The organism is Serratia sp. CY47280 (assembly GCF_052168655.1).
In the GTDB taxonomy this organism is placed as follows: Bacteria; Pseudomonadota; Gammaproteobacteria; order Enterobacterales; family Enterobacteriaceae; genus Serratia; species Serratia bockelmannii.
Window position 1 is genome coordinate 554,344 of record NZ_JBJNMG010000002.1, and the last position, 54,941, is coordinate 609,284.

Annotated in this window: 56 protein-coding genes (2 of these 56 only partly in view); 28 read left to right on the top strand and 28 right to left on the bottom strand. The window is 61.6% G+C overall.

The features are described from left to right. Positions 1–806 carry the 3' end of an ATP-dependent DNA helicase DinG gene (gene dinG / locus ACJ8J4_RS12160; protein WP_197835291.1) on the top strand. 1,393 nt of this gene lie to the left of the window's left edge, so 806 of the gene's 2,199 nt are visible here — the last part of the coding sequence; its start codon lies off the left edge, out of view; it ends in the stop codon at positions 804–806. Here the strand turns inward: dinG and ACJ8J4_RS12165 are convergent, their stop codons facing one another. Further along, on the bottom strand, positions 807–1,241 hold the full coding sequence (locus ACJ8J4_RS12165) for an Lrp/AsnC family transcriptional regulator (RefSeq protein WP_025302064.1): 435 nt from the start codon (positions 1,239–1,241) through the stop codon (positions 807–809). It abuts the gene before it with no gap. A gap of 136 nt (positions 1,242–1,377) precedes the next feature. Between ACJ8J4_RS12165 and ACJ8J4_RS12170 the strand changes: the two genes are divergently transcribed. Beyond that, positions 1,378–2,286, top strand: coding sequence for a DMT family transporter (locus ACJ8J4_RS12170; protein ID WP_025302065.1), 909 nt, complete (start codon positions 1,378–1,380; stop codon positions 2,284–2,286). Between the two features lie 3 nt (positions 2,287–2,289). On the opposite strand, the gene prpR is transcribed toward ACJ8J4_RS12170, so the two are convergent. Next, entirely contained in the window at positions 2,290–3,891 is a 1,602-nt protein-coding gene (gene prpR, locus ACJ8J4_RS12175) for a propionate catabolism operon regulatory protein PrpR (RefSeq protein ID WP_025302066.1), read from the bottom strand. Between the two features lie 245 nt (positions 3,892–4,136). Here prpR and prpB point away from each other — a divergent pair, with 245 nt between their 5' ends. The 4 genes from prpB to ACJ8J4_RS12195 all read left to right on the top strand — a co-directional run bounded on the left by prpB (position 4,137) and on the right by ACJ8J4_RS12195 (position 8,435). Then, positions 4,137–5,027 (top strand): methylisocitrate lyase, encoded by an 891-nt coding sequence (gene prpB / locus ACJ8J4_RS12180; protein WP_141970065.1) that lies wholly within the window; start codon positions 4,137–4,139, stop codon positions 5,025–5,027. Positions 5,028–5,060: 33 nt separating this feature from the next. Continuing rightward, positions 5,061–6,224, top strand: a complete 1,164-nt coding sequence (prpC, locus tag ACJ8J4_RS12185; RefSeq protein WP_049203923.1) for a bifunctional 2-methylcitrate synthase/citrate synthase — start codon at positions 5,061–5,063, stop codon at positions 6,222–6,224. Between the two features lie 50 nt (positions 6,225–6,274). Then, positions 6,275–7,726 (top strand): bifunctional 2-methylcitrate dehydratase/aconitate hydratase, encoded by a 1,452-nt coding sequence (locus tag ACJ8J4_RS12190; protein WP_089181668.1) that lies wholly within the window; start codon positions 6,275–6,277, stop codon positions 7,724–7,726. 79 nt (positions 7,727–7,805) lie between these two features. Further along, positions 7,806–8,435, top strand: coding sequence for a LysE family translocator (locus ACJ8J4_RS12195; RefSeq protein WP_147822963.1), 630 nt, complete (start codon positions 7,806–7,808; stop codon positions 8,433–8,435). Here ACJ8J4_RS12195 and ACJ8J4_RS12200 read toward each other — a convergent pair. After that, positions 8,432–9,271 (bottom strand): helix-turn-helix transcriptional regulator, encoded by an 840-nt coding sequence (locus ACJ8J4_RS12200; RefSeq protein ID WP_060447562.1) that lies wholly within the window; start codon positions 9,269–9,271, stop codon positions 8,432–8,434. The genes ACJ8J4_RS12195 and ACJ8J4_RS12200 overlap by 4 nt on opposite strands. Positions 9,272–9,370: 99 nt before the next feature. Here ACJ8J4_RS12200 and ACJ8J4_RS12205 point away from each other — a divergent pair, with 99 nt between their 5' ends. From ACJ8J4_RS12205 to ACJ8J4_RS12220, 4 genes are read left to right on the top strand one after another with little or no spacing between them, the layout of a single operon-like run. Beyond that, a complete protein-coding gene (locus tag ACJ8J4_RS12205; protein ID WP_025302072.1) occupies positions 9,371–10,795 on the top strand; it encodes an MFS transporter in 1,425 nt (474 codons plus the stop codon). Positions 10,796–10,852: 57 nt separating this feature from the next. Next, positions 10,853–11,482, top strand: a complete 630-nt coding sequence (locus tag ACJ8J4_RS12210) for an FMN-binding negative transcriptional regulator (RefSeq protein WP_043137069.1) — start codon at positions 10,853–10,855, stop codon at positions 11,480–11,482. 38 nt (positions 11,483–11,520) lie between these two features. Further along, entirely contained in the window at positions 11,521–12,480 is a 960-nt protein-coding gene (ybiB, locus tag ACJ8J4_RS12215) for a DNA-binding protein YbiB (protein WP_264383880.1), read from the top strand. Positions 12,481–12,528: 48 nt separating this feature from the next. Then, positions 12,529–14,385, top strand: coding sequence for a M3 family metallopeptidase (locus ACJ8J4_RS12220; protein ID WP_025302075.1), 1,857 nt, complete (start codon positions 12,529–12,531; stop codon positions 14,383–14,385). A 63-nt stretch (positions 14,386–14,448) separates the two neighbouring features. Here the strand turns inward: ACJ8J4_RS12220 and ACJ8J4_RS12225 are convergent, their stop codons facing one another. From ACJ8J4_RS12225 to ACJ8J4_RS12235, 3 genes are all read right to left on the bottom strand, one after another. Further along, positions 14,449–15,084, bottom strand: coding sequence for a carbonic anhydrase (locus tag ACJ8J4_RS12225; RefSeq protein ID WP_025302076.1), 636 nt, complete (start codon positions 15,082–15,084; stop codon positions 14,449–14,451). Between the two features lie 286 nt (positions 15,085–15,370). Continuing rightward, entirely contained in the window at positions 15,371–15,631 is a 261-nt protein-coding gene (gene bhsA, locus ACJ8J4_RS12230; protein WP_025302077.1) for a multiple stress resistance protein BhsA, read from the bottom strand. A 167-nt stretch (positions 15,632–15,798) separates the two neighbouring features. Next, complete coding sequence (locus ACJ8J4_RS12235; protein ID WP_043137081.1) at positions 15,799–16,428, bottom strand: flavin reductase family protein; 630 nt, start codon at positions 16,426–16,428, stop codon at positions 15,799–15,801. A 118-nt stretch (positions 16,429–16,546) separates the two neighbouring features. On the opposite strand from ACJ8J4_RS12235, the gene rlmF reads away from it, so the two are divergent. The 5 genes from rlmF to ACJ8J4_RS12260 all read left to right on the top strand — a co-directional run bounded on the left by rlmF (position 16,547) and on the right by ACJ8J4_RS12260 (position 21,511). Further along, positions 16,547–17,512, top strand: a complete 966-nt coding sequence (gene rlmF / locus ACJ8J4_RS12240) for a 23S rRNA (adenine(1618)-N(6))-methyltransferase RlmF (RefSeq protein WP_442516072.1) — start codon at positions 16,547–16,549, stop codon at positions 17,510–17,512. Positions 17,513–17,806: 294 nt separating this feature from the next. Then, positions 17,807–19,111: a methyl-accepting chemotaxis protein gene (locus tag ACJ8J4_RS12245; protein ID WP_099816767.1), complete on the top strand. Its 1,305-nt coding sequence runs from the start codon at positions 17,807–17,809 to the stop codon at positions 19,109–19,111. A gap of 182 nt (positions 19,112–19,293) precedes the next feature. Continuing rightward, the gene (locus ACJ8J4_RS12250; RefSeq protein ID WP_025302081.1) at positions 19,294–19,863 is read left to right on the top strand and encodes a TetR/AcrR family transcriptional regulator; all 570 of its coding nucleotides are present in this window, start codon (positions 19,294–19,296) and stop codon (positions 19,861–19,863) included. An 11-nt stretch (positions 19,864–19,874) separates the two neighbouring features. Beyond that, complete coding sequence (locus ACJ8J4_RS12255) at positions 19,875–20,513, top strand: GNAT family N-acetyltransferase (RefSeq protein ID WP_025302082.1); 639 nt, start codon at positions 19,875–19,877, stop codon at positions 20,511–20,513. After that, positions 20,501–21,511, top strand: coding sequence for an alpha/beta hydrolase family protein (locus ACJ8J4_RS12260; RefSeq protein WP_197764700.1), 1,011 nt, complete (start codon positions 20,501–20,503; stop codon positions 21,509–21,511). Before ACJ8J4_RS12255 ends, ACJ8J4_RS12260 begins: the two co-directional genes overlap by 13 nt. A 2-nt stretch (positions 21,512–21,513) precedes the next feature. Here the strand turns inward: ACJ8J4_RS12260 and ybiO are convergent, their stop codons facing one another. From ybiO to dps, 6 genes are all read right to left on the bottom strand, one after another. Then, positions 21,514–23,733 (bottom strand): mechanosensitive channel protein, encoded by a 2,220-nt coding sequence (ybiO, locus tag ACJ8J4_RS12265; RefSeq protein WP_053089864.1) that lies wholly within the window; start codon positions 23,731–23,733, stop codon positions 21,514–21,516. Between the two features lie 153 nt (positions 23,734–23,886). Then, positions 23,887–24,609 carry a glutamine ABC transporter ATP-binding protein GlnQ gene (glnQ, locus tag ACJ8J4_RS12270; protein WP_004939230.1) on the bottom strand — a complete coding sequence of 241 codons (723 nt, stop codon included), beginning with the start codon at positions 24,607–24,609 and terminating at the stop codon, positions 23,887–23,889. Continuing rightward, positions 24,606–25,265 (bottom strand): glutamine ABC transporter permease GlnP, encoded by a 660-nt coding sequence (glnP, locus tag ACJ8J4_RS12275; protein WP_004939229.1) that lies wholly within the window; start codon positions 25,263–25,265, stop codon positions 24,606–24,608. Before glnP ends, glnQ begins: the two co-directional genes overlap by 4 nt. Positions 25,266–25,368: 103 nt before the next feature. Continuing rightward, the gene (gene glnH / locus ACJ8J4_RS12280; protein WP_004939223.1) at positions 25,369–26,112 is read right to left on the bottom strand and encodes a glutamine ABC transporter substrate-binding protein GlnH; all 744 of its coding nucleotides are present in this window, start codon (positions 26,110–26,112) and stop codon (positions 25,369–25,371) included. A gap of 339 nt (positions 26,113–26,451) precedes the next feature. Beyond that, positions 26,452–26,718 carry a DksA/TraR family C4-type zinc finger protein gene (locus ACJ8J4_RS12285; RefSeq protein ID WP_049208895.1) on the bottom strand — a complete coding sequence of 89 codons (267 nt, stop codon included), beginning with the start codon at positions 26,716–26,718 and terminating at the stop codon, positions 26,452–26,454. A gap of 142 nt (positions 26,719–26,860) precedes the next feature. Beyond that, on the bottom strand, positions 26,861–27,364 hold the full coding sequence (gene dps, locus ACJ8J4_RS12290) for a DNA starvation/stationary phase protection protein Dps (RefSeq protein ID WP_025302086.1): 504 nt from the start codon (positions 27,362–27,364) through the stop codon (positions 26,861–26,863). Positions 27,365–27,720: 356 nt separating this feature from the next. On the opposite strand from dps, the gene ACJ8J4_RS12295 reads away from it, so the two are divergent. Continuing rightward, entirely contained in the window at positions 27,721–28,272 is a 552-nt protein-coding gene (locus ACJ8J4_RS12295) for an AAA family ATPase (protein WP_442516073.1), read from the top strand. Here the strand turns inward: ACJ8J4_RS12295 and nanQ are convergent. Together nanQ and rhtA are read right to left on the bottom strand one after the other, a co-directional pair. Further along, a complete protein-coding gene (gene nanQ, locus ACJ8J4_RS12300; protein WP_025302088.1) occupies positions 28,254–28,721 on the bottom strand; it encodes an N-acetylneuraminate anomerase in 468 nt (155 codons plus the stop codon). The genes ACJ8J4_RS12295 and nanQ overlap by 19 nt on opposite strands. 132 nt (positions 28,722–28,853) lie before the next feature. Next, positions 28,854–29,741, bottom strand: a complete 888-nt coding sequence (rhtA, locus tag ACJ8J4_RS12305) for a threonine/homoserine exporter RhtA (RefSeq protein ID WP_025302089.1) — start codon at positions 29,739–29,741, stop codon at positions 28,854–28,856. Positions 29,742–30,141: 400 nt separating this feature from the next. Here rhtA and ompX point away from each other — a divergent pair, with 400 nt between their 5' ends. Then, complete coding sequence (ompX, locus tag ACJ8J4_RS12310; protein ID WP_019454480.1) at positions 30,142–30,660, top strand: outer membrane protein OmpX; 519 nt, start codon at positions 30,142–30,144, stop codon at positions 30,658–30,660. A gap of 86 nt (positions 30,661–30,746) precedes the next feature. Here ompX and ACJ8J4_RS12315 read toward each other — a convergent pair whose 3' ends face one another. Further along, complete coding sequence (locus ACJ8J4_RS12315; protein ID WP_025302090.1) at positions 30,747–31,730, bottom strand: nitrilase family protein; 984 nt, start codon at positions 31,728–31,730, stop codon at positions 30,747–30,749. Positions 31,731–31,821: 91 nt separating this feature from the next. On the opposite strand from ACJ8J4_RS12315, the gene ACJ8J4_RS12320 reads away from it, so the two are divergent. Beyond that, complete coding sequence (locus ACJ8J4_RS12320) at positions 31,822–32,694, top strand: LysR family transcriptional regulator (protein WP_049208894.1); 873 nt, start codon at positions 31,822–31,824, stop codon at positions 32,692–32,694. 4 nt (positions 32,695–32,698) lie between these two features. Here the strand turns inward: ACJ8J4_RS12320 and ACJ8J4_RS12325 are convergent, their stop codons facing one another. The 6 genes from ACJ8J4_RS12325 to ltnD all read right to left on the bottom strand — a co-directional run bounded on the left by ACJ8J4_RS12325 (position 32,699) and on the right by ltnD (position 38,350). Then, positions 32,699–33,229, bottom strand: a complete 531-nt coding sequence (locus ACJ8J4_RS12325) for a GNAT family N-acetyltransferase (protein ID WP_025302092.1) — start codon at positions 33,227–33,229, stop codon at positions 32,699–32,701. Between the two features lie 63 nt (positions 33,230–33,292). Beyond that, positions 33,293–34,663: a GntP family transporter gene (locus ACJ8J4_RS12330; RefSeq protein WP_048795956.1), complete on the bottom strand. Its 1,371-nt coding sequence runs from the start codon at positions 34,661–34,663 to the stop codon at positions 33,293–33,295. A gap of 104 nt (positions 34,664–34,767) precedes the next feature. Continuing rightward, complete coding sequence (gene otnI / locus ACJ8J4_RS12335; protein ID WP_025302094.1) at positions 34,768–35,544, bottom strand: 2-oxo-tetronate isomerase; 777 nt, start codon at positions 35,542–35,544, stop codon at positions 34,768–34,770. 3 nt (positions 35,545–35,547) lie between these two features. After that, on the bottom strand, positions 35,548–36,180 hold the full coding sequence (otnC, locus tag ACJ8J4_RS12340) for a 3-oxo-tetronate 4-phosphate decarboxylase (protein WP_373276029.1): 633 nt from the start codon (positions 36,178–36,180) through the stop codon (positions 35,548–35,550). Further along, a complete protein-coding gene (otnK, locus tag ACJ8J4_RS12345; RefSeq protein WP_080352491.1) occupies positions 36,177–37,436 on the bottom strand; it encodes a 3-oxo-tetronate kinase in 1,260 nt (419 codons plus the stop codon). The genes otnC and otnK overlap by 4 nt, the downstream gene beginning before the upstream one ends. After that, positions 37,436–38,350 (bottom strand): L-threonate dehydrogenase, encoded by a 915-nt coding sequence (gene ltnD, locus ACJ8J4_RS12350; RefSeq protein WP_025302097.1) that lies wholly within the window; start codon positions 38,348–38,350, stop codon positions 37,436–37,438. Before ltnD ends, otnK begins: the two co-directional genes overlap by 1 nt. Before the next feature lie 283 nt (positions 38,351–38,633). On the opposite strand from ltnD, the gene ygbI reads away from it, so the two are divergent. Further along, on the top strand, positions 38,634–39,404 hold the full coding sequence (gene ygbI / locus ACJ8J4_RS12355) for a DNA-binding transcriptional repressor YgbI (protein WP_025302098.1): 771 nt from the start codon (positions 38,634–38,636) through the stop codon (positions 39,402–39,404). Between the two features lie 13 nt (positions 39,405–39,417). Here the strand turns inward: ygbI and ACJ8J4_RS12360 are convergent, their stop codons facing one another. The 4 genes from ACJ8J4_RS12360 to ACJ8J4_RS12375 all read right to left on the bottom strand — a co-directional run bounded on the left by ACJ8J4_RS12360 (position 39,418) and on the right by ACJ8J4_RS12375 (position 41,798). Then, positions 39,418–39,612, bottom strand: coding sequence for a hypothetical protein (locus ACJ8J4_RS12360; RefSeq protein WP_153266254.1), 195 nt, complete (start codon positions 39,610–39,612; stop codon positions 39,418–39,420). Positions 39,613–39,792: 180 nt separating this feature from the next. After that, complete coding sequence (locus ACJ8J4_RS12365) at positions 39,793–40,560, bottom strand: molybdopterin-dependent oxidoreductase (protein WP_049208892.1); 768 nt, start codon at positions 40,558–40,560, stop codon at positions 39,793–39,795. Then, positions 40,553–41,158 carry a cytochrome b/b6 domain-containing protein gene (locus ACJ8J4_RS12370; RefSeq protein ID WP_049208891.1) on the bottom strand — a complete coding sequence of 202 codons (606 nt, stop codon included), beginning with the start codon at positions 41,156–41,158 and terminating at the stop codon, positions 40,553–40,555. Before ACJ8J4_RS12370 ends, ACJ8J4_RS12365 begins: the two co-directional genes overlap by 8 nt. A gap of 13 nt (positions 41,159–41,171) precedes the next feature. Then, the gene (locus ACJ8J4_RS12375; RefSeq protein ID WP_025302101.1) at positions 41,172–41,798 is read right to left on the bottom strand and encodes a hypothetical protein; all 627 of its coding nucleotides are present in this window, start codon (positions 41,796–41,798) and stop codon (positions 41,172–41,174) included. Positions 41,799–41,938: 140 nt separating this feature from the next. Here ACJ8J4_RS12375 and ACJ8J4_RS12380 point away from each other — a divergent pair, with 140 nt between their 5' ends. Together ACJ8J4_RS12380 and ACJ8J4_RS12385 are read left to right on the top strand one after the other, a co-directional pair. Then, entirely contained in the window at positions 41,939–42,610 is a 672-nt protein-coding gene (locus ACJ8J4_RS12380) for a heavy metal response regulator transcription factor (protein WP_021504273.1), read from the top strand. Next, entirely contained in the window at positions 42,607–44,025 is a 1,419-nt protein-coding gene (locus ACJ8J4_RS12385; RefSeq protein WP_197835299.1) for a heavy metal sensor histidine kinase, read from the top strand. Before ACJ8J4_RS12380 ends, ACJ8J4_RS12385 begins: the two co-directional genes overlap by 4 nt. Before the next feature lie 13 nt (positions 44,026–44,038). Here the strand turns inward: ACJ8J4_RS12385 and ACJ8J4_RS12390 are convergent, their stop codons facing one another. Beyond that, entirely contained in the window at positions 44,039–45,505 is a 1,467-nt protein-coding gene (locus ACJ8J4_RS12390) for a sensor histidine kinase (protein ID WP_197835301.1), read from the bottom strand. A gap of 3 nt (positions 45,506–45,508) precedes the next feature. Next, the gene (locus ACJ8J4_RS12395; RefSeq protein WP_043137136.1) at positions 45,509–46,222 is read right to left on the bottom strand and encodes a response regulator transcription factor; all 714 of its coding nucleotides are present in this window, start codon (positions 46,220–46,222) and stop codon (positions 45,509–45,511) included. Between the two features lie 150 nt (positions 46,223–46,372). On the opposite strand from ACJ8J4_RS12395, the gene ACJ8J4_RS12400 reads away from it, so the two are divergent. From ACJ8J4_RS12400 to ACJ8J4_RS12415, 4 genes are all read left to right on the top strand, one after another. Beyond that, positions 46,373–46,984 (top strand): cytochrome b/b6 domain-containing protein, encoded by a 612-nt coding sequence (locus ACJ8J4_RS12400; protein WP_049208888.1) that lies wholly within the window; start codon positions 46,373–46,375, stop codon positions 46,982–46,984. Between the two features lie 10 nt (positions 46,985–46,994). Continuing rightward, a complete protein-coding gene (locus ACJ8J4_RS12405) occupies positions 46,995–47,771 on the top strand; it encodes a molybdopterin-dependent oxidoreductase (RefSeq protein ID WP_089180690.1) in 777 nt (258 codons plus the stop codon). 59 nt (positions 47,772–47,830) lie between these two features. After that, positions 47,831–48,121: a pentapeptide MXKDX repeat protein gene (locus ACJ8J4_RS12410; protein ID WP_049203418.1), complete on the top strand. Its 291-nt coding sequence runs from the start codon at positions 47,831–47,833 to the stop codon at positions 48,119–48,121. Positions 48,122–48,185: 64 nt separating this feature from the next. Continuing rightward, on the top strand, positions 48,186–48,656 hold the full coding sequence (locus tag ACJ8J4_RS12415; protein WP_004939115.1) for a YkgB family protein: 471 nt from the start codon (positions 48,186–48,188) through the stop codon (positions 48,654–48,656). A gap of 44 nt (positions 48,657–48,700) precedes the next feature. On the opposite strand, the gene ACJ8J4_RS12420 is transcribed toward ACJ8J4_RS12415, so the two are convergent. Then, entirely contained in the window at positions 48,701–50,740 is a 2,040-nt protein-coding gene (locus ACJ8J4_RS12420) for a choline transporter (protein WP_004939112.1), read from the bottom strand. 400 nt (positions 50,741–51,140) lie between these two features. On the opposite strand from ACJ8J4_RS12420, the gene betI reads away from it, so the two are divergent. From betI to betA, 3 genes are all read left to right on the top strand, one after another. Next, positions 51,141–51,743, top strand: coding sequence for a transcriptional regulator BetI (gene betI / locus ACJ8J4_RS12425; protein WP_025302109.1), 603 nt, complete (start codon positions 51,141–51,143; stop codon positions 51,741–51,743). 14 nt (positions 51,744–51,757) lie between these two features. Further along, positions 51,758–53,230: a betaine-aldehyde dehydrogenase gene (gene betB, locus ACJ8J4_RS12430; RefSeq protein ID WP_016928486.1), complete on the top strand. Its 1,473-nt coding sequence runs from the start codon at positions 51,758–51,760 to the stop codon at positions 53,228–53,230. A 134-nt stretch (positions 53,231–53,364) separates the two neighbouring features. Next, positions 53,365–54,941 carry the 5' portion of a choline dehydrogenase gene (gene betA, locus ACJ8J4_RS12435; RefSeq protein ID WP_049295261.1) on the top strand. 91 nt of this gene lie beyond the right edge of the window, so the window shows 1,577 of its 1,668 coding nt (coding positions 1–1,577); its start codon is at positions 53,365–53,367; its stop codon lies off the right edge, out of view.

The following is a 54,941-nucleotide window of genomic DNA, read 5'->3' on the forward strand; positions in this document are numbered from 1 at the left end:
CACTGAACAGCTTCGCGCGTTTGCAGGAGATGAGCGGGCTGAGCGAGAAGGCCGGCGATCGCTTCGAAACGCTCTCTTCGCCGTTCAATCACGTCGAACAGGGCAAGATTGTCATTCCGCAGATGCGCTATGAACCGGCGCTCGCCAACGAGGCGGAGCACCTCGAGGAGATGGCGCGGTTTTTCCGCGCCGAGCAGGCGAGCGGCAAACACAAAGGCATGCTGATCCTGTTCAGCAGCCACCGGGCGATGCAGACTTTCCTCAGCTACGTGACCGATCTGCGGCTGATGCTGCTGGTGCAGGGCGACCAGCCGCGCTACCGGCTGGTGGAAGAGCACTGCAAGCGGGTGGAGAAGGGCGTCGCCAGCGTGCTGGTGGGGCTGCAATCGTTCGCCGAAGGGCTGGATCTGAAAGGCGAACTGCTGACCCAGGTGCATATTCACAAAATCGCGTTCCCGCCGATCGACAGCCCGGTGATCATCACCGAAGGCGAGTGGCTGAAATCACTGAAGCGCTATCCGTTCGAAGTGCAGAGCCTGCCGAGCGCCTCGTTCAACCTGATCCAGCAGGTCGGCCGACTGATCCGCAGTAACCAATGCTACGGCGAGATCGTGATCTACGATCGCCGGCTGTTGACCAAAAACTACGGTTCGCGGCTGTTGGCATCGCTGCCGGTGTTCCCGATTGAGCAGCGCGCGGTGCCGGAGGCCGACAAGGCGCATCTGGCGGCGCTGAAATCCGCCGCCGACGCGGCCAAAAAAGAGAAGAAGCGCGGCAACCCGTTCGCCCGCAAACGGCGGCGTTGATCAGAGCAGCGGCGGCAGGCGGCGCTTGACCGGCGTGGTTTTCACGATCGAGGTGTTGCTCTGCGCATGCTCGGCCAGCCGATCGAGGGTATGGTCGAGCTGTTCCATCGAGTGCGCCACCAGCCGCACGATAAAGCAGTCTTCGCCGGTCACCTTATCGCATTCGACCACTTCCGGGATCGCCTGAATCAGCTGCTCGACCTTCTTCAGCATGCCCGGCAGCGGCTTGATGCGCACCAGCGACTCGAAGGCATAGCCTACCGCCTGCAGATTGACGTTCAGGGTATAACCCTGGATCACGCCGCTTTCCTCCAGCCGCCGCAGTCTTTCCGACGTGCTCGGCGACGACAGGCCTACCTGCGCGCTCAGCGTCTTCAACGATGCGCGCGCATCTTCCGCCAGAATGGTCAGGATTTGGCGATCGATATCATCCATAACGCCTCCGTTAGGTATTTTCTTTATTATAGCTGCGAGAAAAAGGCAGTTAAGCATATCTGCCTTTTTTATGCTATGGAAAGCCGCCCCGCGAAGCCGCAAGCTATGTCTCTGGGCAAGCTTCGAGGAACGCAGAATGAATGCAGAGATAAAACGCGGATCGCTGGAGATGGCGGCGGCGATGTTGATTTCCGGCTCTATCGGCTGGTTTGTGTTGATGTCCGGCCAGCCGGTTATCAACGTGGTGTTTTGGCGCTGCGCGGTAGGCGCGCTGGTGCTGCTGGCGGTGTGCGGCGTATTGGGGCAGCTGCGACGCGATGCGCTGACGCGCGCCACGCTGCTGCTGGCGATCGCCGGCGGCGTCGCGCTGGTGATCAACTGGCTGCTGCTGTTTGCCGCCTATTCCTATGCCTCTATTTCCATCGCCACCGCGGTGTATAACACCCAGCCGTTTATGCTGGTGGGGCTGGGGGCGCTGTTTTTGGGGGAACGGCTGACCGCCCGCAAGCTGCTGTGGCTGGGGCTGGCGTTCGGCGGCATGATGCTGGTGGTGCTGGCGCAGCCGCGGCAGGCGGGGGAGCAGAGCCATTATCTGGCGGGCATCGCGCTGGCGCTCGGCGCGGCGTTTTTCTACGCCCTGATGGCGCTGGCGGCCAAGCGGCTGAAGGGCACGCCGCCGCATCTCATTGCGCTGATCCAGGTGACGGTAGGGGCGGTGATGCTGTTGCCGCTGGTGGATTTCCATGTTTCGGCCAGCGTTGGGCAGTGGGGGATGCTGGCGACGCTCGGCGTGCTGCACACCGGCCTGATGTACGTGTTGATGTACGGTGCGCTGCAGAAGCTGCCCACCAACCTGATCGGCTCGCTGTCGTTTATCTACCCGATCGCCGCCATGTTGGTGGATCGCCTGGCGTTTGGCCACCGCCTGTCGGCGTGGCAGCTGCTGGGCGCGGCGATCATCCTGCTGGCGGCGGCGGGCATGAACCTGCTGGGCGATCGGCGAGCGCGACTGCTGCCGGCCTCGGACGGCCGGCGCGCCGGCTGATGCTCAGTTCGGTTTTTTCAGCCGGCGCCATAAGGTGGTGCGGCTGATCCCGAGCAACCGGGCGGCGGCGGCGTGGTCGCCCCCGCACCGCGCCAGGGCTTCGTGGGCGGAGATGGGCGCCGCCTGCGTCTCGGGCGGCGTGACCGCCGCCAGCTCCGGCAACAGCCACTGCAGCGTTTCACCGCTCGGCGCTGCGCCGGTGCTCAGCATCAGCGCTACCCGTTCCATCATGTTGCGCAGTTCGCGCAGGTTGCCGGGCCAGGCGTAATGGCTTAGCGCGGCGTAACAGCCGGCCAGGGCGGTGCGCAGCGGCTCCGTCAGCGGCACGTCGAGCGCCGCCAGCGACTGTTTCAGAAAGTGTTCCGCCAGCATCGCAATATCGTCGCCGCGCGCCCGCAATGGCGGCAGCTGCAGCCGCAGGGCGCTCAGGCGATAAAACAGATCGGCGCGAAAACCGCCCCGTTGAATCGCCTGCTCCAGGCGGGTGTGGGTGGCGCTGATGACGCGAAAGTCGACCGTTACCGGCTGTTGCCCGCCCACCCGGGTGATAGTTTTCTCTTCCAGCGCGCGCAGCAGTCGCGTTTGCAGGTGCAGCGGCATTTCGCCGATCTCATCCAGAAACAGAGTGCCGCCGTTGGCGGTTTCCAGCAGCCCGCGCCGGCCGCCGCGCCGTGATCCGGTGAAGGCGCCTTCCTCATAGCCGAACAGTTCCGCCTCCAGCAGCGATTCGGCGATGGCGCCGCAGTTGATGGCGACGAACGGCGGCGTCGCGCCCCTGGACGGTGCGCCGCGCCGGGAAAAGTATTCGCGGTGGATTGCCTGCGCCGCCAGCTCTTTGCCAGTGCCGGTTTCTCCTTCAATTAATACCGCCGCCGGCGAGCGGGCGTACAACATGATGGTGCGCCGGGTCTGCTCCATCTGCGGGGAGTCGCCCTGCAAATCGCCCAGCCCATAGCGTGGCTGCAGGGTATCGCGTGCGGCGTAATCGCCGCCGCGTTTGCCGCCGCTCAGCATCAGGCGCGTTACGTCCAGCGCATCGCTGAAGGCGGCGCGCAGGGTGGCGGCGGAATAGAGAAAAATGGCGGTGAGCCCGGCCTCTTCCGCCAGATCGCTGATGAGGCCGGCGCCGACCACCGCCTGAATACCGGCGGCTTTCAGCTCGGCGATCTGGCCGCGGGCGTCCTCTTCGGTGACGTAACTGCGCTGTTCCAGCGGCAGATCGAAGGTTTGCTGGAACTCCATCAGTGCGGGCAAAGGCGTTTTATAGGTGATGACGCCGATCCGATCGGCGGTTCTGCGCGCCTTGCTCAGCGCCTGCAGCAGGTCGAAGCCGCCGGGCTTGACCAGGATGACCGGCACCGACAGGCGACTTTTCAGGTAGGCGCCGTTGGAGCCGGCGGCGATGATGGCGTCGCAAGGCTCGGTCGCCAGGCGTGCGCGGATGTGCTGCACCGCCTCCTCGAAGCCGAGACGGATCGGGGTGATGGTCGCCAGATGGTCGAACTCGAGGCTGATGTCCCGGAACAGATCGAACAGGCGGGTGATGGAGACGGTCCAGATCACCGGTTTGTCCGGCGCGCGGGATGGCGTGATGTGATCGCTCATGGTGGGTTACCGAATGGAAGTGGCTGCATTAGGTGTAGCCCGGTTTCAGTTATGTTTCAAATTTACTGTGTGAAAAAACGATTGAAACGTTAACTGAAACGTTTTTTATCCCTTTGCCAGGCCAATGGCGCTGAATATGTTGTAACTCACTTATTTTTATCGTTTTTAATTTTTCCCCTCACCGAAGTGAAACCTGGCCCGCTCCTTGCTCTATCTGTTTCATCTGGCTAATCGGAGAAAACGTCATGACGCTGCGCTCACCCGGGCTCGCCTTTCGTCAGGCCCTGAGTAAAGAAAAACCCCTGCAAATCGCCGGCGCGATCAACGCCAACCATGCCTTGCTGGCTCAGCGGGCCGGATTCCAGGCCATCTATCTTTCCGGCGGCGGTGTGGCGGCCGGTTCGCTGGGATTGCCGGACCTGGGCATTTCGACGCTGGACGATGTGTTGACCGATATTCGCCGCATCACCGACGTCTGCCCGCTGCCGCTGCTGGTGGATGTCGACAGCGGTTTCGGCGCTTCGGCGTTCAATGTCGCCCGCACGGTGCGCTCGGTGAGCAAGGCCGGGGCGGCGGCGCTGCATATCGAAGATCAGGTCGGCGCCAAGCGCTGCGGCCATCGGCCCAATAAGGCCATCGTCTCCACCGAAGAGATGGTGGATCGCATCAAGGCGGCGGTAGATGCGCGCAGCGATCCGGACTTCGTGATCATGGCGCGCACCGACGCGCTGGCGGTGGAGGGGCTGGAAGCGGCCATCGAGCGCGCTCAGGCTTACGTGGCGGCCGGGGCCGACATGCTGTTCCCGGAAGCGATCACCGAACTGGGCATGTACCGCCGTTTCGCCGAAGCGACGCAGGTGCCGATCCTCGCCAACATCACCGAATTCGGCGCGACGCCGCTGTTCACTACCGAGGAGCTGCGCAGCGCCCAGGTGGATATGGCGCTGTATCCGCTGTCGGCCTTCCGGGCGATGAACCGGGCGGCGGAGCGGGTGTACCGCACTTTGCGCGAGGAGGGCACGCAGAAAAGCGTCATCGACACCATGCAGACCCGCAACGAGCTGTATGAAAGCATCAACTACTATTTGTTTGAAGAGAAACTCGACGCCCTGTTTGCTCGCCAGCGCGACGAATAGGCGCTATTCACGCAGAAGCCAAATGAGGACAGTATGAGCCAAGCGATCCCCCCGCAAAGCCCGACTGGCGTTAAGCCGAAAAAATCCGTGGCGTTATCCGGCGTGCCCGCCGGGAATACCGCGCTGTGTTCCGTAGGGCGCAGCGGCAACGATCTGCACTACCGTGGTTACGACATCCTCGACCTCGCGCGCCACTGCGAGTTTGAAGAGGTCGCCCACCTGCTGATCCACGGCAAGTTGCCCAACCGCGACGAGCTGCAGGCCTATAAACACCGTCTCAAGGCGCTGCGCGGCCTGCCCGCCAGCGTGCGCACGGTGCTGGAGGCGCTGCCGGCGGCGTCTCACCCTATGGACGTGATGCGCACCGGCGTTTCGGCCCTCGGCTGCACGCTGCCGGAAAAAGAGCAGCACGGCGCGGCCGGCGCGCGCGACATCGCCGATCGGCTGCTGGCGTCGTTGGGATCGATGCTGCTCTACTGGTATCACTACAGCCACAACGGCGAGCGCATTCAGCCGGAGACCGACGACGATTCCATCGGCGGCCACTTCCTGCACCTGCTGCACGGCGAGGCGCCTTCCGCCAGCTGGGAACAGGCCATGCACGCGTCATTGATCCTGTACGCCGAGCATGAGTTCAACGCCTCGACCTTCGCCGGTCGGGTGATCGCCGGCACCGGATCCGACGTCTATTCGGCGATCGTCGGCGCCATTGGCGCGCTGCGCGGGCCGAAGCACGGCGGCGCCAACGAGGTGTCGCTGGAGATCCAGCAACGCTATGAAACGCCGGACGAAGCGGAAGCCGACATTCGCCGCCGCATCGACAACAAAGAGGTGGTGATTGGCTTCGGGCACCCGGTGTACACCGTCTCCGATCCGCGCCATCAGGTGATCAAAGAGATCGCGCTGCGCCTGTCGCAGGAAGCGGGGGCGATGAAGCTGTATGACATCGCCGATCGGCTGGAAAGCGTGATGCACGACACCAAAAAGATGTTCCCCAACCTCGACTGGTTCTCGGCGGTGTCTTACCACCAGCTGGGGGTGCCCACCGAAATGTTCACGCCGCTGTTTGTCATGGCGCGCGTCAGCGGCTGGTCGGCGCACATCATCGAGCAACGGCAGGACAACAAAATCATTCGCCCGTCCGCCAACTATACCGGGCCGGAAGCGCGGGCGTTCGTACCGCTGGATCAGCGCTGAGCGCCGGTCGTTATCGTGTCGTTTTCACTCTGGAGCCTTTGGGAATCATGATGCTTGAGTCTGCCAATACCCGCCGTCCGCCGTTCGATCGCGAAATGGTCGATATCGTCGATTATGTGATGAAAGAGGCCGTCGATACCCCGGCGGCATACCGCACCGCTCACTATTGCCTGCTCGATACCCTCGGCTGCGGGCTGGAGGCGCTGAGCTACCCGGCCTGCAAGAAACTGATGGGGCCGGTGGTGCCGGGCGCCGAGGTGCTGAACGGCAGCCGGGTGCCCGGCACCCGTTTCCAACTGGATCCGGTGCAGGCGGCGTTCAATATCGGCGCCATGATCCGCTGGCTCGATTTCAACGACACCTGGCTGGCGGCGGAGTGGGGCCATCCGTCGGATAACCTGGGCGGGATCCTGGCGGTGGCCGACTGGCTATCGCGCCAGGCGGTGGCGGCGGGCAAGGCGCCGCTGACCATGCGGCAGGTGCTGATCGCCATGATCAAGGCGCATGAGATCCAGGGCTGCCTGGCGCTGGAAAACGCCTTCAACCGGGTAGGGTTGGATCACGTGCTGCTGGTGAAGGTGGCGTCCACCGCGGTGGTGGCGCAGCTGCTCGGCCTGAGCCGCGAGGCGATCCTGAATGCGGTGTCGCTGGCGTGGGTGGACGGGCAGTCGCTGCGTACCTATCGCCACGCGCCGAACGCCGGCACCCGCAAATCCTGGGCGGCGGGGGATGCGACCGCCCGCGCGGTGCGGTTGGCGCTGATGGCCGCCACCGGCGAAATGGGCTACCCCTCGGCGCTGACGGCACCGACCTGGGGATTCTACGACGTCTCGTTCAACGGCAAACCTTTCCGCTTCCAGCGGCCGTACGGCGCGTATGTGATGGAGAACGTGCTGTTTAAAATTTCGTTCCCGGCGGAGTTCCATGCCCAGACCGCCGTGGAGGCGGCCATGACGCTGCACCGCCAGATGCAGGCCGCCGGCAAAACCGCCGCCGACATCGCCAGGGTGAGCATCCGCACCCACGAGGCTTGCCTGCGCATTATCGACAAGCAGGGGCCGCTGGATAACCCGGCGGATCGCGATCACTGCATTCAGTATATGGTGGCGATCCCATTGCTGTTCGGCCGGCTGACGGCGGCGGATTACGAAGACCGGGTGGCCGAAGATCCGCGTATCGACGCATTGCGTAGCAAGATCCACTGCCATGAAGATCCCGCTTTCACGCGCGATTATCACGATCCGGAAAAGCGCTCGATCGCCAATGCGCTGACGGTAGAGTTCGCCGACGGCAGCCGTCTGGATGAGGTGGCGGTGGAGTATCCTATCGGCCATGCGCGGCGGCGCGAAGAGGGCATCCCCCTGCTGATCGAGAAGTTCAAAATCAACCTGGCGCGCCAGTTCCCAGCCCTGCAGCAGCAGCGCATTCTCGAGGTGTCGCTGGACCGCCAGCGGCTGGCGCAGATGCCGGTCAACGAGTATCTCGATTTGTGGGTGATCTGAGGTGAGCGGCGCTGACAAGCCACGTCGGCGTCGCTATGATGGACGCTCCATCCCCGTCCGTCTTCTTATCAGGTGATTCATGATTGATGCCGCAACGTTGTTGTTGTTTTCCGGTGCCTGCGTGGCGCTGGCGCTGACCCCCGGCCCGGATATGCTGCTGATCGCTTCGCGCAGCGTCAGCCAGGGGCGGCGCGCCGGTTTCGCTTCGCTGGCGGGCATTCAGCTCGGCACATACTGCCACGCGCTGGCGGCGGCGCTGGGGTTGTCGCAACTGTTCGTCGCGGTGCCGCTGGCTTACGACGCGGTGAGAATGTTGGGCGCCGCCTATCTGCTCTACCTGGCGTGGAAAACGCTGCGATCCGGCAGCAGTCTGCAGGCTTCTGCCGGGTTGCAGGCCGTGCCGACGGCGCGAATTTTCCGTCAGGGACTGTTCACCAACATCCTCAACCCGAAAATGGCACTGTTCGTGCTGGCGCTGTTCCCCCAGTTTATCGATCCGCGTGCCGGCTCGGTGGTGGTACAGATGCTGGCGCTGGCGACGGTGCTGAATCTGGTGGGGTTGCTGATTAACGGCGGGGTGATCCTGGCGGTCAGCCGCATGAAAAGCCGCTTCGCCGGCCGCCGCTTCAGCGCCCGCTGGCCGAACTACCTGCTGAGCGGCGTATTTGCCGGGCTGGCCTGCAAGCTCATTTTCGACAGCCGCCGCTAACCCTCGCGCAGCAGCGCTTCAAACGCCGCGCTGGCCGGTTCGTCCGGCAGCGCGCTGTACATCACCAGCCGCAGGTGGTTCTCTTCGTCGACGATGAAAGAGGCGTGGTCAAAGGTGACCGGGCCGATTGCCGGGACGATGAAGCTGCGCCGCCCCTGGCAACGTCCGTGAATGTCATGCTGCCGCCAGAGCTGGCGGAATTGCGGCGATACCTGCTCCAGCGCCTGTACCCGTTGGCGCATCACCTCATCCTCCGGCGCACGGGCGTAGTCGCGGCGGAAGCTGGCCAGGATTTGCGGCGCCTGCGCCCGCCACTCCAGCAGGCGCGCATTGAGCTGCGGATCGGCAAACAGCATCCACAACATGTTGCGTTCTTGCGCCGGGCGATCGCCGATGGCGAACAGCCGCTGCGCCGCCGGATTCCAGGCGATGATGTCCCAACTCAGGTTCATGACGTAGGCCGGCCGCAGCGTCAAATCGTCCAGCAGGCGCCGCACCAACGGCGAAACCTGGCACCACTGATGCCCAACCGGCACCGGCGGGCGCTGATGCGCCAATAAGAACAGGTGGTAGCGGCCGGCGGCGTCGAGCTGCAGCACCCGCGCCAGATTTTCCAAAAACGTCACCGACGCATTGATTTCCCTGCCTTGCTCCAGCCAGGTGTACCAGGTGAGGCCGACGCCGGCCAGCGCCGCCACCTCCTCGCGCCGCAATCCCGGCGTGCGGCGGCGGCTGCCGCTTGGCAAGCCGACTGACTCTGGTGACAGTTGTTCTCGCTTTTGCCGCAGAAAATCCCCCAGTTCGTGGCGGGTGCGTTCGAGGGTGCGTGGGGGCATGTCGGCCGTCCTGTTGCTGTCAGTAATAGTATAAATGGCTATATAGTAACAGTTTAAACCCTGTTCCATACTGCGGCCATCATAATCTCTGGAGGTGGTATGGAACATTCATTATCTCGTGAGCGGCGAGGGCTGCCCGGCCTGCCGGTGCTGCTGTTGGGCGGGTTCGTCACGGTGTTCGATCTGTTCGTGGTCAACGTGGCGGCGCCGGTGATCCAGCGGCAGTTCGCCGCCGATTTCGCCGGGATCGGTTTGATCGTCGCCGGTTATGAGCTGGCGTTTGGGGTGCTGTTGATCGCCGGTGGGCGTTTGGGCGATCGCTTCGGGCGTCGGCGCTTGTTCAGCCTCGGCATGCTGGGATTCACGCTGAGCTCCCTGTTGTGCGGGCTGGCGGGATCGCTCGGCCTGCTGATCGCCGCGCGTATTCTGCAGGGGGCGACGGCGGCGCTGTTGTTCCCGCAAATTTACGCCTTGATGCGGGTCCTGTACGCGCCGCAACAGCGGCGGCGCGCCTTCGCTTGGCTGGGCATGACGCTGGGATTGGCGGCGATCTTCGGCCAGATCCTCGGCGGATTTATCATCGAGGCTAACCTGTTCGGCAGCGGCTGGCGCATGATCTTTTTGATCAATTTGCCGATCGGCGCACTGGCGCTGTGGGCGGCGCGGCGCATTCCCGAATCGCGCGTGGCGCAGGCGCAGCGGCTGGACGGCGTTGGCCTGTGGCTGGCGGCGACCGGCCTGTCGCTGTTGTTGCTGCCGTTGCTGGAGGGGCCGGCGCGCGGCTGGCCGTGGTGGATAGCGCCGATGTTGGCGTTAGCGATGCTGACGCTGTGGGGCTTTCTGCGTTGGGAGCGCCGTCTGGCGCAGCGCGGTGATGATGCGGTGCTCGATCCGGCGCTGTTCCGTCAGGCGGGCTTCGCGCCGGGCATGGCGGTGGTGCTGGCGATTTATGCCACCGCCTCCTCGTTTTTCTTGTGTTTCGCACTGCTGTTGCAGGCGGGGGCGGGGCTGACGCCTTTTCAGGCGGGCAGCCTGTTCGCCCCGGCCAGCGCGGCCTTTATGCTGGCGTCGATGCTGGCGCCCCGGCTGGCGCTGCGTTGGGGCAATGGCGTACTGAGCGTGGGCGTGGCGATTTACGCCGCCGGGTTGGCGCTATTGATGGCGCAGGCGCTGTGGGGTGAGGCGCTGGCGCACCCTCTGCGGCTGCTGCCGGGGTTAGTGGTGCTGGGATTCGGTCAGGCGCTGAGCATGACGCCGCTGCTGAATCTGGTGCTGGGTTTGGCGCCGGAGCGGCAGGCGGGCATGGCGGCGGGTCTGGTTGCCACCGTGCAGCAGGTGGGGGGCGCGCTGGGCATCGTGGTCAGCGGCGTCGCTTTTGTGCCGCTGTTGGCGAGCGGCGGCGCAGCGGAGCGCTATGCCCAGGCCTTTGCCGGCGCCATGGTATTTAATCTGTTGGCGATGGGCATCGCCCTGCTGTTGTTAAACCGGATCACTCGAAATACTCAGAAAGCGGATCTTAAGTAGGCCGCCGGCGGGTGCTTTACTGTTGTCATCATGAGAGAGCGATAAGGAGCCACACTGATGTTTCAACCCGCCACATTTCGCGAAGACAATCTGGATGCCCAACTGGCGCTGGTGCGCGCCCACCCGTTGGGGCTATTGGTCAGCCACGGCGAGCAGGGATTAACGGCCGATCCGCTGCCGTTTCTGGCCGATGTCGAACAGGGGCAGATCCGGCTGCGGGCGCACCTGTCGCGCGCCAACGCTCACTGGCGACGGCTGCAGCACGCGGCGGAATGCCTGGTGATTTTTCAGGGCGTGGAGGGCTATGTGTCGCCCGGCTGGTACCCGAGCAAGCGCCAGACCGGCAAAGTGGTGCCGACCTGGAACTACAGCATGGTGCAGCTGTATGGCGTGCCGACGGTGACGGACGATCCGGCCTGGCTGCGCCGCCAGCTGATCGACCTGACGGCACAACAGGAAGGGCGCCGCCCGGCGCCCTGGCGGCTCGACGACGCGCCGGCCAACTATATCGCCGCACAGCTTAAAGGCATCGTCGGTATCGAGATCGCCGTTACCCGGCGCGAAGGCAAATGGAAAATGAGCCAAAACCGCAGCGCCGACGATGCCGGCGGGGTGATCGCCGGGCTGCGCGAGGGCGATGACGCGCAGCGGCGACTGGCGGCGGAGGTTGAGCGGCGGCGCGGATAGGGTATGCTAACCGAAGAGTGAGCTGAGGGAACCTTCGGATGGATTACACCAAAATTATCAAAGAAATAGGCCGCGGCAAAAATCATGCGCGCGACCTGGACCGGCAGACCGCCTTTGAGCTGTATCAGGCGATGCTGGCCGGGGAGGTCCCCGAGCTGGAGCTGGGCGGCATTCTGATCGCGCTGCGCATCAAGGGCGAAGCCGAAGAGGAGATGCTGGGGTTCTATCAGGCGATGCAGCAGCAGGTCTTGCCGCTGCAGGCGCCGCAGGGGCGGCCACTGCCGGTGGTGCTGCCGAGCTACAACGGCGCGCGCAAGCAGGCCAACCTGACGCCGCTGCTGGCGCTGCTGCTCGCGAAAGTGGGCCTGCCGGTGGTGGTGCACGGCATCCTGGACGACAGCACCCGTGTGACCAGCGCCGAGATTTTCCGTGCCCTGGGGCTGCCGTGGTCGGAACAGGCCGCTCATGCCCAGCGGCGTCTCGATAACGGCGAGGCGGTATTCATGCCGGTTTCCGCGCTGTCGGCGCCGTTGGCGCAGCAGCTTGGGCTGCGTTGGCGCATGGGGGTGCGCAACAGCGCCCATACGCTGGCCAAGCTGGCGACGCCGTTCGGCGAACAGGATGCGCTGCGCCTCGCCAGCGTCTCTCACCCGGAGTATGTTGGCCGGGTGGCGTCGTTTTTCCGCCAGATCGGCGCCCGCGGGCTGTTGATGCACGGCACCGAAGGCGAAGCCTACGCCAACCCGCAGCGCTGCCCGCAGATTCACCATATCGTCGGCGGCGAACAGCACGTATTGCTGGAGCGCACCTTGCAGGATGAAACGCCGGCATTGCCGGCGGCGAAAGACGCGGAAACCACCGCACGCTGGACCGAGCGCTGCCTGGCGGGCGAGGTGGCGATCCCGCAGGCTATCCAGCGGCAGGTCGCCTGTTGCCTGGTGGCCGCCGGCGAGAGCGAGACGCTCGAGCAGGGGCTGCAGCGCCTGCGTCAGGCCTAAGCGCGACTATACTGGGATATTTTTCCTCATCGGCTGAGAAGGACGGTTATGCAACAGGCTCTCGATTACTTCAATCAATTGAACCAGGATTACCTCGACGTTCACCGCGCCAAAGAAGAGCTGTTCTGGCAAAACTACATGGGCACCGGCGATGAAGGCGTGTCGGCGCGCTTTTCCGCCGCGGAAAGCGCCTATAAGCGCTTTATCGCCGAACCGCGCCGGCTGGCCGAGATCCGCAATCTGCTGGCCGGATTGGAAACGCTGCCGCAGGAGGCGCAGCGCGATGCGCTGATCCACGGCCTGCAAGGCTGGCTGCGTTTCTTCGACTGTAACGCCATTGAAGATCCGCAGGCGCAGGCGTTGTTGGATCAGATCATTCACGCCGAGTCCGATCTCTACTCGCGCCGCAAGGGCTATCAGGTCACACATCTGAACGCCGACGGCCAGCGGGTGGCGGCCTCGCTCGGCGAGCTGCTGACCAACCAGGCGACCAACCCGAACGAAGACTACCGCCGCAGTTCGCAGCAGGCGCTGCGCGACCTGGAGCAATGGCTGCTGCATAACGGCCTGCCGGAGCTGATCGGCCTGCGCAACCGCTTTGCGCGCCAGATGGGCTATCGCAACTATTTCGACTACAAGGTGAACAAAACCGAGCGCATGACGCCGGAGCAGCTGTTCGCCATTCTGGATCGTTTCGAGCGGGAAACCCGCGAGGCCAACGCGCGCAGCCTGCAACAGCTGGCGGCCGACAAGGGCGGCCAGGCGCTGGAGCCGTGGAACGTCCGCTTCGCCAGCGCCGGCGACGTCACCCGTCAACTGGATCCTTACTTCCCGTTTTCTCGTTCGCTGGAACGCTGGGTCGACAGCTTCAAACGCCTGCACATCGGCTTTGGCGGCGCCGAGATGAACCTCGATCTGCTGGTGCGCAAAGGCAAGTATGAGAACGGCTTTATGCACGGCCCGGTGCCGCCGTTTGTGCGCCAGGGGGAATGGGTGCCGGCGCGCATCAACTTCACCAGCCTGGCGCAGCCGGGGCAGGTGGGCAGCGGCGCTTACGGGCTCAACACCCTGTTCCACGAGGGCGGCCACGCGGCGCACTTCGCCAACATTCGCCAGAATGCGCCGTGCTTCTCGCAGGAGTTCCCACCGACCTCGATGGCCTATGCCGAAACCCAGTCGATGTTCTGCGACAGCCTGCTGGACGACGCCGACTGGCTGAAACGCTATGCGAAAAACGCCGCCGGCGAAGCGGTGCCTGATGCGCTGATCGAGGCCGGCATCGCGGCGCGCCAGCCGATGCGTGCGTTCAACGAACGCCACATCCTGCTGGTGCCGTACTTCGAGTGGGCGCTGTACCAGTGGGATGACGAGCAGCGCACGCCGGAAGCCATTACCGCGCTGGCGCGCGAGGTCGAGCAAAAGATCCTCGGCATCAGCGGCAGCCCGCGTCCGACGTTGGCGATCCCGCACCTGCTGTCGCTAGAATCTGCCTGTTCCTACCAGGGCTATCTGCTGGCGATGATGGCGGTAGAGCAAACCCGTCACTTCTTCCTGCAGCGCGACGGTTACCTGACGGACAACCCGGCCATTGGCCCGGATCTGGCGCAACACTACTGGTTGCCGGGCAACAGCGTCAGCCATGACGACACGCTGCGCAGCCTGACCGGCGAAGGGTTTAATCCTGACTATCTGGCGCAGGCCTGCAACCAGACAGTGGCACAGGCGTGGCATGAGGCGCAGCAGACGATGGCCGCCGCGGCCAAGCGCCCGCAGCCGCCGGCAGATTTCGATTTGCAGGCGCACATCCGGGTGGTGGATGGCGAGACGGTATTGGCGGACAACGCCGAGGGTGACGAGCGGATGTGCCGCGACTTCGCTGCGGCGATAGAGGCGCGCTTGCCTTAAGGCTGGCAATAAAATCCACGCCGCGGCGTGGATTTTATTTAATGATAAAAACCGGGCGTTATTTTATTCGAAATAGACGTCGGGATTATCGGCCAGAGACACGAAGCTCTTGGTGTTTCTATCCAGCGTGCGAATTTCGCCGCTTTCGATGTCGTATACCCAGCCGTGTAGGCGCAGCCCACTGTTGCGCAGACCCACCGCCACAGAAGGGTGGGTTTTGATATTATTTAGCTGAGCAATAACGTTCTCTTCGACCATAGCGTTCACTTTGTCTGTTTCGCTATCCCAGGTTTTCTTCTCGACCACCGCTTTGGCCGCATCCGCGTAGTGCAGCCAGTGGGCAACGGCAGGCATGGGATCGAGGCACTGACAGGATGCGATAGCCTTCATGGCGCCACAGTTTGAGTGGCCACAAATCACGATATCAGTCACGCCCAGCGCCACCACCGCGTATTCGATAGTCGCAGAAACCCCACCCGGCTCCGGGCCAAAGGAAGGGACGATGTTACCGGCGTTACGGATAACGAAAAGCTGCCCAGGTTCTTGCTGCGTCACCAGCTCGGGCACCAGACGGCTGTCAGAACAGGAGATGAAAAGCGCTTTAGGATTTTGGCTGGAGGCCAGGCTGCGAAAGAGTTCCTTACGCTGCGGGAAAATCTCTTTCTGGAAACTGAGGAAACCTTCAATGATATGTTGCATACAACGCTCTCTGCATCTGTAGTCTGCGTAACATGATAATCATCCTCTCCCGTTAGTCCAGCAATGGGGTGGTAAAAAAATGTGTGCTTAACTGCCTGCAAACCCCATTAAATAAAGGGTTTCTGCCTGTTGGCGACGGTATTTTCCGGGTCGTTGACGCGTGGGTTGCTGACAAAGCGGACGATAGGAAAATTGCTGTCGTACCCATTCAGCGCTGACGTACGCGAACATAAAAAAAGCCCGCCGGGATGATATCCGGCGGGCTTTTTGACGTCTGGGGCGGCGATTATTTGTAGATAACCGCGGTGGCGTGCATCAGGTTATTGCCGCTGGTAGAGGTGATGGTGAAAGCCTTGGCGCCTACGGCATCGGCTTTGGCGGCCAGCTGAGAGGTCAGGCTGCTCAGGTCGGTTGCGCCGCTGGCGACGATCACGCCGGCTTTTTCGAATTGGGCGGCATCCTGGGCGCTGACGTGTTCAGCGGCAAAAGTGGTGAAAGAAACGGTGGCCAGAGCAATAGCAGCAGCAAAAGTTTTGATGGTTTTCATGTTCGTCATTCCTGTCAAAGTGAATTAGGGAGAAAGGGTTTGCCTTTCGATGGGAAGATTATTGCGCAGTGACAGGCGGGATGAAATCGGAGAGTGTTGATAGTTTTATTCAGAATTTTTGATTATTAATTCCCCCCGTTTATCTTCTGCATAAACGGGGGAAACGATCAGCGTGACGGGCGCGTCAGATCGAAACGGTGCTGTTCGGAAATGCCGTAGTAGGCGGTCGGGCCGCCGGCGCGCAGGATAGGTTCGGCGGCGGCGGTCTGGTAGACGCCGTGTTCATCCAGCAGCGCCGGATCGAGATGCACCGCCACCACCTCGCCCAACACCAGCCAGGTCTCCACCTGTTCCCCGGCGGCGGTTTGCAGTTGGATGCATTGGGTCAGCCGGCATTCGAAGTTCACCGGGCTTTCGGCCACGCGCTCGGCTTTGACCCGGCGCCCGGGCAGCGGCGTAACGCCGGCGAAGGCGAATTCGTCCTCACCGCGCGGCAGGGTGATGGAACTATTGTTCATCGCTTCCGCCAACGGGCGCGTCGCCAGGTTCCAAACGAACTCGCCGGTTTCTACGATATTCGCTACGCTGTCTTTCCAGCCGGTGCTGGCGAAACCGATGATCGGTGGACGGTAGTTGAAGCAGTTGAAAAAGCTGTAGGGCGCCAGATTACGCAAGCCGGCGGCGCTACGGGAAGAGATCCAGCCGATGGGGCGCGGGCCGACGATGGCGTTCAGCGGATCGTGCGGCAGGCCGTGGCCGGCGGCGGGTTCATAATAATAGCGAGATTCACGGTTCATGGGGGACCCTGCGGCAATCGATGAAGCTTTCATTGTGGCGGGTTTCCCGCCGCTGCGCCATTGCGGGCCGGATGTGTTATCTTACGCGCCGGAAATCCCTTCAAGAGAGCCCGTCACGGTGGAAAAAAAGAAAACCTTCCCGCAGCAGAAAAGCGGCCTGCATCCGCGCAACCGTCATCGTTCGCGCTACGACTTCCCGGCGCTGATCGCCAGCTGCCCGGCGCTGGCGCCGTTCGTGAAACCGAACGCCTGGGGCGATGTATCGGTGGATTTCTCCGATCCGGCGGCGGTGAAAATGCTCAACCGTGCGTTGCTGCAACACTTTTACGGCATCGAACACTGGGATATTCCAGCTGATTACCTGTGCCCGCCGATCCCCGGCCGCGCCGACTATCTGCACCACCTGGCGGATCTGCTGGCGACCAGCAACGGCGGCGAGATCCCGCGCGGCAAGGGCGTGGCGATCCTCGACGTCGGCGTCGGCGCCAACTGCATCTACCCGATCGTCGGCCTGCGCGAATACGGCTGGCGTTTCACCGGGTCTGAAATCGATCCGGTGTCGCTCAACGCGGCCAAGATGATCGTCGAGATGAACCCGACGCTGCGCAATAGCGTGCGTCTGCGGCTGCAAAAACAGCCTGAGCTGATTTTTAGCGGCATCATCGGCGCGGCCGAGAAATTCGACGCCACCCTGTGCAACCCGCCGTTCCACGCGTCCGAGCAGGAAGCGCGCGCCAGCACCCGCCGCAAGCTGCATAAATTGGGCAAAGGGGAAGTGGCCGACAAGCCGGTGCAAAACTTCGGCGGCAAGAACAACGAGCTGTGGTGCGAAGGCGGCGAAGAAGCCTTTGTGCGCAAGATGGTGGAAGAGAGCGTCAGCAAGGCCAACAACTGCCTGTGGTTCACTTCGCTCATCTCGAAAAACACCACGCTGCCGGCCATTTATCATGCGCTGAAGGTGGCGGGCGCGGCCGAGGTGCGCACCATCGAGATGGCGCAAGGGCAGAAGATCAGCCGCTTCGTCGCCTGGACCTTCCACGACGCCGAGCAACAGGCCACCTGGGCAGCCGAACGCTGGCGTTAATCCTTCCGGCGCCGGTTATCCTGCCGGCGCCGACAAAAAACCGCATTTTACCTTTCAATTTTCATCACTTACGTTATTCTCAATACAGTTTTCATAATAAAAATCTTAGGTTGTTGGTTTATTTAAATTCGAATAATTACTTTACTGAATAAATAAATTTAATCCGGTTAAGAGCAATAACCAGAAGGAGCGGCGCTGCCCGTTCCTTCCGCGATGGCACGTCTGCGTGTGGGCGCGGCATGTGGCCAGGAAAAATAAGAAAAGCGCCATCATCTGCCACAAGGACTACACCTTATGCTGTTACGATTCAGTCAGTTAACCACCCACAAAGGCGCCGAGCTGAGCGCGATAGAACACGCCGTTCCGATGATCGTATTTTCGCTCGACGGCACGGTCTTGCGCGCCAACGATCTTTTCCTCAGCACGCTGGGATTTCAACGCGATGACGTGATAGGTCAGCATCACCGTATTTTCTGCGATCCGAACTATGTCGCCAGCCCGTTATATCGCAAACATTGGGAGACGCTGAATAAAGGCCAACCCATCACGGACACCATAAAGCGCATCGCGAAAAACGGCGAGGCGGTGTGGCTGCAGGGCACCTATGCGCCGGTGCTGAATAACCAGGGTAAGGTGGTGGAAATCGTCAAGATCGCCAGCGAAGTGACCGAGCGAGTGACGCAGGCGCAGGAACACCGCAGCCTGCTGGCGGCGTTGAATCGCTCGATGGCGATGATTTCTTTCACGCCGCAGGGCACCATTGTCAGCGCCAACGACAATATGTTGGCGCTGATGGGCTATCGGCTGGAAGAGGCGTGTGGGCAGTCGCATGCGGTGCTGTGCCCGCCGGAGTTCGCCGCTTCCGACGATTATCGGCGGCATTGGCAGCGCCTGGCGCGCGGCGAGTTCATCACCGGGCGTTTTGAGCGCGTCAACCGGCGCGGTGAACGGGTATGGCTGGAGGCCAGCTATAACCCGATCCTCGACAACGACGGCCAGGTGGTGAAAGTGGTGAAGATCGCCCAGGACATCACCCGGCTGATGCAACAGCAGCAGCACGAAGAAGAGATGGTGCGCAACGCGCATCATCTGTCGCTCGATACCGATCGGCAGGCGGCGCAGGGCGCGATCATCGTGCAGCAGGCGGTGAAGGGCATGCAGCAGGTCGAAGCGGCGGCGCGCGAAACCTCAGACGTGGTCACCGAGCTCGGTAAGTGCTCTCAGCAGATCGGCACCATCGTCGAAGCCATTCGTAAAATCGCCTCCCAAACCAACCTGCTGGCGATTAACGCCTCCATCGAAGCCGCCCACGCCGGTGAGCACGGGCGCGGTTTTGCCGTGGTGGCCAACGAAGTGCGCACGCTGGCGGAGCAGTCGCGCAAGGCGGCGACCGAGATCGAACGCATGACCAAGTCTATCCAGCAGGGCGTGGCGGCGGCGATCGCCGGCATGGCGACCTGCGTGGAACAGGCTGGCGGCGGCGTGGCATTGACCCATGACGCCGGAGAAGTGATCAACCAGGTCAACATCGGCATGCACGACGTCGTGAAGCTGATGCAGGCGTTTACGTCGGTGAAGCAGGGCGACGCGCTGCACTGAGTGTGCCGGGCGCCGCTCCTAAAAGCGGGGCGGCGTTTGCCTCTTCCTACCGATTCCTGCGCCGTTGAGCTGCGGTTCAATTTTATCGGTCTATGCTAGACTTGAGAATGAACGAACGTTCGTTCATTTGTTGATGTCAATTTGTGGCGCCAGGCGCCCCTTCACCGTTTCGGGAACTGACGATGGGAAATCGAGAAAAGATTGTCGAGGCCGCGCTGCACAGCTTTACCCATAAGGGATTTCACCAGACCAGCATGCGAGATATCGCGCAGGCAGCGGGCGTCAGCGTCGGCAACCTCTATAACCATTTTTCCGGCAAGGAGGCGTTGATCGGCGAAATTGCGCTGCTGGAAAACGGCATATTCGCCGAGTTCGCCGCCGGATTGCGGGCCGACAGAACGCGGCCGAAGCAGGCGCTGTCGGCCTTTTTCACCGCCTATCACGCCTTTGTCGCCGAGCCGGCCAATGTGCAACTGTCGGCGGAGATCGTGGCGGAGGTGGCACGCAACCCGGCGTTGGCCGAGCCGTTCAGCGCCAACCAGCGGCAACTGATTGAGGCGCTGGCGACGACGATCGCCGAGGCTCAGCAAACCGGTGAGATCGCAGCGGCGATAGCGCCGTTACCGCTCGCGCAGCTGGTGCTGGACGTGATCGAAAGCCAGGCCTGGCGGCAGGCGATCTTTGCGTCGCCTGCGCCGGAGGAGACCGCGCCGGTGCGGCTGTTGGAGCAGCTGCTCTACCGCCAACCCTAGACGAGGTTGATATGTTGCATATTGATCCTTATCGCGACGCTGATCGCCTGCAAACGGCGGCGCTGATCTACGCCGCGTTCAGCGACAAGTTTCAGCGCGCGCGCCGTCTCAGCGCCCGCCTTCAGTGGCGTCTGTTCTATCGGCTGTGGAGTTGGCAGCAAAGCGGCAGCCGGGAGCGCAGCTTCGTGGTGAAGCAAGATGAACAGGTGGTGGCGGCCTTTGCGCTCAATGCGGCCGCTGGCGAGAACAACGTCGGGCTGCGTCCGCGCACCTTGCCGATTTGGCGGCTGTGCCGCCGCTATGGCTGGCTGAACGTTTGGCGCATGTATCTGCAAATTGCGGTGCTGCAGCACACTCCGGCGGCCGGTGAGCTGTATCTCTCTTACCTGGCGGTGGCCGAGAACCAGCGCGGTAAAGGGGTGGGCAGGCGGCTGCTGCAGTGGATGAACGACTACGCCGCCGAACAAGGCACAGGCCGGCGTCTGAGCCTGCACGTCAGCCGGCGCAACGTGGATGCGCAGCGTCTGTACCGGCGCTGCGGCTTTCAGGTGCGGCGCGAAGAGCATTACGCCTCGCTGGGCTTACTGTTCGGCCAGGCCGATTGGATATTGATGGAGAAACGCAACGGGGAGGCGACGTGCGCAAAATAGGGCTGTGCCTCGTGGCGCTGGTTTTGGCGGCGTTTGGCTGGGTGATTTACGTCAACGACTTTCGCTTTGTCACCGAACCGGTCGTGGTGACCGCCGGCGGCAACCGGTTGACCGGCACGCTGGTGTTGCCGCAGCATGCGCCGATCAAGCCCGGTATCTTGGTGTTCGTGCACGGCGATGGGCCGGCTAACGCCAGCCGCGACGAAGGCTATTACGGCATTTGGGAGGCGATGGCGCAGCAGGGCTATGCGGTTTTATCCTTCGATAAGCCGGGCGTTGGCGGCTCCGGCGGCAACTGGCTGCATCAGACCATGGCGGATCGCGCACGGGAAACCGCCGATATCATCGACTGGGCCCGGCGGGACGGGCGCTTCGATGCGCGCTGCGTGGGGCTCTGGGGCACCAGCCAGGCGGGGTGGGTGATGCCGGAGGTGGCGCGTTTGCGCCCCGACATCGCCTTCACGCTGGCGTTGGCGCCGGCGATCAACTGGCTGCGGCAAGGGCGTTATAACACCCGGGCAGCGATGGTGGCGGCAGGGGACAATGAAGCGTCGATCGCCGCGCGCGAGGCGCACTGGCGCCACATTCAAACGCTGCTCGAACAACCGGACGGCTACGCGCAGTACCGCCGTGAGTATGGCGCCACCGCCGCATTGAGCGCCGACCGCTGGCGCTTTATTCGCGCCAACATGGCCAGCGATGCGACGGCGGGATTACGAAATTTCAACACGCCGGTACACCTGATACTGGGCGGGCGTGACGTCAACGTGGACGCGGACGAAACCGAGCGCGTTTATCGGCAAACGGTCCCGGCCTCGCTGTTGACGGTGACGCGCATCGACGAAGCCGACCACGTGATGATCAAACCGCTGTTCGCGCGCCATCCGTGGCTGATCAACGTGGTGGGCCTGTTTGCGCCGCGCTCGGTGCAATACGATGCCTACCGGCAGGACGTGGCGGCCTTCCTGGCCGCTCAGCCCTGCGGGCGCGGGCGCTAACCTCAGATCGCCGCGGGCGGCGCCTGTTCTTCGTGCGGCTGCGGCGCGCGGGAGATCTGCATCGCCTGTTGCGGCATGCCGATACCGGCCCGATCGAAATGGATTTTCACCAGCCGGTCGAGGGCGTATTGCACCACCCACTGTTTCAGCGCCTGCGTGCGCACCGTCACGCGGGTGGTGAACGAGCGATCGCCCAGCGCCACCACGCCGTTGAAGACCGGCTCGCCAATCAGGAAATGCTTCACCTGTTCATCCTGCTTCAGCGCCTCGATGGCCTGATGCAGCACCTCATTGACCCGATCGATGTCCTCGTCGCGGCTGACGGTGTAGTTGGCGCGATACACCCCGAACTCACGCGCATAGTTGGCCAGCGTGGTGATCGAAGAGTACGGCACGATGTGATAGACGCCGTAGTCGTCGCGCAGGCCGATCGAGCGGATGGTCATGCGCTCCACGGTGCCGGTGATGCCGCTGACGGTGACGTATTCGCCGGTGTTCATGCCATTTTCGAACTGGATGAACACGCCGGTGATCACGTCTTTCACCAGCGTCTGGGCGCCGAAGCTGATGGCCAGCCCCAGCGCACCGGCGCCCGCCAGCAGCGGCGCGATGTTCAGCCCGACCTGCGACAGTACGATCATCACGGTAATGGTGCTGATAACGATAGCCAGCACGTTGCGAAACAGCGTCAGCAGCGTGCGTTCACGCGCGCTCGGCCGCACGCCGTTGCTCAGTTCCAGCGCCAGGCGGTGTTCGATGATGCTGGCCATCAGCGTCCAACTGAAGACGGCGATCAGCAGGATCAGCAGGATATGCACCAGCCCGCCGAGCGTCCGCTGGCCATTTTCGCTGCCCGCCCACTGGTACAGGTTGATCAGGTGCCAGGCGTCGAGCAGAAACAGCGTCACCGCCAGCACCACCATCACCCGCAGTATCTTCAACCCGTTGGGGATGTAGGAGTTGATGCGCCGCTCGAGCATCGGATAGCGCAGATTGACGTCGGTCGGCAGCGAAATGCGGCGGAAAATCCAGCGGGTCAGCATGCCGGACAGCAGGGCGCCGACGCCGACCACCAGCAGGCTTTTCACCGTGGCGCTCATCATAAAGCGCAGGCTGTTGCCGATGTCGAACTGAGACAGCACGAACAGCACCAGAAAATAGGCGATCGCCAGCAGGTGCCAGATATGCCCCAGACCGCGCAGGATCACGCTGAAAAACGCCATCGACCGTTCGGCCAGCAGGTTGATCTGTTGCTGTATCGGTTTGCGGTTGTGCAGGATCAGCCAAATGGCGTACAGCGTCAGCGCCAGCATCACCACCAGGTTGACGGCGGCGGCGGCCGGGTAGCTTATTTGTACCGCCACCACCGGCACCACCACCATCAGGCCATAGCCGATCAGGCCGCTGAGCCAGGCGAGGCGCGTGTTCCAGTAGCGTGCGCTCCGGTCGCTGAAGGGGAAGGGACGCAGGTAGTCGAAGTTAGGGGCGAAAATCAGCCGCAGCACCGCCTTGAAAAATTCAATCACCGCGAAGGCGCTGAGAAACAGGGTCTGCAGCCGCAGAATGGTGGCGCTGTCGGCGTGGACGTGGCGGGCGAACAGATTGCCCGCCGCCAGCGCCAGCAGCAGCACCAGCAGATCGACGGCGAAAGCGCCGAGAATGGCGGCGGGGCGCTTATACCACGGGCCGCGCTGCAGCCGCGCATTGTGCCCCCAACTGCCCATGCGTTTGTACAGCGGCGCGATCAACCGCCGGATCAGGTGGAACAGCGCAAAGGTGACCGCCACCGTCAGCAGAAAGTAGCCCAGCGCGCGGAAAAAGCCGGCGGGATTGAAAACGCGCTTCGGGCCGGAGTCGATCAGCTTTTGCAGCGCGCCGAGCTTCTGGTTAAAGGTGCCGATGCCTTCCTGCGCCAGCGAGTTCAGGCTGTCGCTCAGCGTGGCTGGCGTCGATTCCTCCGACGTTGCCGGCGCTGCGGCGGGGGCGTCGCCGGCGGTCTGTTTCAGGTGATTGATGAGTTCCGCGCGCGCTTTGTCGTCTTGCAGCAGATCGGCCAGCGCGGCGTAGGCGGTCTTCTGCTGCTCGCTCTTGTCGGCGGGCGCAGGCGGCGCGTTTTGCGCCAGCGCCGGTGGTGCGAAGACGCTCAAGGTCAGCAACAGCAGCAGGAAAAGCAGGTGTTCTCGCAGATGAGAACCTCGTCGGGAGTATGCGTTTGGCGGCATTGTTCCTCTCTTTGGCGTTCTGTGATCGGCGGATGTCAGAGCAATACGATGAAAACAATGAATATAGTAGGAAAGGAAACGCGATGGGGCGTGGGAACGCGTGCGGAATGAAAGCGGCGGGCGCGTGGCGCGCCCGCCGTTAAACAGCCAGGATCAGGAAACGTGCTGCAGGAACTCCTGCAGACGCGGGCTTGGCGGATGGTTGATCAGGTCGTGCGGGTTGCCGTCTTCGGCAATCCGGCCCTTATCGATAAAGATCAGGCGCGACGCCACTTTTTCGGCAAAGCCGACTTCGTGGGTGACGATGACCATCGTCATGCCTTCCTCGGCCAGATCCTGCATCACCTTCAGCACTTCGTGGCGCAGCTCCGGATCGAGCGCAGAGGTCGGCTCGTCGAACAGCATCATTTTCGGCTTCACCGCCAGCGCGCGCGCAATGGCCACGCGCTGCTGCTGGCCGCCCGACAGTTCGGACGGGTAGTGGTGGGCGCGCTCCGCCAAACCGACCTTAGCCAGCAGCTCGCGCGCCAGCTTTTCCGCATCGGACTTCTTCGCGCCGCGCACGCGGATCGGGCCAAAGGCGACGTTTTCCAGCGCCGTCAGGTGCGGGAATAGGTAGAACTGCTGGAATACCATGCCGGCTTCCTGGCGGATCAACCGATCGTCCACTTTCGGATCGTTGGCTTTTAGGCCATCGACGATCAGATCGCCGCTGGTCACCTCTTCCAGCTTGTTGATGCAGCGCAGCAGGGTGGATTTGCCAGAGCCGGATGGCCCGATGATCACCACCACTTCGCCTTTGTCGATCTTCAAATCGATGTTGTGCAGCACCTGGGTTTGGCCAAAATGCTTGGAGACGTTTTTAAATTCAATCACAGGATTTTCATCCTTCTTTCCAGACGACGCAGCACGAAGCTCAGCACCAGGGTAATAATCAGGTAGATAACCGCCACGGCGCTCCAGATTTCCAGCGCGCGGAAGTTACCGGCAATAATTTCCTGACCCTGACGGGTCAGCTCCGCCACGCCGATCACGATGAACAGCGAGGTGTCTTTGATGCTGATGATCCACTGGTTGCCCAGCGGCGGCAGCATGCGACGCAGCGCCAACGGCATAATGACGTAGCGGATGGTTTCGCGGCGCGACAGGCCGAGCGCCAGGCCGGCTTCGCGGAAACCGTTATGAATCGACAGCACCGCGCCGCGGGTGATTTCCGCGATGTAGGCGCCGGAGTTGATCATGATGGTCACCACCGCCGCGGTGAACGGATCGATGCGCAAATCGGTGAACGCCATCGGCAGGGCGAAGTAGATGAACATCACCTGTACCACGATCGGCGTGCCGCGGATCACTTCGATAAACACCAACGCGATGTGGTTGGCGATCCATCCGCCGTAGGTGCGGGCAAAGCCGGCGACGAGGCCGATGATCAGGCCGCCAATCAGACCGAGGACCGAAATCCACAGGGTCATTTTGGCGCCCTCTAACAAGATAGGAATGGCGGGCCAGATGGCGCTCCAGTCGAACTGCATGATATTTCTCCCGGTGATCCCAAACGTGGGTATCAGATACAACGAAGCGCAGGGGGTTAAGCGACCCCCTGTGCTTAAGTTAATAGCTTGCCAAATTCACAGCTTACTTAGGTTCGGTACCGAACCACTTCTTGTAGATTTCGTTATAGGTGCCGTTCTCGCGCAGGGTTTTCAGCGCGCCGTTCACCTTCTCGCGCAGCTCGTCGCTGCCTTTAGGGAAGGCGATGCCATACTGCTGCGCTTCCAGCGAATCGCCGACGGTTTTGAACTTGCCGGCGCCGGCCGTCTTGATGAAGTATAGGATGTTTGGCGTGTCGTGCAGCACCGCATCGGCGCGCTTGGTGCCCAGCTCCATGTAGGCGTTGTCGATGTTAGGGAACTGACGCAGATCCTTGGTTTTGATGTGCTGCTTGGCGTAATCCACCGAACCGGTGCCGCTCTTCACCGCCACCACTTTACCATTTAGATCGTCGATGCTTTTCACGCTGTTGTTGTCGGCATTGACCATCACCAGCAGGCCGCTCTTGTAGTAGCCGTCGGAGAAGTCGATAGCTTTCTTGCGCTCATCGGTGATGGTGATGCCGGCCAGCGCCAGATCGACGTTTTTGGTCTGCAGCGCCGGAATGATGCCGCCGAAGTCCATCGGTTTCAGGGTGTAGTCCAGCTTCAGCTCTTTGGCGACAGCCGCCCACAGATCGATGTCGAAGCCGACGTATTTGTCGCCTTGTTTGAACTCAAAAGGAACGAAAGCGGTGTCGGTGGCAACCACCAGTTTGTCTGCTGCGTGGGAACTTACGGCAAAGGCCAGAGAGAGTGCGGCCAGGGAGACTTTAAAAATCGACTTCATGAGAGGAATTCCTGTACAGGTTGCGGATTACCCATTTTTTATATTGCAGTTGGTGCCATGAAAAAATCGTGCCATGTTTTCAACTACTATAAAAACAAAGAGTTACTTCGTGATGTTGTGCCGAAAAGGCGAATTGTTATGGTTGTGCACCACAATGAGGCACCGAAATGGTGCGTAAGAATTATCTTGGTGCACGGGGCTATCATTAACCAAATTTTGGCTGTGAAACAACCGTTCTTTAACGTTTTTGCTTCAATATTGATAACTAACTCTAACTTTCATGATGCACCGACGGTGCAAGCGGGGGCCGCGAGAGGAGAAAAAGGGGAGCAGATAATGCTAACGCAACTGGCTGTCTTTGCTGCCGCGCCGGTTGTACAGGCTATTGGCCGCGTGTTTTTTGTCTTGTTCTGCCTGGCAGGCGAGACAAAAACGCACGCCTGTTAACGCCTTGCGGCGCGCCTCGGGGATCGGTTCTCCGCATTCCTGGCAATAGCGTTCGCTCTCGCCATGCCCGAGCGCATCACGCGCACGCTGCACCGCATCGTCGACGGTGGAGTCAATCTGATCTTGTACGGCGCCGTCTGCCGCCCAGCCGCTGGCCATCATCACCTCCTAACAAGGGAACCCTACCGTTTAATATGGGCCGTTTTTTGCACAATTCAACGACCGCGCAAAAGAAAACAGGCCGGGCGAAGCCCAGCCTGTTCTGCCCGGCACGACGGGCGGTCTGCAACGCGTTGCGGCGTTATTCGATATTGGATTCGATGAACCACAGGAACTTGTCCAGATCGCGCGATGCGGCGGTGAACATGTCGGCGGTGTCTTCATCTTCCACTTCGGTAATGGCCTTACGGATGTCATTCGCCACCGCGCCGTAGCGATCGGCCAGCGCTTTCAGGTGTTCTTGCACGCTGTGGATATTGGTCGGATAGCTTTTCAGCGGCGTCTGATCGTTAACGACCTGTACGGTGCCCAGCGCCACGCCGCCCAGTTGCACTACGCGCTCGGCGAAGGTGTCCTGATGCTCGATGATGGCGGTGCGGAAGCCGTCCAGCATTTCATGAACCGCGATGAAGTTCGCACCGCGCATGTTCCAGTGCGCCTGTTTGGTGATCAACGAAAGATCGATAAATTGCACGACCTGATGGTTCAGCGCCTTGATGGCGGCCAGTTTGACTTTTTCGTCCAGATCGTTACGGGTATACAGCAGATCAGAAGATTTCGTTTTCACCAGTTTAGCGGTACTCATATCAGATATCCTCTTGATTAGTCGTTGTCCTATTTCGTTACGGGATCAATTATAGCAGGGGTATTTATTTTTGCCGTACGAAAATGGCTATTGCACAAATAGGCTTGGTCTAATGTCAATATTTTAATTTGGTTTGTGTTTCTATGTAATGCAATGAATTTAATTGCTATTTTTATTTTTTTGTTATTGTTTTGGTTAGTGACGATTTATCCCTGTTATCTTATTTTCTGCGGATAGGCTGATTCGACTAAATATCCATATTGTTATCGTGCTGTTAATTGTAAGCCTATTCAGATTGATAGCCGTAATTGATGCGGTTAAAGTAAGGGAATTATCCCAGTTTTTATTGGCGAGTGATGAAAATTAACGTCGTCGGCACCAGCGGCAGCGGTAAAAGCACCCTGGCGCGTCAATTGGCGGAACGGCTTGACGTTCCCTATATCGAGATGGACAGCCTGTATTGGCGGCCCGAGTGGCAGGGTACGCCCGATGACGCGTTCCTGGCGCGGTTAGAGCAGACGCTGGCCGAAGCGGGAGGAGGCTGGGTGCTGGACGGCAACTACAGCCGCACGCAACCGATTAAGTGGCGCGAAGTCGATTATATCCTGTGGTTGGACTACGGCTTCTGCCGCACGCTGTGGCAGGCCGTGCGCCGGGCGTGCCGACGCGCGGCCAGCAAACGTGAGCTGTGGCCGGGCACCCGCAATCGTGAAAGTTTCCGCCGTTCTTTCTTCAGCCGTGAGTCGATCGTGCTCTGGACGATCCGCACTTACTCGAAGAACCGGCGAAAATACCTGGCGGAGATGGCCCGTACCGATGTAGGGCGCCATTTCAAGCGCTTGCGCTCTCCCCGCCAGGCCGCCGATTTTCTACGGGCGCTGCCGCAGGGTCACAGCAGCAGGCGGTGATGGATCCTCACCACCGCTTTCTTAATGTGCTGCGGGCGCTGCCATAGGCAGCCGGTCTTGTGCGGTTCCATCTGGAAAAAGATCGCGAACATACCGTGCGTCATGTGCAGCGTTTGCGGGTGACGTTTAATGTCCAGCAGCAGCAGATCGCTATTTTCCGCGTGGGGGTGTTCACGATGCCCGTTGCCCGCCAGGCCGTATTCGATTCGTTCTTCACCGGTGATCAGCAGATGCAGCGCGATGTATTCCTGATGCATTTCGGCGCGCTTTTCCGCCGCCGGCGCGGTGGTCAGCGTCATCACGTCCATAAAGATGTTGTCGCCGTCGATCGGGTGATGCCCCAGCGCCAGTTCGGGCAGGTCGCATCGGCGCAACTCGGTCAGGGTTGAAACCAGCGCCGGCGCGAGTCCGCGGCCGAAGCGTGGGTTGAACAGGCTGTTGTGAATCACTGTTATTCTCCATGTGAGCGAAAGTCCAAAGAGCCTGCGATACAGGCTAAGGGGAAGTATGCCGACTTGTCACGAGGAAAACAGTTAACCCGCCTGCATTCCGACGTTGCGGTCTGCAGGCGGGTCGGGCGATCAGGAAAGGCTTTCGAGGCGAGGTTTGGGGCGAATGGTGAGGGCGGAGCCCATGGAGGCGGCGATGATCGCCGCCAGCGCCAGCCATTGCACGCCGCTCAGGTGTTCGCCGAGGAACAGCATGCCGGATAACGCCGCCATCGCCGGTTCCAGGCTCATCAAGGTGCCGAAGGTGCGCGCCGGAATTTTGGGCAGCGCGATGATCTCCAGCGAATAAGGCAGCGCGGTGGAGAGGATGGCTACCGCCAGGGCTATCGGCAGAATCTCAACGTTGAACAGCACGCTGCCGGTTTGCCAGGCGCCGATCGGGCAGAACACCAACGCGGCGATCAGCGAGCCGAGCGCCACCGTGCCGGGGCCGTGATCGCCGCCGGCCTTCTGGCCGAAGATGATATAGACCGCCCAGCAGGCGCCGGCGCCGAGCGCGCAGGCGGCACCGAAGGGGTCTATCCCGCCCACGCCGTGGCCGAGCGGCAGCAGGAACCATAATCCGGCGATCGCCAATGCCACCCAGAGGAAGTCGATCGGCCGCCGCGAGGAGAACATGGCCACCGCGAGCGGGCCAGTAAACTCCAGCGCCACGGCGATGCCGAGCGGCACGGTGCGCAGCGACAGGTAGAACAGGTAATTCATCGCGCCGAGCGACAGGCCGTAAATCAGCAGCGGCAAGCGGCTACCGGCGGCGATGCGCATACGCCATGGGCGGAAGATAATGAACAGAATCAGGGTGCCGATGAAAAGACGCAGCGTCGTAATGCCTTCCGCACCCACGATCGGGAACAGGCTTTTGGCCAACGAGGCACCGCTCTGGATAGACACCATGGCGATGATTAACAGACAGATAGGCAGCAGCGCGGAGGGCGCTCTGCCGGAAGTAGATAACGACATCCTTAACGGGCCTTTTATGCGCCGTTCCTCAGCCTTGAGAAAACGGTCGAAACGGGGATGCGAGCAGTGTAAATGAAATGGCGAAAATCTGTCTGAGAAAAGCGCGCATCGCGGTGAAATCCGCCGATCCTCGGATGAGATGGGGTGAATTTGGTCAAAAAGTGCGCTTTTTCTTAAGAATTATCTGGATATTAAATTGGTGATTTTTGTCACAGAAAGCCGTAGAATATGGCCGAAAATAGAGCGAAAAGAAGCAGATACACTGTTCTTGAAATCTTCTGTTACACGATATAAAGCATTAGACACTCATTTCAAGGCAGAGTTTCACGCTAATTTTTGTTATATTTTCAAAGCATGAACAAATGGATGTACTTAATAATAAAACGCGTTTGAGGTGGTTATGAAAAAAATTGCATGTCTTTCCGCAGTAGCAGCTTGCGTATTAGCAGTTAGCGCAGGTACCGCATTCGCTGGTCAGAGCACCGTATCCGCTGGCTATGCGCAGGGTGATTTCCAAGGCGTTGCTAACAAGGCCGACGGTTTCAACCTGAAATACCGTTACGAGTTCGACAACAACCCACTGGGCGTAATCGGTTCCTTTACCCACCTGGAAAAGGACGGTTCTCAGGACGGTTTCTACAACAAAGCTCAGTACAACTCTATCTCTGCCGGTCCAGCATACCGCATCAATGACTGGGCGAGCATCTACGGTCTGGTTGGTCTGGGTTACGGTAAATTCACTACCAACGCTCAGAACGGTACTTCTCGTCACGATACCGCTGACTACGGCTTCACCTACGGTGCCGGCCTGCAGTTCAACCCAATCGAGAACGTTGCCCTGGATGTCGGTTACGAGCAGAACCGCATTCGTAGCGTTGACGTTGGCACCTGGAACGTTGGCGTAGGCTACCGCTTCTAAGTGTGTTCGTGCCTGAGGGCATGAACCTGCGGCAGCTTTTGTCGCACCGATAAAAAATCCGCCTCCGGGCGGATTTTTTTTATCTGTTATCGGCTGCCGCGCCCCGTCGGCTGTGTCGAAAAGCGCGCGCTGCGTGCATCGCGTTCATAGCCTTGCGGTTCGGTCAACAACCCGTACAGCTCGGGGCGGCGTCCGTAAATCCAGCGGCGGCCGGTGCTGAGCGGGATCAGTGTCAGATCGAGATCGGCGCTGACCAGCCGGTCTTCCGCCGCCCAGGTCTCCGCTACGATGCGGCCGTAAGGATCGAGGATCATCGCGTTGCCGGTGCGTATTTCATCGTCATCTCGGCCCACGCCGTTGCTGAACAGCAAGAACAGCCCGTTGTCGTGAGCGCGCGACGGCAGCCAGCGCATCAGCCAGCCGCGGCCGTGTTCGCCGCGAAAGGCGGCTTCTATCGCCTGCGGATCTTCCACCCGCCGCTGCCACAGCGCCTGCGGGATTGGCTTCATGCCGTGCGGGCTGCGCGAATGGGTGCCGCCGGTCTGGTGCGGGGCGATCAGCACGTCCGCGCCCAGCAGCGCCGTTGCGCGCACATTCTCCACCAGATTGTTGTCCCAGCAGATCAATACGCCCACGCGTACGCCCCAGGGGGTATCGAACACCGTATAGCGGTCGCCGCTGGCGATAGCCGGGTGCTCGAAGGCGTGCAGTTTGCGGTGCACATGCAGTTCGCCGTCCGGCAGACAAACGGCATAGGCGTTGTAACACCGGCCATCATCGCCCAGCTCGATCAGCCCGACGCCAATCGCCATGTTGTAACGCTCAGCCAGCGGGCGAATGCGCGCCAGCGAGGGGCTGCTCACGATCGGTTCCGCCAGCGCCCGCACTTCGGCGTCGGACAGATGGCGCACGTGCCAATAGCCGGTGACGCACATTTCCGGGAAGGCCAGCAGCTGTACCTGCTGCTCGGCCGCCTGAGCGATAAAGCGCTCCATGGTCGACAGGTTGTAATTTTTATCGTTGGCGCGATGCTGGAATTGCACCGTGGCGGCGCGTAATGAGATGGTCATGGTGTCTCTCCGGTTAGGGTCTGCGTTGATTACAGCAGGCGAATTGATTACTGTATAATCAATTAAATTCCCTATTCGATAACTTAATGGAATGGATATAAAACAACTGCGCGCCCTGGTGGCGCTGGCCGAGCAGGGCAACTATCGTCAGGCGGCGAGCCGGCTATGCATCAGCCAACCGGCGCTGAGCAAGCAAATTCAGGCGCTGGAAACCCAGCTCGGCGTTCGATTGTTCGAGCGTGGCCGACAGGGGGCGGTGCTCACCGCCGGCGGGCAGCGGCTCTACCCGGAGGCGCAGGTGCTGGTGGCGCAGTACCAGCAGTTTCAGCAGCGCGCTCGGCGGGTGGCGCTCGGGGAAGCGGGGCGGCTGTCGCTGGGATTTGGCCTTTCCAGTTTTCATCTGGCACCGCAGCTGGTGGCCGCCTTTCGCCAACGGTTCCCCGAGGTAGCGATCGGCCTGGAAGACTTGCCGTCCGAACGCCAGTATCAGCTGTTGCTGCAGGGAGAGTTGCAGGCGGGGTTCGTGCGCTTGCCGGTCAATACGCCGCTGTGCGGCGTCGCGTTGTTGAGCGATCGGTTGGTGCTGGCTGCGCCGGGTGCGCTGGCGCTACGTGCCGACGACCTGATGGCGCGTTTCAATCTGCTGCCGCTGTTGCAGTTGACGCCGAAACGCGGGCGCGGGCTGAGCGATCAGTCGCTGCGGTTTATCGCCGCTCACCGGTTGACGCCGAACGTGGTGCAGCAGGCCGGTGATATCCAAACGTTGTTGGCGCTGGTCGCCGCCGGCGTCGGTGTCGCGCTGCTGCCGCACAGCATCACGCATATCGCGCCGGCCGGCATCGACATTTTACCGCTGAGCGGCGAGGAGACGGAGTGGCAGGTCGGTATCGCCTGGGATCCGCAGCGCACCGACGCGCTGCGGGACAACTTCATTCAGACGGCGTTGGTGGTGCAACGCGCTTAGGCATTCAAAGCGGGCAATGCATCACCACGATCGGGCTCTGGTGATACTCGCTGCGGTGGCTTTCGCTGAAGCCGACCTTTTTCGCCAACGCCAGCGAAGCCTGGTTTTCAGGCGAGATGATGCAGACGGTTTTTTCCCCCGGCAGGTGCGTTTTCCCCCAGGCCAGCGCCGCCCGCAGCGCCTCGGTGGCATAGCCTTTGCCGTGCGCCGAACTCACCAGCGTCCAGCCCATCTCCGGCGCATCGAGCGCTGGGGTGATGTCGCGCAGGAAGTCGGAGAAGCCGATGCTGCCGAGATACTCGCCGCTCTGTTTGTCACGCACCGCCCAATACCCGTACCCCAACAGCGCCCAGTGGCCGACGTAGCGCATCAGGCGCCCCCAGGAGTCTTCTCGGTCGCGCGGGGTGCCGCCGATATAGCGTACCACCAGCGGATCGGCCCACAGAGCGGCCAGCGAGTCGAAGTCGTCCAGCGTGTGTGCGTCCAGCCGCAGGCGTTCGGTGACAAGCGTTGGCGCGGTGTTGATTACGGTCATGTTGCTGCTCCTGCACAGGGTGAAAGGCGATGAAAAACAACGGCGTTCAGTATGCCAGAGAAATCACACCGCCAGCCACAATAGCCAGGTGAACAGAAAGCCGCTCAGACCGAGCAGGGTGGTCAGCACCGTCCAGGTCTTCAGGCCATCGGCCACCGACAGCCCCAAATAGCGCGTGACGATCCAAAAACCGGAGTCGTTGACGTGGGAAAGCCCCAGCCCGCCAAAACAGGTCGCCAACGTCACCAGCACCAACTGCAGCTGATTCAGCCCGCTGACCGCTTCCGACAACAGGCCACCGGTGGTCAGGATCGCCACGGTGGCGGAACCCTGTGAAGCGCGCAGCGCCAGCGAAATGATAAAGGCGGCGGGTACCAGCGGCAGGCCGATGGCCGTCAGTACTTCGGCCAGCGCCTTGCCGACGCCGGATTCCACCAGCACCTTGCCGAACACGCCGCCCGCGCCAGTCACCAGGATCACCACCGCGGCGGTCGGCAGCGCGGCGCCCATCACGTCGCTGGCGTGTTGCAGGCTCCAGCCGCGGCGCAGCGCCAGGAAATAGAAGGCCAGCAGCAGGGCTATCATCAGCGCCACCGCCGGCGAGCCCAGCAGAGACAGCGCATCGCGCAGCGCCGAACCTGCCGGCAACAGCGTGGCGGAGACGGTGCCGAGCATGATGATGGCGATCGGGATGACGATCAGCGCCGCCACCAGGCCGGCGCCAGGCGGGTTGATGCGATCGCTGAGGGGCGCTTGCCCTTCCGGACGCGGCTCCGGCGCCGCCAGCTGCAGCTGTTCCAGCACCTCTATCGATAATGGATAGGTTTTGCGGTTGAGGTAGTTGGCGGCGAAATAGCCGATCACGCCGACCGGGATACAGATCGCGAGGCCGATGATGGTCAGCCAACCGATGTCGGCGTTGAGCAAGCCGGCGGCAGCGACCGGGCCGGGGTGTGGCGGTAGCGCGACGTGTACCGTCAACATCACGCCGGCCATCGGCAGGCCGAACTTCAGCGGTGACACTTTGGCGACCTTGGCGAAGCCGTAAATAATCGGCGCCAGAATGATAAAGCCGACGTCGAAGAACACCGGAATGCCGAGGATAAATGCAGCGAGGGTCAGCGCGGCGACGGTATGTTTCGGCCCCAGCCCCTGGCTGAAGCGCTGCGCCAGCGACTCGGCGCCGCCTGAGTGTTCGATCATGCGCCCGAGCATCGCCCCCAGACCGATGATGATGGTCACCGAGCCGAGCACGCCGCCCATCCCGGCGGTCATTACTTTCATCACTTCACCGGTCGGAATGCCGCTGGCCAACGCCACCAGCAGACTGACCACCAACAGCGCGACAAAGGGCTGCACCTTCGCCTTAATCACCATCAATAACAGCAGCACCACGCCGAGTACGGCAATCAGCAACAGCAGAGAGGTAGACATGAAAAAGCCTTTCGTTGGGTAAGCGTTGGCACCGCGATCGCCGCGAGGCGATACGGGTGCGTTTCATTGTTATAAAATCGATTTCCTGGTGTCGGCGTGCGGCTTTAGCGGTAAGGCTTCAGCCAGCCGAGCCCGGCGGCGGTGTCGCCGCGCGGGCGGTATTCGCAACCGATCCAGCCCTGATAGCCGAGCGCATCCAGCTTGTCGAACAGCCACGGGTAATTCAGTTCGCCCTCGTCAGGCTCATGGCGATCCGGCACCGAGGCTATCTGGATATGCGCGTAGCGCCCGGCCAGCGTCTCCAGCAGCCCGCTGATATTGCCGTCCACCAACTGCGCGTGGAAAAAGTCGAACTGAATGAACACGTTCGGTCTTTCGATCGCCGCCACCGCTTCCGCCGCCTGATGTTGACTGGCGAACAGGTAGTCGGGCTTGACCGGCGGGCTGAGCGCTTCGATCAGCACCTTGACGCCGTGCGGGGCGAAGGCGTCGGCGGCATAGCGCGCATTGGCGATAAAGGTGTCGAGATAACGCTGTCGATCAGCGCCCGCGGGCACTACGCCGGCCATCAGGTGCACGCAGGGGCAGGAAAGGGCGATGGCGTAGGCCAGCGCGCGATCGATATCGGCGCGCGCATCCCGCTCGCGGCCCGGCAGCGCCGCCAGCCCCCACTCACCGGTGGCGGCATCACCGGGCGCGGTGTTGAACAGCACTTGTTGCAGGCCGTGTTCGCGCAGCTTCTCGGCCAACAGCTCCGCGGGATGCTCGTAAGGGAACAGGAATTCCACCGCGTTGAAGCCCTGTGCGGCAGCGGCGGCGAAGCGATCGAGGAATGGCACCTCAGTAAACATCATCGACAAATTGGCGGCAAATTTAGGCATGGTTCAGCTCCGTAATTCGGCAATTTCATCATCGGTCAAATAGCGGATCGGACGATCGCCGAGGGTGAAGATCAGTCGCGCCGCATCTTCCATCTCTTCGGCATTGTCCGCCGCCGCTCGCAGGTCTTTACCGGTCACCACCGGCCCGTGGTTGGCCAGCAAAAAGGCACGGTGGGTCGGCGCCAGGCGGGCCAGATCCTGTGCCAGCCTTTCGTCGCCGGGCCGGTAGTAAGGCACCACCGGCACCTTGCCGACGCGCATCACCACATAGGGGGTGAACGGTTTGATGGCGTTGTCGGCGTCCAGCCCCTGCAGGCAAGAGAGCGCCGTGAGGTAGGTGCAATGCAAGTGCACGACCGCTTTGCATTCCGGGTTGTTCAGATAGAGCGCCCGATGAAAGCTGATCTCTTTCGACGGTTTGTCGCCGGAGAGCCAGTCGCCGTTCAGGCTCACTTTAGACAGGCGGTCGGCCTGCAGCTCGCCGAGACAGGAGCCGGTCGGCGTCGCCAGCAGCGCGCCGTCCGGCAGCAACAGCGAGAGGTTGCCGGCGGAGCCGGTGGCGTAGCCGCGTTGGAAAAACGAGGCGCCCAGGCGCACCATCTCTTCACGCGCCTGCTGTTCAATCGTCATGCTCATACCGGGAACTCCGTTTGCGCGCGTGAGAAGAAGGCTTCATCGCCAAAATTGCCTGATTTCAACGCCAGGGAAATGGCCCGATCGCTGGCGCGCACCCAGGGAACGCCGGGGGAAATGCTGGGGCCGATATGGAAGCCGCGAATGCCCAGCGCCTGCGTGACCACGCCGGAGGTTTCGCCGCCGGCGACGATAAAGCGGCTGAACCCCAACTGATGCAGTTGCACCACCAGTTCGGCGAACAAGGCTTCTACCGCTTCGCTGGCGGCGGCGCCATGCCGTTGTTGCGTTTGCTGCAGCGACTCCGGCGATGCAGTGGCGTAGATCAGCGGGGCAAGCGCTTCCCCGGTATGGCGCTGCGCCCAATGCGCCAACTCGGCGGCGTAGGCCGCTCGCGCCTGCGGATCGAGACAGCGGCCGATATCGATGGCCTGCGCCGCCGCGCGTTCACGGTAGTGCGCCACCTGCCGGTTGGTCATCACAGAACACGAGCCCGACAGCACCGCCGCTTTTTCCCCCTGCGGCGCACCGGCCGCCTCTGCCGAACGTTCGCCATTCTGCGCCCATTGACGCGCCAGGCCGATCGCCAGGCCCGAACCGCCGGTCACCAGCTTCATCGTTTTCAACGCTTCACCCTGGGTGAGCAGATGCCGTTCGTTGAGCGTATCCAGCACTGCGTAGCGCACGCCGTCCTGCGCCAATTGCTGCAGCTTCTCGCTGACCGCCTCGGCGCCGCGATCCATTTCTGCCGCCGTCACCAGCCCACAGCGTCCGGTGGCCTGGGATTCCATCAGGCGAAGCAGGTTGCTGTCGGTCATTGGCGTGACCGGGTGATGACGCATGCCGGATTCAGACAACAGCTGTTCCCCGACAAACAGGTGGCCCTGATAGACCGTGCGGCCGTTTACCGGCAACGCCGGTGAGACAACCGTGAAATTTTCTCCCAGCGCGGCGAGCAGAGCATCGGTCACCGGGCCGATATTGCCCTGTGCGGTGCTGTCGAAGGTGGAGCAGTACTTGAAGTAGAAGTGACGGCAGCCCTGTTCTTGCAGCCAGGCCAGCGCCTGCAACGACTGTTCGACCGCCTGCTCTGCCGGGCAGGAACGCGATTTCAGGCTAATGACCGCCGCCTGTGCGTTTATTTGCGTTTCGTCTTGCGGCACGCCATTCAGCTGCACCGTCGGCAGGCCATTTTGCACCAGAAAACTGGCGATGTCGGTCGCGCCGGTAAAGTCATCCGCGATTACGCCAAGCAGCATCAGAGCGCCTCCTTTTTTTGCGGCAAATCGATGCCGGCAAAGATTTTGATCACCGCACTGTCGTCTTCTTTACCGTAGCCGGCGTTGCTGGCGGCGGTAAACATGGTGAAGGCGGTGGAGGCCAGCGGCAGCGGGAAATGCAGCGCCTTGGCGGTATCCGCCACCAGCCCCAGATCCTTGACGAAGATATCCACCGCCGATTTGGGCGTATAGTCGCCGTCGACCACGTGGCGCATGCGATTTTCGAACATCCAGGAGTTGCCGGCGGCGTGGGTGACCACGTCGTACATCACGTCCAGCGGGATGCCGGCGCGGGCGGCCAGCGCCATGGCTTCCGCACCGGCGGCGATGTGTACGCCAGCCAACAGCTGGTGGATGATTTTTACCGTCGCGCCCAGGCCGATCGTTTCGCCGATGCGGTAAACCTTGCCGGCGATGGCGTCCAGCACGGGTTGCAGGCGCGCGAAGGTGGCGTCTGCGCCGGCGGCCATCACCGTCATCTGGCCTTCCTCTGCCTTGGCCGCTCCGCCGGAAACCGGCGCATCCAGCATCGGCAGCCCGTAGTCCAGCAGCCGTTGCTCGATCTGTTTGGCGTCATCAGCGGAAATGGTCGAACAGACCATCACCGCGGTGCCTGGCTTGAGCTTTGGCGCCAGGCCTTGTTCGCCGAACAGGATCTGCTTCACCTGGGCGGCGTTCACCACCAGCAGCAGCACGGCGTCCAACTCGGCGGCGAAGTCGCACGCGCTGGGGGACGTTTGCTTCGCGCCGGCCTGTTGCAGCGCCGCCAGCGCCTGCGGATTCAGGTCCGCCCCGTAGGTGGTCAATCCGGCGCGGAGGCACGAGCGCGCCGCGCCCATGCCCATCGCCCCCAGCCCGATGACGCAAACGGCATAATTCCCTGGGTGTGTCATACTACACTCCTGTTAATTTTAGTGATAATTTGTTTTGTTGTGTTAAATGTAAGCGCTTAGTGGCCGTTTATCCGCGATCGATATCACAATAATTAACAATGTGTGAAACGAATTTTTCGGGTGATTTCTGGTCCGTATCAACATTACTATTATGTTTTTAAATAAGTTTATGTTTACCTGACCTAACTGCGCGCGCCGTCACGCCGCGAAAAATTAGGGCTATCGGCGAACGAAAATTGACGTAAAATCACAATTATTATCACCGCAGCAACGAGAGGGAACCGTGATACCTGTAGAACGCCATCAACAAATTCTTGCGCTGGTATCCGAACGCGGCGTCGTCAGTATTGCCGAGCTGACCGAACGGCTGGGGGTGTCGCACATGACGATCCGCCGCGATTTGCAAAAGCTGGAGGAACAGGGCGCGGTGCAGTCGGTCTCGGGCGGCGTGCAGGCGCCTGAGCGGGTGGCAAGCGAACCTTCGCACCAGGCCAAAGAAGGGATGTTCAGCCGGCAGAAAATCGCCATTGGCCGGCTGGCGGCGCGGCAAATTCCCGCCAACAGCTGTATTTATCTGGATGCCGGTACCACCACGCTGGCGCTGGCGAAACAGATCGGTGAACGTGAAGATTTGACGGTGGTGACCAACGACTTTGTCATCGCCGGGTTCCTGATAGAGCATAGCCAGTGCCGAATCATCCACACCGGCGGCACCGTGTGCCGGGAAAACCGTTCCTGCGTTGGCGAAGCGGCGGCGCAGGCGCTGCGCGGTCTGTTTATCGATCTGGCGTTTATCTCCGCCTCTTCGTGGAGCATGCGCGGCCTGTCGACGCCGAACGAAGACAAGGTGATGGTGAAGAAGGCCATCGTCGAGGCCAGCCGCCGCCGCATTCTGCTCAGCGATACGTCCAAATACGGCAAGGTCGCGACCTACCTGGCGCTGCCGATTGCTGCCTTTGACGCTGTCATTACCGACGAGGGGTTGCCCGCCGCCGCGCGGGAGGCCATTGAGCAAGCGGGGATTGCATTGCTGACGGCGGGAGAAGAAGAATAAGGACGAACCGGAATCAGGATGAAAGTTCGGTATCGATGCTACGTGCGGGCGGTTCACTGGCTTCAACGCCGCCGCGTTCACGCCATTCGCGGCGCCTTTGTTCAGCCCATTCTTCGTGGAAGGCTTGCATCTCTTTTTGGTGCCGTTTCTTTATGCTCATAGGGGTTGGGTGGGATTCTGCCGTTAACAGGCGGGATTTCGATGACATATAATCCGTCCTCAATAAGCCCTTGGTTGTACAAATAATGTACGCGATGCGCATGTTTTTTCAAGAGCGAGTCATAAATTCTGGCTAACGCTGGCCTGAGCGGTACGCTGAAAACCAATAATCGCGACGGGGAAGAGCCCTCCAGCCGCCGATGAGGCTTATGCGCAGCGCCGCGCAAAACTAAATGCCGCTGAACCAGTTGTAGCCCTGATCTTCCCAATACCCGCCCGGATTGACGTCGCTGACGAAGATCGCGGCGATATGTTTGGCGTTTTTGAACCCCAGCTTGGTTGGCACGCGTAGCCGCAGCGGGTAGCCATAGTCCGCCGGCAGTGCCTTGCCGCCGAAATCCAGCGCCAGGATGGTCTGCGGGTGCAGCGCGGTGGCCATGTCGAGGCTGGAGTAGTAACGATCGGCGCATTTGAAGCCGACGTAACCGGCATTCAGATCCGCGCCGACGTGCTGCAGAAAGGTGCGCAGCGGCACGCCGCCCCATTGACCAATGGCGCTCCAGCCCTCAATGCAGATCAGGCGAGTGATCTGGCTTTGCTGCGGCAGCCGCTGCAGCTGTTCCAGCGTCCAGGGCGCTTTTTTCTCCACTTTCCCCGCGACCTCAAGCCGATAGCCGGCAAGATCGATCTCGGGGACGTTGTATTCCGGGTAAAACGCGTTGAAGGGGAAAGGCTGGGTAATTTGATCGGGCCGGTAAGTTTGCGCCAGCCGCTGACCGCTGAACAGCCAGGCCTGCACCCGGTCGTTCCAGCGCGACATGGCCCACAGCACCTTATCCACCTGATCGCCGTCTTGCAGGTTGCAACCGGTGAGCATGGCGATGCCGCCCAGCGTCAGGCCGGAGCGCAGCATCAGCCGGCGCTGCAGATTGACCAGTTGCTTTTTTTGGTCCGGTTCCAGTTTTGGCGCGGTTGCCCGCTGTTTTTTCTCATTCATGTTTGCCACCCGTTATCATCGCCCACAGGGTTTTGGGCACGACGATCACCATAAAGACGTGGATCGCGACGAACAGGCCGATGCCGGCCATGGCGAAGAAATGCACGTAGCGCGCGAAATCGAAGCCGCCAAACAGGGCGACCAATCCCTGCAGCTGAACCGGCTTCCAAATCGCCAGGCCGGACAGCACCAGTAATAGCCCCAGCGCCAGTACGCCGAGGTACATCAGTTTCTGAATGGCGTTATAGCGGCCATGCCGGTGGCGCAGGCGCAGCGTCAACGCCAGCCAGATATCCTGCCGCAGCGCGCCGAGGTGAAGCGGCAACAGATCGCGGCGAAAATGACCGCTGAACAGGCTCCACAACAGATAGCAGACGGCGTTGAGCGCCAATAGCCACATCACCGCCAAATGCCAACCAATCGCGCCGCCCAGCCAACCGCCCAGCGTCATCTGCGGCGGAAAGCGGAAATCGAACAGCGGCGAGGCGTTGTAGATTTCCCAACCGCTCATGAACATGCACACCATGGCGAACAGGTTGATCCAATGAGTGATTCGAACCGGCCAGCGATGCACCGGCGGCGACGCGTTGGTCTTCATGGCTTTCCTCCGGTTACATCGGCGGCACAGTGCCGTCTTTGCCGGCGGAAATGCGGGTGGCGATGCGTTCGCCCTTATCGTCGGCGGCGGAGAACAGCACGATGTGCACGCCCGGTTTCAGCAGGCTCAGATCGCCCGGATCCAGCGTCACGATCGGCACGTCTTCCGGCACGACGACGGTTTTCTGCTGGTTGCCGTAGGTGACGGTCAGGGTGCGGCCGTTGGATTTCACCAGTTTACCGACGGTGCCGTTGGTCATGGTGTCCACTTTGCCGTCGGCGGATTCCCAGGCCGAGTGCCCTTCGCCGGTGCCGCGCAGGCTGGCGGCGAACACGTGCACTTCCAGCGCTTTGAGCGTGCCGTCCGGCTGCGGCACGGCGGCGGTGCCGATAAAGCTGTCCGGTTTGATATCGTCCAGCGTGGCTTTGGAAACGCTGAGCACTTTGGTCTGATCGTTCAGCTTGACGCTGAGTGTCTCGCCCTTGCGGTCGGTCAGCTGCAGATTGCCGTCGGCAACCTGCGTGATGGTGCCGCGCAGCGGCGCAATCACCTTGCCCGGCGGTTGGGCGGCGGCGGCCAATCCGCTGGAAAGCAGTAACGTGGACAACAGTAAACCGGCTATACGATGACGGGTAATCATAACGTTCTCCTGAAATGAGTTTGCCGGTTAAGCATGGTTGACCTACTGGGTCAGCGCCATGGCCGTTTGATGACATTAATGTCATCAAGTTTGTCCGCCGAAGCTGCTAGTATTTTTGCAGACGTAACGAGGTGGTGAGCATGCGAATACTGGTAGTTGAAGACGATATCGGCACAGGGGATTACCTGAAGAAAGGGCTGGGGGAAGCGGGCTACGGCGTCGATTTGGCGCGCACCGGCACCGACGGGCTGTTTCGCGCGTTGGAGCAGGACTACGATGCGATCGTGCTCGATGTGATGCTGCCGGGGCTGGACGGTTGGCAGATCATCGAGGTATTGCGCAAGAAAAGCGACGTGCCGATCCTGTTTCTCACCGCCCGTGATGGCGTGCAGGATCGCATCCACGGCCTGGAGCTGGGCGCGGACGACTATCTTATCAAGCCGTTTTCCTTTACCGAGCTGGTGCTGCGTTTACGCACCTTGCTGCGCCGCGGGCCGGCGCGCGAAGCCGATCATTACGCTATCGCCGATCTGCAGCTGGACGTGCTGCGCCGCCGGGCGGTGCGCCAGGATCAGGTGATCCCGTTGACCAACAAGGAATTCATGCTGCTGCACCTGCTGGTGCGGCGCGAGGGCGAAGTGCTGTCGCGTACGCAGATCGCCTCTCAGGTGTGGGACATGAATTTTGACAGCGACACCAATGTGGTTGACGTGGCGATCAAACGCCTGCGCGCCAAAATCGACCGGCCGTTCGACGTCAAGCTGATCCACAGCGTGCGCGGCATCGGCTATGTCTGCGAGCCACGCTCGTGAGCGGGCGCACGTCACGTCGGCCGGTGTCGCTGACGCTGCGCACCGCTACGCTGTTCGCGCTGGTGGCCGCGTTGGTGGTGAGCGGGACAGGCGGGTATCTGTTTAGCGCCATGCGCCAGGAAATGACGCTGCGCAGCGATCTGCAGGTGACCGGGCGCGTAGAGTATTTCCGCCATTTACTGGGGCAGCGCTTTCCTTTGGCGCGCCTGACTGCCAATAACGGCCTGTTTGAAAACATGCTGGGCAATGAACAGGACGTGCTGATTTTCCAAATCCCGGGGCAAAAACCGCTCATCAACGTGAACTCCGCCAGGGTGGCCCTGCCGCCGATCGCGCCGACGCCGCCTGAACAGGCGCAGACGTTGGCCGCCATACGCGGCGGAGAAACGGCGCAGGGGGTGCCGCTGCGCGCCGCTTCGGCGATGGTGCGTCTGGAAGACGGCAGCCTGTTGCAGATCTCCGCCGCGCATGTGATGGCCAACGAGCAGAAGATGCTGGCGCGTTACCTGTGGCGCATCGTCGCGGCGGTCGCGGTGGCTTTCCTGCTGATTGCGCTGCTGGGCTATGGGGTCATGCGGCGGGGATTGAAGCCGTTATGGCGCATGGCGGCGCAGGCGTCGCAGATTGCGCCCAATACGCTGTCGACACGCCTCAGCGAGCAGGGGGCGCCGAAGGAGTTGCAGCAGCTGACCCGTTCGTTCAATGCGATGCTCGATCGGTTGAATGAAGGCTATCAGCGGCTGACGCAGTTTTCCGCCGATCTGGCCCATGAGATCCGCACGCCGGTAGGGGCGTTGATGGGCCAGTGCCAGGTGGCGCTTTACCAGCCCCGCAGCGTGGAAGAGTACGAAACCCTGCTGTCGAACAATATGGATGAGCTGGAGCGCATTTCCCGCATGGTGGAAAACATTCTGTTTCTGGCGCGCGCCGGCGAGGCGCAGTCTGCGCTGAATTACAGCCGCCTGGATGTGGCGCTGGAGCTGCGGCGGGTGGCGGATTATTTCGAAGGGCTGGCGGAAGAGCGCGGCATTGCGTTGAGCTGCGAAGGGGAAGGCGCGCTGGAGGCGGACGCGATGTTGTTCCAGCGGGCGCTGAGCAACCTGGTGGCCAACGCGGTACGTTATGCCGACGAAAACAGCCTGATCGTCCTGCGGGCTGAACGGCGCGCCGATGCCTGGTGGGTGCAGGTCATCAATCAGGGGCAGCCGATCGCGCCGGCACAGTTGGAAAAATTGTTCGATCGTTTCTATCGCGCCGATCCCGCACGCAGCGCCGGCAATCATGCCAGTGGGCTGGGGCTGTCTATCGTGCGCGCCATCATGACGCTGCACGGCGGTGAGGTGCGCGCCGAATGTATCGGGCGCGCGCCTGTCGCCAGCATCCTCTTCAGCCTGCGGTTCCCGATCGCACAATAACCGTTGTGCCGTGTTAACGCGGCGGAATGGCGAAGCGGAAGCAGGCGCCGCTTTGCGCTTGTTCGATCAGCTGAATATCGCTGTCGTGCAGCTGCAGAATACGCCGCACGATCATCAACCCCAGTCCGCCGGAAGGGCGCCGGGCGCCGCTCAGGACAGACGGGCGCACGAACAGATCGGCGCGCAGCATCTGCGGAATGCCGGGGCCGCTGTCGCTGACCTGCACCATTACCTGGTCTTCCTGCCGCCACAGCCGCACGCCGATGTCGCCGCCGGGCGGCGTATGGCGAATGGCGTTGTCCAACAGGTTGGTCAGCACCCGCTCAATCATGCTGAGATCGGCGAACACCGGCGGAATGCCGGGAGCGATGTCGGCGTGCAGCCGCTGGTTGCGCGCCTCTGCCGCCAGCTCGAACTTCTGGAACACGTCCTGCAACAGCTCGCTGAGGGAGAAGGGCTCTTTCTGCGGCTTCACCACGCCATACTCTAATCGAGCCAGCTCGAACAGCTCCTGCGCCAGCTTGCCCACCTTGCGGCTTTGCGCCAGCGCGATCTCCAGATAGCGCCGCCGATCGGCTTCGCTCAGGGTGGCGGCCTTAACCGACAGCGTCTCCAGATAGCCGTGCAGCGAAGTGAGCGGGGTGCGCAGATCGTGCGAGACGTTGGCGATGAATTCACGCCGCAGCCGATCCTGCTGCGCCAGCGTTTGCCACTGTTCGGCCAGGCGCTGCGCCATGCGGTGGAAGGCCTGTTGCAGCTGGCTGACTTCGTCGCGCCCGGCCCGTACCGCCGGCAGCGCCGCGTAGGCCTGCATCGCTTCGATGCCGCCGCTGTCCAGCGCGCTGACCTGCCGGGTCAGGCGACGGATCGGGCGCGTTACCCAATAAAACGCGAAACCGCCGGCCAGCAGGCTGAACAGCACCATCAACCCAGAAGTCCACAGCGCCATCCTGACCGCCGAGTTGAACTGGGCGTTGCTGGCCAGCGCCGTGTACTCTTCGCCGAGCAAGACCACGTACAGATAGCCTTCGACCCGGCCGTCGACCTTCAGCGGCGCGACGCTGAACACCTTGCGCCCGTCCGCGCTGCGCGGATCGTCGCCATACACCGGCATCTGCGCGCCATCGAGCAGCGCCTGCAGCGGCGCCAGCGCGACCCGCTGCCGCTTCAGATGCCCGGCCGGCGCGGCATTGCCGATAATCGCGCCCTGTTTGTCGAGCAGGTAAACCTCCACGCTGGGGTTCACCGCCATCAGCTGGTCGAATAGGGTATGCACCGCCTGCGGATCCGGCCCGTTCACTCCCAGCAGCGGATTGCTGTCGGCGATATGCTGCGCCAGGTTGCCTGACAGGCGCTGGATCACTGCCTGGCTGTACTGGGTGCTGCTGCGTACCTGCATCCAGCCGGAAAAAGCGCAGCCGATGACGATCAGCAGCGTGAAGATCAGCGTGAGGCGTTGCGCTAACGTAAGGTTTTTCATGGCTCACTCATGCGGCGTGGCCGCGAATTTATAGCCCATGCCCCACACCGTGAGGATGCGCTCGGGTTCCGCCGGATTGCGCTCGATCTTGATGCGCAGCCGGTTGATATGGGTGTTGACGGTGTGCTCATACCCTTCGTGCTGATAGCCCCAGACCTGATTCAACAGGCTGAGGCGCGAGAACACCTGGCCCGGATGGCGGGCGAAAAAGTACAGCAGGTCGAATTCGCGCGGCGTCAGCTCGACCGGCTGCTGATGCAGGTGCACTTCGCGGGCGATGGGGTCGATGGTCAGATCGTTGAAGCTGAGCACGCCGGCGTCCATGCGCAGGTTGCGGCTCATCGCCTCCTGGCGGCGAAACAGCGCCTTGACTCGAGCCACCAGCTCCAGCATGGAGAAGGGTTTGGCCAGATAGTCATCGGCGCCCAGCTCCAGCCCCAGCACGCGGTGCACCTCGCTGGAGCGCGCGCTGGTGATGATGATCGGCGTGTAGCGCGTCATGGTGCGCGCCCGGCGGCAAATCTCCAATCCGTCCACGCCCGGCAGCATCAGATCGAGGATGAGGGCATCCCAGCCGCCCTGTTCCAGCATCGCCATGCCCTGATTGCCGTCGGCGGCGTGGCTGATGGCGTAACCCTCGTCACGCAGATGCAGCTGCAGCAGCTCGGCGATGTCGCCGTCGTCCTCGACGATCAAAATTCGTTTTGGCTTGTCCATTCTCATTACCGCTGATTGCCCGATCCTCTCTGAAGTCTACACAACCCCCACCGGTGGAGTTATCACATTTTATTTAACTTTGCGTGAGGTCTTGGGGAACAAATCCGGGGAATACTCGACTCATCGCATCGTTAGCTGGCAGGAATCGTTATGAGCCTCACTCTCACTCCGGAACAACGACAGACCGTACATCCGCTGTGGCTGCGGTTGACGCATTGGCTGAATGCGCTGGCGATGCTGATCATGGTGACCAGCGGCTGGCGCATCTACAACGCTTCGCCGCTGTTCAACTTCAGCTTTTTCAACGAGCTGACGCTCGGGGGCTGGTTGGGCGGCGCGCTGCAGTGGCACTTTGCCGGCATGTGGCTGTTTGGCATCAACGGGCTGTGCTACCTGCTGCTGAACCTCACCAGCGGGCGCTTCAAACGCAAGTATTGGCCGCTCAGTCCGAAACAGTTTCTCGCCGATATAGGCGCGGCGCTGCGCGGCAGGCTGCAGCATGCCGATCTGCGCCACTACAACATGGTGCAGCGCGTGGCCTATCTGTCGGTGATGATCCTCGGCGTGCTGAGCGCGCTGTCCGGGCTGGTGCTGTGGAAATCGGTGCAGTTTCCGCTGCTGCGCACGCTGCTCGGTGGCTATGAGGCGGCGCGTTATATCCACTTTTTCGCCATGTCGGCGCTGGTGGCCTTCGTCGCGATCCACCTGGTGATGGTGGCGCTGGTGCCGCGGACGCTGCTGGCTATGCTGCGCGGACGTTAAGGAGTTCACGATGAAAAAGGATAAACAGATCATGACGATCGGCGAAGGGCAGGCGATCGTCAAAGAAGCGCAGCGGCTGTTGAGCGCGCCTTCGCGCCGCCGCTTTTTGCGCAATGGTCTGACGCTGGGCGGCATCGCCATGCTCACCGGCTGCGATCTCAGCGACAACGCCAACGTCGAGCAGGCGCTAAGCCGCATGTCGCGCCTCAATGATCGGGTGCAGGGCTGGCTGTTCAACGGCGATCGCCTGGCGCCGGTCTACCCGGAATTGATGATCACCCGGCCGTTCCCGTTCAACGCCTTTTACGCCGAGGAGGACGCGCCGGATATCAACGGCGACGACTATCGGCTGGAAGTGGCGGGGTTGGTGCAGGACAAGCGCGCCTGGAGCCTGCCGCAGCTGCATCGGATGGCGCAGGTCAGCCAGGTGACGCGCCATATTTGCGTTGAGGGTTGGAGCGCCATCGGCAAGTGGGGCGGTGTGCCGTTCGCCACCTTTCTCAAGGCGATCGGCGCGGATCTGAGCGCCCGCTACGTCAGCTTCAAATGCGCCGATGACTACTACACCAGCATCGACATGGCCACCGCGCTGCATCCGCAGACGATTATCGCGCTGACCTACGACGGCCAGATCTTGCCGCGTAAGTACGGCTATCCGATGAAGCTGCGCATGCCGACCAAGCTGGGCTACAAGAATCCGAAGCACATTCAGGTGATCGAGGTCACCAACCGCTTCCCGGGCGGTTACTGGGAAGATCAGGGTTACAACTGGTTTGGCGGCAGCTGAGGCGGCCGCCGGCCATTCTCCGGCACTCCGGTGCCTTTGACATGACGGAAGGAAATACCATGAAAAAGTTATTCGCAATGATGATGTGCAGCGCGCTGATGCTGGGTGTGGCCGGCGCCAACGCCGCGGACGGCATGAGCAAAGACGCGATGAAAAAGGACGGTATGAGCCAGATGTCGCACGACGGCATGGCGAAAGATGGGATGAAGAAAGAGTGCATGGGCAAGGCGTGCATGAAGAAAGACAAGATGGGGAAAGACGCCATGAAAAAGGATGGTATGGCGAAAGACGGTATGGCCAAAGACGGCATGAAGAAAGACGAGATGAAAAAGGACGCGATGGGGCACTAAGCCGCCGCACCCCGCGGTCGCAAGCGGCAAACCGCGGCGGCCGCGGGCAACATAAGGAGAGAGGATGATGCTGGCGACATGGCTGCGGCGCTTTCGGCGCTCGAACGGGGACGTTATCTTTATGCGTGCGGCGTTGGTGGTGATCTTCGCCGCCTTCGGCTACGCCAAATGGTTTGATTACGAAGCGCAGGGGTTAGTGCCTCTGATCGGCAACAGCCCGCTGCTGAGCTGGATGCATCAGGCGTTCGGCATTCGCGGCGCCAGTTATGCATTGGGCGTCGCCGAATGGAGCTTCGGTTTACTGTTGCTGGCGGGGTTCTGGTCGCGGCGGCTGGGTTTGCTGGGGGCGATCGGATCGACGGTGACCTACCTGACCACGCTGACGCTGATCTTTTCCACGCCGGGTGCCTGGGAGCCCTCCGCCGGCGGTTTTCCCGCCATGGCCGGGGCCACCAGTTTTTTAATTAAGGATCTGGTGTTGCTGGCCGGTTCCCTGGTGCTGCTGAAGGCCGATTTACCGGCCGAGCAGGCATAAAAAAGGGCGTAGCCTGGCTACGCCCTGTGGTTATTTCTCGGCCATCACATATCCGGGAAGGTCAGGGTGCCCCCCGGCGCCTCGCGATGAATGTGCAGGAAGTTCAGGTGCTTCTCGTACTGGTCGAGAATGTCACCAATCACCTGTTCCTTGCTGTAGTCCATCAGGTCGTTGCCCTGGGTGCCTTCCATCAGGAAGGTTTCCAGCCGGTAGTAGTGCGATTTACCGGAGCGGGCGCGGTAGGTGAAGCCCGGCACCGAGTAGCGCATCGGCCAGATCTGATAGATGAAGTTCTGTTCCTCGCCCAGGTGCACCAGCAGTTCCAGGTGGTTCAGGCGCTCGTCTTCGGTCGGCGGCACTTCGCTGAACTCCACTTTCGCGCCGCGCAACTCCAGCTCGCGCGCCACGTCCTGCATCGCCGGGCGGCAAACCTTATCCAGCATTTTCTGCGTGTACTGCGTGCCCGGGTAGTTCATCACCCGCGACAGACGCTGTTTCCAATTGAGCACATCGTGGCTGGAGACCGGCACCGGCGCCAGGGTGCTGAGCGCGCTGGCCTTGCGGTAGTCTTCCACCCGCAGCGATTTATACAGCCCGGCCATCACGAAGAAGATCACGAAGCTGAACGGCAGGCCCATGATCACCGTGGTTTTCTGCAGCGCCGGTACGCCGTCGGTCATCAGCATGCCGATCGTCAGCAGGCCGATGGCCACCGACCAGAAAATCCGCAGCCAGTTCGGTGCATCATTATTGATATCGGCCAGGCGCGAGGTGAAGTTACCCAGCACCAGCGAGCCAGAGTCCGCCGAGGTGACGTAGAACAGCAGGCCGGTGATGGTGGCCACCGAGGCGCTGAAGGTGAAGCCGGGGTATTGCGCCAGCAGGCTGTAGAAGCCGCGTTCCGGGAACTGCATCACTTCCTGAGCAAACTCGGCGTTGCCGTGGATGATCTGGTACAGCGCGCTGTTGCCGAAGATAGACAGCCACAGCAGGGTAAACACGAACGGTATGATCAGCGTGCCGACCACGAACTGACGAATGGTGCGCCCGCGCGAGATGCGCGCCAGGAACAGGCCGACGAACGGCGACCACGCCACCCACCAGGCCCAGAAGAACAGCGTCCAGTTGTTCATCCACTCCACCGGCCGATCGAAGGCGAAGCTGTTGAGCGTCATGCCCATAAAGCGGTTGACGTAATCGCCGACGTTGAGCACCAGCGCGTTGAGCAGGAACTCGGTGTCGCCGAAGAACAGCACGAACAGGATCAGGCCCAGCGCCAGCAGCACGTTTAGCTCGGACAGGATGCGGATGCCCTTGTTGACGCCGGAAGTCACCGAGATGGTGGCCATGATCACCGACAGCAGGATCAGCGAGCCCTGCACCGTCAGGTTTTCTGGGATCTCGAACAGCACCTTAAGGCCGTAGTTGAGCTGCACCACGCCGATGCCCAGCGTGGTGGCGATGCCGAAGATGGTGCCGAGCACCGCGGCGATGTCCACGCTGTGGCCGATCGGGCCGTTGATGCGCTTACCGAAGATCGGGTACAGCGCCGAGCGGATGGTCAGCGGCAGATTGTAGCGATAGCTGAAGTAGCCGAGGGCGATGCCCATCAGCGCATACATCGACCAGCCGGTCAGGCCGTAGTGGAACAGCGTCCAGACCATCGCCTGGCGCGCGGCCTCCAGCGTTTGCGCGTCGCCTTCCGGCGGCATCATGTACTGGGTCACCGGCTCGGCGACCGAGAAGAACATCAGGTCGATGCCGATGCCGGCGGCGAACAGCATCGCCGCCCAACTCATCAGGCTGAACTCCGGTTTGGACTGTTCCGGCCCGAGCTTGATGGAACCGAAGCGCGAGGCGGCGATAAACACCACGAACACGATGTACAGCGTCGCCGCCAGCAGGTAGTACCAACCGAAGGTGGTCGACACCCAATTCAGCGTGCGGGTGATCCACTGCCCTGAGAAGTCGGTGAAAAAGATGGTCATCAGCGAGAAGGCCAGGATCAGCCCCGCCGAGGTGAAGAAAACCACAGGGTTGAGGCGGTCCTGCTGCGGTTTGGAGGAGGTTTCGCGTGTTGTCATCGTCATCCTCTGAACTGAGTAAAATCGTGCCGCTCCGCATTTCGGGGCGCGTTGGCGCCGCCGGAAAACGGGCGAATGAAGGCGGCGACCATCCCCATGGGAATGGCCTGAAAAACGCCGCTTTCGCCTGTTGCTGAAGCACCGGAGCGCTTCGTGGCGGGAACCGCTTACAGCCACTGATTTTGGTCAGATTCGTTAATTACCTCACAAAAATCAGCCAGTTCCACAACCAGATAGTACAAATTTTTAACCAGGCGGCAATAAAATATATGCAATTTTTATTGAACGTTCAATCAAAAAAAAGTTTAATAGTCCTCATGATGACCTGAATCACGGGCGAAACGGCAGTGAAATTTGCCCGCTGAGATAAGGCCGAAGTCGGTTTTGTGAGAGTCGAAATATGCCAAAGGTAGGAATGCAGCCAATCAGAAGGCAGCAGTTGATTGATGCCACGCTCGCCGCGGTAAACGAAGTGGGAATGCATGACGCCACCATCGCGCAGATCGCGCGGCGGGCCGGCGTTTCCAACGGCATCATCAGCCATTATTTCAAGGACAAGAACGGCCTGCTGGAAGCCACGATGCGCTATCTGATCAGCCATCTGGGCGAGGCGGTGAAGCTGCGGTTGCAGGCGCTGACCGATAACAGCCCGGCGGCGCGGCTGCAGGCGATCGTCGCCGGCAACTTCGACGACAGCCAGATCAACAGCGCGGCGATGAAGACCTGGCTGGCCTTTTGGGCCAGCAGCCTGCACCAGCCGCAGCTCAACCGGCTGCAACAGGTGAACGGCCGCCGGCTTTATTCCAACCTGTGCGCCGAGTTTCGCCGCGTTATGCCGCAGCCGCAGGCGCGGTTGGCGGCCAAGGGGCTGGCGGCACTGATCGATGGGCTGTGGCTGCGCAGCGCGCTGCGCGGCTCGGCGTTCAATCAGTCGCAGGCGTTGACGCTCACGACCGAATACATCACGTTCCAACTCCGGGGGCAGACGCCGCCCGGAGGCTAACTCAAGGAGATCCTATGTCCCGTTTTGGCTTGCAGAAGCTCTATATTCATGGCGCCTATGTAGACAGCACCGCTGGAAAAACCTTCAACGCCATTAACCCGGCGAACGGCGAAGTTCTGGCTGAAGTCCAGTCCGCCGGCGCTGAAGACGTCGATCGTGCGGTGGCCAGCGCGGCCAGCGGGCAGAAGGTGTGGGCGGCGATGACGGCGATGGCGCGTTCGCGCATCCTGCGTCGCGCGGTGGATATTCTGCGCGAGCGCAACGATGAACTGGCGGCGCTGGAAACGCTGGATACCGGCAAAGCGATGTCGGAAACCACCGCGGTGGATATCGTCACCGGCGCTGACGTGCTGGAGTATTATGCCGGCCTGATCCCGGCCATTGAAGGCGAGCAGATCCCGCTGCGCGACACTTCGTTCGTTTACACCCGCCGCGAACCGCTGGGCGTGGTGGCCGGCATCGGCGCCTGGAACTACCCGATTCAAATCGCGCTGTGGAAGTCCGCGCCGGCGCTGGCGGCGGGCAACGCGATGATCTTCAAGCCGAGTGAAGTTACGTCGTTGACGGCGTTGAAGCTGGCGGAAATCTACACCGAAGCCGGCCTGCCGGACGGCGTGTTCAACGTGGTGACCGGCAGCGGTGCGGAGGTGGGGCAGTACCTGACCGACCATCCGGGCATCGCCAAAGTCTCTTTCACCGGCGGGGTGAAAACCGGTAAGAAGGTGATGGCCAACGCATCGGGTTCGACGCTGAAGGAAGTCACCATGGAGCTGGGCGGCAAGTCGCCGCTGATTATCTTCGACGACGCCGATCTGGATCGCGCCGCCGATATCGCCATGATGGCCAACTTCTACAGCTCCGGCCAGGTGTGCACCAACGGCACCCGCGTCTTTGTGCCGGCGGCGCTGCAGGCGCAGTTTGAGGCGAAGATCCTCGAACGCGTGAAGCGCATTCGCCTCGGCGATCCGACCGATCCGCAGACCAACTTCGGGCCGCTGGTCAGCTTCGCGCACATGGAGTCGGTGCTGCGCTTTATCGAAAGCGGTAAGAACAGCGGCGCGCGCCTGCTGTGCGGCGGCGAACGCGTCACCCATGGCGAATTCGGCAAGGGCGCTTATGTGGCGCCGACGGTATTCAGCGACTGCCGCGACGACATGGAAATCGTGCGCGAGGAGATCTTCGGGCCGGTGATGAGCATTCTCAGCTACCAGAGTGAAGAGGAAGTGGTGCGCCGCGCCAATGATACCACCTTCGGCCTGGCCGCGGGCGTGGTGACCCACGATCTGGCCCGCGCGCACCGCGTGATCCACCAGCTGGAAGCCGGCATTTGCTGGATCAACACCTGGGGCGAGTCGGCGGCGGAAATGCCGGTCGGCGGCTACAAGCAGTCCGGCGTCGGCCGCGAAAACGGCCTGACCACGCTGGAGCACTACACCCAGATCAAATCGGTGCAGGTCGAGCTGGGCGAATACGCCTCGGTATTCTGATCTTCCCGTCGTCTTTCGAGCCGCAGCCGCGTTGGCTGCGGCCGACACTCCTCGAGAGCCAAATACACCGCCTGCTGCGGATCAGCGCTTCGCGTTTTCGCATCGTGCAGGCCTATAAAGTAAGGAGATAATGAATGGAATTTGACTACATCATTATCGGTGCTGGTTCCGCCGGCAACGTGTTAGCCACCCGATTGACCGAGGACGCCGACGTCAGCGTGCTGCTGCTGGAAGCCGGCGGCCCGGATTACCGGATGGATTTCCGTACTCAGATGCCGGCTGCGCTGGCGTTTCCGCTGCAGGGCCGCCGCTATAACTGGGCGTATGAAACCGATCCTGAGCCGCACATGAACAACCGCCGGATGGAATGCGGCCGCGGCAAAGGGCTGGGCGGTTCGTCCCTGATCAACGGCATGTGTTATATTCGCGGCAACGCAATGGATTTCGACAACTGGGCCAAGGCGCCGGGTCTGGAAGACTGGACCTATCTGGACTGCCTGCCGTATTTCCGCAAGGCGGAAACGCGCGATATCGGCCCGAACGATTACCACGGCGGCGATGGCCCGGTGAGCGTCACCACGCCGAAGGCCGGTAACAACGAACTGTTCCACGCCATGGTGGAAGCCGGCGTGCAGGCGGGCTATCCGCGCACCGACGATCTGAACGGTTACCAGCAGGAAGGCTTCGGCCCGATGGATCGCACCGTGACCCCGAAAGGGCGCCGCGCTAGCACCGCCCGCGGTTATCTGGATCAGGCGCGTTCGCGGCCGAACCTGAAAATCGTCACCCATGCGCTTACCGACCATATCGTGTTCGACGGCAAGCGTGCGGTGGGCGTCAAGTATTTGCAGGGCGACAGCAATCAGCTGACTCACGCCACAGCGCGCCGCGAAGTGCTGCTGTGCGCCGGCGCCATCGCCTCGCCGCAAATTCTGCAGCGTTCGGGCGTCGGCCCGGCGGCGCTGCTGAAAAGCCTGGACATCAACGTGGTGCACGATCTGCCGGGCGTCGGAGAAAACCTGCAGGACCACCTGGAGATGTACCTGCAATACGCCTGCAAGAAACCGGTGTCGCTGTACCCGGCGTTGCAATGGTTTAACCAGCCGAAGATCGGTGCGGAGTGGCTGTTCAACGGCACCGGCGTCGGCGCCAGCAACCAGTTCGAGGCCGGCGGCTTCATCCGCAGCCGCGCAGAGTTCGCCTGGCCGAACATTCAGTATCACTTCCTGCCGGTGGCGATTAACTATAACGGCAGCAACGCGGTGAAAGAGCACGGCTTCCAGGCGCACGTCGGCTCGATGCGTTCGCCGAGCCGCGGCCGGGTGCAGGTGAAATCGAAAGATCCGCGTCAGCACCCGAGCATTCTGTTCAACTACATGGCGACTGAACAGGATTGGCAGGAGTTCCGCGACGCTATCCGCATCACGCGCGAAATCATGGCGCAGCCGGCCCTGGACGAATACCGCGGCCGCGAGATAAGCCCAGGGCCGGACGTGCAGACCGACGAACAGCTGGACGCCTTTGTGCGCGAGCACGCCGAAACCGCCTTCCACCCGTCCTGCTCGTGCAAGATGGGCGAGGATGAGATGGCGGTGGTCGACGGCCAGGGCCGGGTGCACGGCATGGAAGGATTGCGGGTGGTGGATGCGTCGATTATGCCGCTGATCATCACCGGCAACCTGAACGCCACCACCATCATGATCGCCGAGAA

What these genes read in the sequence shown, in the direction of transcription:
- ACJ8J4_RS12165 (WP_025302064.1), bottom strand. Translation starts at nt 1,241, where the DNA reads ATGGATGATATCGATCGCCAAATCCTGACCATTCTGGCGGAAGATGCG.
- ACJ8J4_RS12170 (WP_025302065.1), top strand. Translation starts at nt 1,378, where the DNA reads ATGAATGCAGAGATAAAACGCGGATCGCTGGAGATGGCGGCGGCGATG.
- prpR (WP_025302066.1), bottom strand. Translation starts at nt 3,891, where the DNA reads ATGAGCGATCACATCACGCCATCCCGCGCGCCGGACAAACCGGTGATC.
- prpB (WP_141970065.1), top strand. Translation starts at nt 4,137, where the DNA reads ATGACGCTGCGCTCACCCGGGCTCGCCTTTCGTCAGGCCCTGAGTAAA.
- prpC (WP_049203923.1), top strand. Translation starts at nt 5,061, where the DNA reads ATGAGCCAAGCGATCCCCCCGCAAAGCCCGACTGGCGTTAAGCCGAAA.
- ACJ8J4_RS12190 (WP_089181668.1), top strand. Translation starts at nt 6,275, where the DNA reads ATGCTTGAGTCTGCCAATACCCGCCGTCCGCCGTTCGATCGCGAAATG.
- ACJ8J4_RS12195 (WP_147822963.1), top strand. Translation starts at nt 7,806, where the DNA reads ATGATTGATGCCGCAACGTTGTTGTTGTTTTCCGGTGCCTGCGTGGCG.
- ACJ8J4_RS12200 (WP_060447562.1), bottom strand. Translation starts at nt 9,271, where the DNA reads ATGCCCCCACGCACCCTCGAACGCACCCGCCACGAACTGGGGGATTTT.
- ACJ8J4_RS12205 (WP_025302072.1), top strand. Translation starts at nt 9,371, where the DNA reads ATGGAACATTCATTATCTCGTGAGCGGCGAGGGCTGCCCGGCCTGCCG.
- ACJ8J4_RS12210 (WP_043137069.1), top strand. Translation starts at nt 10,853, where the DNA reads ATGTTTCAACCCGCCACATTTCGCGAAGACAATCTGGATGCCCAACTG.
- ybiB (WP_264383880.1), top strand. Translation starts at nt 11,521, where the DNA reads ATGGATTACACCAAAATTATCAAAGAAATAGGCCGCGGCAAAAATCAT.
- ACJ8J4_RS12220 (WP_025302075.1), top strand. Translation starts at nt 12,529, where the DNA reads ATGCAACAGGCTCTCGATTACTTCAATCAATTGAACCAGGATTACCTC.
- ACJ8J4_RS12225 (WP_025302076.1), bottom strand. Translation starts at nt 15,084, where the DNA reads ATGCAACATATCATTGAAGGTTTCCTCAGTTTCCAGAAAGAGATTTTC.
- bhsA (WP_025302077.1), bottom strand. Translation starts at nt 15,631, where the DNA reads ATGAAAACCATCAAAACTTTTGCTGCTGCTATTGCTCTGGCCACCGTT.
- ACJ8J4_RS12235 (WP_043137081.1), bottom strand. Translation starts at nt 16,428, where the DNA reads ATGAACCGTGAATCTCGCTATTATTATGAACCCGCCGCCGGCCACGGC.
- ACJ8J4_RS12245 (WP_099816767.1), top strand. Translation starts at nt 17,807, where the DNA reads ATGCTGTTACGATTCAGTCAGTTAACCACCCACAAAGGCGCCGAGCTG.
- ACJ8J4_RS12250 (WP_025302081.1), top strand. Translation starts at nt 19,294, where the DNA reads ATGGGAAATCGAGAAAAGATTGTCGAGGCCGCGCTGCACAGCTTTACC.
- ACJ8J4_RS12255 (WP_025302082.1), top strand. Translation starts at nt 19,875, where the DNA reads ATGTTGCATATTGATCCTTATCGCGACGCTGATCGCCTGCAAACGGCG.
- ybiO (WP_053089864.1), bottom strand. Translation starts at nt 23,733, where the DNA reads ATGCCGCCAAACGCATACTCCCGACGAGGTTCTCATCTGCGAGAACAC.
- glnP (WP_004939229.1), bottom strand. Translation starts at nt 25,265, where the DNA reads ATGCAGTTCGACTGGAGCGCCATCTGGCCCGCCATTCCTATCTTGTTA.
- glnH (WP_004939223.1), bottom strand. Translation starts at nt 26,112, where the DNA reads ATGAAGTCGATTTTTAAAGTCTCCCTGGCCGCACTCTCTCTGGCCTTT.
- ACJ8J4_RS12285 (WP_049208895.1), bottom strand. Translation starts at nt 26,718, where the DNA reads ATGGCCAGCGGCTGGGCGGCAGACGGCGCCGTACAAGATCAGATTGAC.
- dps (WP_025302086.1), bottom strand. Translation starts at nt 27,364, where the DNA reads ATGAGTACCGCTAAACTGGTGAAAACGAAATCTTCTGATCTGCTGTAT.
- ACJ8J4_RS12295 (WP_442516073.1), top strand. Translation starts at nt 27,721, where the DNA reads ATGAAAATTAACGTCGTCGGCACCAGCGGCAGCGGTAAAAGCACCCTG.
- rhtA (WP_025302089.1), bottom strand. Translation starts at nt 29,741, where the DNA reads ATGTCGTTATCTACTTCCGGCAGAGCGCCCTCCGCGCTGCTGCCTATC.
- ompX (WP_019454480.1), top strand. Translation starts at nt 30,142, where the DNA reads ATGAAAAAAATTGCATGTCTTTCCGCAGTAGCAGCTTGCGTATTAGCA.
- ACJ8J4_RS12315 (WP_025302090.1), bottom strand. Translation starts at nt 31,730, where the DNA reads ATGACCATCTCATTACGCGCCGCCACGGTGCAATTCCAGCATCGCGCC.
- ACJ8J4_RS12320 (WP_049208894.1), top strand. Translation starts at nt 31,822, where the DNA reads ATGGATATAAAACAACTGCGCGCCCTGGTGGCGCTGGCCGAGCAGGGC.
- ACJ8J4_RS12325 (WP_025302092.1), bottom strand. Translation starts at nt 33,229, where the DNA reads ATGACCGTAATCAACACCGCGCCAACGCTTGTCACCGAACGCCTGCGG.
- ACJ8J4_RS12330 (WP_048795956.1), bottom strand. Translation starts at nt 34,663, where the DNA reads ATGTCTACCTCTCTGCTGTTGCTGATTGCCGTACTCGGCGTGGTGCTG.
- otnI (WP_025302094.1), bottom strand. Translation starts at nt 35,544, where the DNA reads ATGCCTAAATTTGCCGCCAATTTGTCGATGATGTTTACTGAGGTGCCA.
- otnC (WP_373276029.1), bottom strand. Translation starts at nt 36,180, where the DNA reads ATGAGCATGACGATTGAACAGCAGGCGCGTGAAGAGATGGTGCGCCTG.
- otnK (WP_080352491.1), bottom strand. Translation starts at nt 37,436, where the DNA reads ATGCTGCTTGGCGTAATCGCGGATGACTTTACCGGCGCGACCGACATC.
- ltnD (WP_025302097.1), bottom strand. Translation starts at nt 38,350, where the DNA reads ATGACACACCCAGGGAATTATGCCGTTTGCGTCATCGGGCTGGGGGCG.
- ACJ8J4_RS12360 (WP_153266254.1), bottom strand. Translation starts at nt 39,612, where the DNA reads ATGTCATCGAAATCCCGCCTGTTAACGGCAGAATCCCACCCAACCCCT.
- ACJ8J4_RS12365 (WP_049208892.1), bottom strand. Translation starts at nt 40,560, where the DNA reads ATGAATGAGAAAAAACAGCGGGCAACCGCGCCAAAACTGGAACCGGAC.
- ACJ8J4_RS12370 (WP_049208891.1), bottom strand. Translation starts at nt 41,158, where the DNA reads ATGAAGACCAACGCGTCGCCGCCGGTGCATCGCTGGCCGGTTCGAATC.
- ACJ8J4_RS12375 (WP_025302101.1), bottom strand. Translation starts at nt 41,798, where the DNA reads ATGATTACCCGTCATCGTATAGCCGGTTTACTGTTGTCCACGTTACTG.
- ACJ8J4_RS12380 (WP_021504273.1), top strand. Translation starts at nt 41,939, where the DNA reads ATGCGAATACTGGTAGTTGAAGACGATATCGGCACAGGGGATTACCTG.
- ACJ8J4_RS12390 (WP_197835301.1), bottom strand. Translation starts at nt 45,505, where the DNA reads ATGAAAAACCTTACGTTAGCGCAACGCCTCACGCTGATCTTCACGCTG.
- ACJ8J4_RS12395 (WP_043137136.1), bottom strand. Translation starts at nt 46,222, where the DNA reads ATGGACAAGCCAAAACGAATTTTGATCGTCGAGGACGACGGCGACATC.
- ACJ8J4_RS12400 (WP_049208888.1), top strand. Translation starts at nt 46,373, where the DNA reads ATGAGCCTCACTCTCACTCCGGAACAACGACAGACCGTACATCCGCTG.
- ACJ8J4_RS12405 (WP_089180690.1), top strand. Translation starts at nt 46,995, where the DNA reads ATGAAAAAGGATAAACAGATCATGACGATCGGCGAAGGGCAGGCGATC.
- ACJ8J4_RS12410 (WP_049203418.1), top strand. Translation starts at nt 47,831, where the DNA reads ATGAAAAAGTTATTCGCAATGATGATGTGCAGCGCGCTGATGCTGGGT.
- ACJ8J4_RS12415 (WP_004939115.1), top strand. Translation starts at nt 48,186, where the DNA reads ATGATGCTGGCGACATGGCTGCGGCGCTTTCGGCGCTCGAACGGGGAC.
- ACJ8J4_RS12420 (WP_004939112.1), bottom strand. Translation starts at nt 50,740, where the DNA reads ATGACAACACGCGAAACCTCCTCCAAACCGCAGCAGGACCGCCTCAAC.
- betI (WP_025302109.1), top strand. Translation starts at nt 51,141, where the DNA reads ATGCCAAAGGTAGGAATGCAGCCAATCAGAAGGCAGCAGTTGATTGAT.
- betB (WP_016928486.1), top strand. Translation starts at nt 51,758, where the DNA reads ATGTCCCGTTTTGGCTTGCAGAAGCTCTATATTCATGGCGCCTATGTA.